The organism is Blastococcus sp. SYSU D00669 (assembly GCF_054050715.1).
Window position 1 is genome coordinate 1 of the sequence record NZ_JBJGZV010000016.1, and the last position, 54,598, is coordinate 54,598.

62 protein-coding genes and 1 riboswitch (1 of these 63 cut by a window edge) are annotated in these 54,598 nt (G+C 75.9%); of the genes, 32 read left to right on the forward strand and 30 right to left on the reverse strand.

All coding sequences use genetic code 11. The annotated features are described in order from the left end of the window. Positions 1–279 precede the first annotated feature (279 nt). Positions 280–1,131 (reverse strand): LuxR C-terminal-related transcriptional regulator, encoded by an 852-nt coding sequence (locus ACI8AF_RS12900; protein ID WP_456540112.1) that lies wholly within the window; start codon positions 1,129–1,131, stop codon positions 280–282. Positions 1,132–1,309: 178 nt separating this feature from the next. On the opposite strand from ACI8AF_RS12900, the gene ACI8AF_RS12905 reads away from it, so the two are divergent. Beyond that, on the forward strand, positions 1,310–1,510 hold the full coding sequence (locus ACI8AF_RS12905) for a hypothetical protein (RefSeq protein WP_456540113.1): 201 nt from the start codon (positions 1,310–1,312) through the stop codon (positions 1,508–1,510). A 691-nt stretch (positions 1,511–2,201) separates the two neighbouring features. Here ACI8AF_RS12905 and ACI8AF_RS12910 read toward each other — a convergent pair. The 3 genes from ACI8AF_RS12910 to ACI8AF_RS12920 are packed head-to-tail and all read right to left on the reverse strand — an operon-like array spanning position 2,202 to position 4,470. Beyond that, complete coding sequence (locus ACI8AF_RS12910) at positions 2,202–2,936, reverse strand: SDR family NAD(P)-dependent oxidoreductase (RefSeq protein WP_456540114.1); 735 nt, start codon at positions 2,934–2,936, stop codon at positions 2,202–2,204. After that, positions 2,933–3,769, reverse strand: coding sequence for a mycofactocin-coupled SDR family oxidoreductase (locus ACI8AF_RS12915; protein ID WP_456540115.1), 837 nt, complete (start codon positions 3,767–3,769; stop codon positions 2,933–2,935). Before ACI8AF_RS12915 ends, ACI8AF_RS12910 begins: the two co-directional genes overlap by 4 nt. Before the next feature lie 56 nt (positions 3,770–3,825). Next, the gene (locus ACI8AF_RS12920) at positions 3,826–4,470 is read right to left on the reverse strand and encodes a histidine phosphatase family protein (protein ID WP_456540116.1); all 645 of its coding nucleotides are present in this window, start codon (positions 4,468–4,470) and stop codon (positions 3,826–3,828) included. 132 nt (positions 4,471–4,602) lie between these two features. Between ACI8AF_RS12920 and ACI8AF_RS12925 the strand changes: the two genes are divergently transcribed. Continuing rightward, complete coding sequence (locus tag ACI8AF_RS12925; RefSeq protein ID WP_456540117.1) at positions 4,603–5,163, forward strand: hypothetical protein; 561 nt, start codon at positions 4,603–4,605, stop codon at positions 5,161–5,163. Between the two features lie 6 nt (positions 5,164–5,169). Here ACI8AF_RS12925 and ACI8AF_RS12930 read toward each other — a convergent pair whose 3' ends face one another. Beyond that, positions 5,170–7,893 carry an AAA family ATPase gene (locus ACI8AF_RS12930; RefSeq protein WP_456540118.1) on the reverse strand — a complete coding sequence of 908 codons (2,724 nt, stop codon included), beginning with the start codon at positions 7,891–7,893 and terminating at the stop codon, positions 5,170–5,172. Between the two features lie 82 nt (positions 7,894–7,975). On the opposite strand from ACI8AF_RS12930, the gene ACI8AF_RS12935 reads away from it, so the two are divergent. Both ACI8AF_RS12935 and ACI8AF_RS12940 read left to right on the forward strand, forming a co-directional pair. Further along, positions 7,976–8,113: a hypothetical protein gene (locus ACI8AF_RS12935; protein ID WP_456540119.1), complete on the forward strand. Its 138-nt coding sequence runs from the start codon at positions 7,976–7,978 to the stop codon at positions 8,111–8,113. Continuing rightward, on the forward strand, positions 8,110–8,535 hold the full coding sequence (locus ACI8AF_RS12940) for a VOC family protein (RefSeq protein WP_456540120.1): 426 nt from the start codon (positions 8,110–8,112) through the stop codon (positions 8,533–8,535). Before ACI8AF_RS12935 ends, ACI8AF_RS12940 begins: the two co-directional genes overlap by 4 nt. 69 nt (positions 8,536–8,604) lie before the next feature. Here ACI8AF_RS12940 and hppD read toward each other — a convergent pair whose 3' ends face one another. Then, a complete protein-coding gene (hppD, locus tag ACI8AF_RS12945) occupies positions 8,605–9,810 on the reverse strand; it encodes a 4-hydroxyphenylpyruvate dioxygenase (RefSeq protein WP_456540121.1) in 1,206 nt (401 codons plus the stop codon). A 138-nt stretch (positions 9,811–9,948) separates the two neighbouring features. Between hppD and ACI8AF_RS12950 the strand changes: the two genes are divergently transcribed. From ACI8AF_RS12950 to ACI8AF_RS12975, 6 genes are all read left to right on the forward strand, one after another. Beyond that, the gene (locus ACI8AF_RS12950; RefSeq protein ID WP_456540122.1) at positions 9,949–10,437 is read left to right on the forward strand and encodes an Lrp/AsnC family transcriptional regulator; all 489 of its coding nucleotides are present in this window, start codon (positions 9,949–9,951) and stop codon (positions 10,435–10,437) included. A gap of 31 nt (positions 10,438–10,468) precedes the next feature. Then, a complete protein-coding gene (locus ACI8AF_RS12955) occupies positions 10,469–11,005 on the forward strand; it encodes a COG4315 family predicted lipoprotein (protein ID WP_456540123.1) in 537 nt (178 codons plus the stop codon). Then, positions 11,002–12,246 carry a D-arabinono-1,4-lactone oxidase gene (locus ACI8AF_RS12960; protein WP_456540124.1) on the forward strand — a complete coding sequence of 415 codons (1,245 nt, stop codon included), beginning with the start codon at positions 11,002–11,004 and terminating at the stop codon, positions 12,244–12,246. The genes ACI8AF_RS12955 and ACI8AF_RS12960 overlap by 4 nt, the downstream gene beginning before the upstream one ends. A gap of 78 nt (positions 12,247–12,324) precedes the next feature. Continuing rightward, positions 12,325–12,648, forward strand: coding sequence for an ArsR/SmtB family transcription factor (locus ACI8AF_RS12965; RefSeq protein WP_456540125.1), 324 nt, complete (start codon positions 12,325–12,327; stop codon positions 12,646–12,648). Next, positions 12,645–13,130 (forward strand): SRPBCC family protein, encoded by a 486-nt coding sequence (locus ACI8AF_RS12970; RefSeq protein ID WP_456540126.1) that lies wholly within the window; start codon positions 12,645–12,647, stop codon positions 13,128–13,130. The genes ACI8AF_RS12965 and ACI8AF_RS12970 overlap by 4 nt, the downstream gene beginning before the upstream one ends. A 26-nt stretch (positions 13,131–13,156) precedes the next feature. Further along, positions 13,157–13,393 (forward strand): hypothetical protein, encoded by a 237-nt coding sequence (locus ACI8AF_RS12975; RefSeq protein ID WP_456540127.1) that lies wholly within the window; start codon positions 13,157–13,159, stop codon positions 13,391–13,393. A gap of 87 nt (positions 13,394–13,480) precedes the next feature. Here the strand turns inward: ACI8AF_RS12975 and ACI8AF_RS12980 are convergent, their stop codons facing one another. The 5 genes from ACI8AF_RS12980 to ACI8AF_RS13000 all read right to left on the reverse strand — a co-directional run bounded on the left by ACI8AF_RS12980 (position 13,481) and on the right by ACI8AF_RS13000 (position 16,673). Next, positions 13,481–13,810: a putative quinol monooxygenase gene (locus ACI8AF_RS12980; protein ID WP_456540128.1), complete on the reverse strand. Its 330-nt coding sequence runs from the start codon at positions 13,808–13,810 to the stop codon at positions 13,481–13,483. Positions 13,811–13,822: 12 nt separating this feature from the next. Then, entirely contained in the window at positions 13,823–14,419 is a 597-nt protein-coding gene (locus ACI8AF_RS12985) for a hypothetical protein (protein WP_456540129.1), read from the reverse strand. Between the two features lie 11 nt (positions 14,420–14,430). Beyond that, complete coding sequence (locus ACI8AF_RS12990; RefSeq protein ID WP_456540130.1) at positions 14,431–15,579, reverse strand: zinc-dependent alcohol dehydrogenase; 1,149 nt, start codon at positions 15,577–15,579, stop codon at positions 14,431–14,433. Positions 15,580–15,610: 31 nt separating this feature from the next. Continuing rightward, a complete protein-coding gene (gene gvpJ, locus ACI8AF_RS12995; RefSeq protein WP_456540131.1) occupies positions 15,611–15,922 on the reverse strand; it encodes a gas vesicle protein GvpJ in 312 nt (103 codons plus the stop codon). A 169-nt stretch (positions 15,923–16,091) separates the two neighbouring features. Next, complete coding sequence (locus tag ACI8AF_RS13000; protein WP_456540132.1) at positions 16,092–16,673, reverse strand: AAA family ATPase; 582 nt, start codon at positions 16,671–16,673, stop codon at positions 16,092–16,094. A gap of 198 nt (positions 16,674–16,871) precedes the next feature. Here ACI8AF_RS13000 and ACI8AF_RS13005 point away from each other — a divergent pair, with 198 nt between their 5' ends. From ACI8AF_RS13005 to ACI8AF_RS13030, 6 genes are all read left to right on the forward strand, one after another. Then, on the forward strand, positions 16,872–17,972 hold the full coding sequence (locus tag ACI8AF_RS13005; RefSeq protein WP_456540133.1) for a sugar ABC transporter substrate-binding protein: 1,101 nt from the start codon (positions 16,872–16,874) through the stop codon (positions 17,970–17,972). 108 nt (positions 17,973–18,080) lie between these two features. After that, positions 18,081–18,899 carry an ATP-binding cassette domain-containing protein gene (locus ACI8AF_RS13010; RefSeq protein WP_456540134.1) on the forward strand — a complete coding sequence of 273 codons (819 nt, stop codon included), beginning with the start codon at positions 18,081–18,083 and terminating at the stop codon, positions 18,897–18,899. A gap of 4 nt (positions 18,900–18,903) precedes the next feature. Then, positions 18,904–20,190, forward strand: a complete 1,287-nt coding sequence (locus ACI8AF_RS13015; protein WP_456540135.1) for a sugar ABC transporter permease — start codon at positions 18,904–18,906, stop codon at positions 20,188–20,190. A gap of 34 nt (positions 20,191–20,224) precedes the next feature. Beyond that, positions 20,225–21,502, forward strand: coding sequence for an ROK family transcriptional regulator (locus ACI8AF_RS13020; RefSeq protein WP_456540136.1), 1,278 nt, complete (start codon positions 20,225–20,227; stop codon positions 21,500–21,502). A 42-nt stretch (positions 21,503–21,544) separates the two neighbouring features. Then, positions 21,545–21,970: a VanZ family protein gene (locus tag ACI8AF_RS13025; protein ID WP_456540137.1), complete on the forward strand. Its 426-nt coding sequence runs from the start codon at positions 21,545–21,547 to the stop codon at positions 21,968–21,970. Positions 21,971–21,975: 5 nt separating this feature from the next. Then, positions 21,976–22,434 carry an SRPBCC family protein gene (locus tag ACI8AF_RS13030; protein ID WP_456540138.1) on the forward strand — a complete coding sequence of 153 codons (459 nt, stop codon included), beginning with the start codon at positions 21,976–21,978 and terminating at the stop codon, positions 22,432–22,434. On the opposite strand, the gene ACI8AF_RS13035 is transcribed toward ACI8AF_RS13030, so the two are convergent. Further along, entirely contained in the window at positions 22,431–23,153 is a 723-nt protein-coding gene (locus ACI8AF_RS13035) for a DUF72 domain-containing protein (RefSeq protein WP_456540139.1), read from the reverse strand. The two genes, ACI8AF_RS13030 and ACI8AF_RS13035, sit on opposite strands and share 4 nt — an antisense overlap. Positions 23,154–23,236: 83 nt before the next feature. Here ACI8AF_RS13035 and ACI8AF_RS13040 point away from each other — a divergent pair, with 83 nt between their 5' ends. Next, positions 23,237–23,686, forward strand: a complete 450-nt coding sequence (locus ACI8AF_RS13040) for a DUF1707 SHOCT-like domain-containing protein (RefSeq protein WP_456540140.1) — start codon at positions 23,237–23,239, stop codon at positions 23,684–23,686. A 10-nt stretch (positions 23,687–23,696) separates the two neighbouring features. Further along, positions 23,697–24,041 carry a DMT family transporter gene (locus ACI8AF_RS13045; RefSeq protein ID WP_456540141.1) on the forward strand — a complete coding sequence of 115 codons (345 nt, stop codon included), beginning with the start codon at positions 23,697–23,699 and terminating at the stop codon, positions 24,039–24,041. 159 nt (positions 24,042–24,200) lie between these two features. On the opposite strand, the gene ACI8AF_RS13050 is transcribed toward ACI8AF_RS13045, so the two are convergent. The 7 genes from ACI8AF_RS13050 to ACI8AF_RS13080 form a co-directional block, all read right to left on the reverse strand. Continuing rightward, positions 24,201–25,916, reverse strand: a complete 1,716-nt coding sequence (locus tag ACI8AF_RS13050; RefSeq protein WP_456540142.1) for a glycoside hydrolase family 13 protein — start codon at positions 25,914–25,916, stop codon at positions 24,201–24,203. Continuing rightward, positions 25,913–26,317, reverse strand: a complete 405-nt coding sequence (locus ACI8AF_RS13055) for a YkvA family protein (RefSeq protein ID WP_456540143.1) — start codon at positions 26,315–26,317, stop codon at positions 25,913–25,915. Before ACI8AF_RS13055 ends, ACI8AF_RS13050 begins: the two co-directional genes overlap by 4 nt. A gap of 93 nt (positions 26,318–26,410) precedes the next feature. Beyond that, positions 26,411–27,184 (reverse strand): aggregation-promoting factor C-terminal-like domain-containing protein, encoded by a 774-nt coding sequence (locus ACI8AF_RS13060; RefSeq protein WP_456540144.1) that lies wholly within the window; start codon positions 27,182–27,184, stop codon positions 26,411–26,413. Positions 27,185–27,454: 270 nt separating this feature from the next. Continuing rightward, positions 27,455–27,610, reverse strand: a riboswitch (cyclic di-AMP (ydaO/yuaA leader). 116 nt (positions 27,611–27,726) lie between these two features. Next, positions 27,727–28,380 carry a class I SAM-dependent methyltransferase gene (locus ACI8AF_RS13065; protein ID WP_456540145.1) on the reverse strand — a complete coding sequence of 218 codons (654 nt, stop codon included), beginning with the start codon at positions 28,378–28,380 and terminating at the stop codon, positions 27,727–27,729. 56 nt (positions 28,381–28,436) lie between these two features. After that, a complete protein-coding gene (locus ACI8AF_RS13070; RefSeq protein WP_456540146.1) occupies positions 28,437–28,640 on the reverse strand; it encodes a hypothetical protein in 204 nt (67 codons plus the stop codon). Positions 28,641–29,016: 376 nt separating this feature from the next. Further along, complete coding sequence (locus ACI8AF_RS13075; protein WP_456540147.1) at positions 29,017–29,844, reverse strand: SDR family NAD(P)-dependent oxidoreductase; 828 nt, start codon at positions 29,842–29,844, stop codon at positions 29,017–29,019. Between the two features lie 16 nt (positions 29,845–29,860). Next, the gene (locus ACI8AF_RS13080) at positions 29,861–31,351 is read right to left on the reverse strand and encodes a flavin-containing monooxygenase (RefSeq protein WP_456540148.1); all 1,491 of its coding nucleotides are present in this window, start codon (positions 31,349–31,351) and stop codon (positions 29,861–29,863) included. A gap of 71 nt (positions 31,352–31,422) precedes the next feature. Between ACI8AF_RS13080 and ACI8AF_RS13085 the strand changes: the two genes are divergently transcribed. Next, positions 31,423–32,061 carry a TetR/AcrR family transcriptional regulator gene (locus tag ACI8AF_RS13085; protein WP_456540149.1) on the forward strand — a complete coding sequence of 213 codons (639 nt, stop codon included), beginning with the start codon at positions 31,423–31,425 and terminating at the stop codon, positions 32,059–32,061. Here the strand turns inward: ACI8AF_RS13085 and ACI8AF_RS13090 are convergent, their stop codons facing one another. Further along, positions 32,062–33,705 (reverse strand): RIO1 family regulatory kinase/ATPase domain-containing protein, encoded by a 1,644-nt coding sequence (locus tag ACI8AF_RS13090; protein WP_456540150.1) that lies wholly within the window; start codon positions 33,703–33,705, stop codon positions 32,062–32,064. A 109-nt stretch (positions 33,706–33,814) separates the two neighbouring features. On the opposite strand from ACI8AF_RS13090, the gene ACI8AF_RS13095 reads away from it, so the two are divergent. The 3 genes from ACI8AF_RS13095 to ACI8AF_RS13105 are packed head-to-tail and all read left to right on the forward strand — an operon-like array spanning position 33,815 to position 37,964. Further along, a complete protein-coding gene (locus ACI8AF_RS13095) occupies positions 33,815–36,244 on the forward strand; it encodes a phosphatase PAP2 family protein (RefSeq protein WP_456540151.1) in 2,430 nt (809 codons plus the stop codon). Then, complete coding sequence (locus ACI8AF_RS13100; RefSeq protein ID WP_456540152.1) at positions 36,241–37,308, forward strand: lysylphosphatidylglycerol synthase transmembrane domain-containing protein; 1,068 nt, start codon at positions 36,241–36,243, stop codon at positions 37,306–37,308. The genes ACI8AF_RS13095 and ACI8AF_RS13100 overlap by 4 nt, the downstream gene beginning before the upstream one ends. Beyond that, a complete protein-coding gene (locus ACI8AF_RS13105; protein ID WP_456540153.1) occupies positions 37,305–37,964 on the forward strand; it encodes a phosphatase PAP2 family protein in 660 nt (219 codons plus the stop codon). Before ACI8AF_RS13100 ends, ACI8AF_RS13105 begins: the two co-directional genes overlap by 4 nt. Here the strand turns inward: ACI8AF_RS13105 and ACI8AF_RS13110 are convergent. Next, complete coding sequence (locus tag ACI8AF_RS13110; RefSeq protein ID WP_456540154.1) at positions 37,903–38,334, reverse strand: hypothetical protein; 432 nt, start codon at positions 38,332–38,334, stop codon at positions 37,903–37,905. The genes ACI8AF_RS13105 and ACI8AF_RS13110 overlap by 62 nt on opposite strands. A 183-nt stretch (positions 38,335–38,517) precedes the next feature. On the opposite strand from ACI8AF_RS13110, the gene ACI8AF_RS13115 reads away from it, so the two are divergent. Together ACI8AF_RS13115 and ACI8AF_RS13120 are read left to right on the forward strand one after the other, a co-directional pair. Next, positions 38,518–39,090, forward strand: a complete 573-nt coding sequence (locus ACI8AF_RS13115) for a hypothetical protein (RefSeq protein WP_456540155.1) — start codon at positions 38,518–38,520, stop codon at positions 39,088–39,090. After that, positions 39,087–41,501 (forward strand): lysylphosphatidylglycerol synthase domain-containing protein, encoded by a 2,415-nt coding sequence (locus ACI8AF_RS13120; RefSeq protein ID WP_456540156.1) that lies wholly within the window; start codon positions 39,087–39,089, stop codon positions 41,499–41,501. Before ACI8AF_RS13115 ends, ACI8AF_RS13120 begins: the two co-directional genes overlap by 4 nt. Here ACI8AF_RS13120 and ACI8AF_RS13125 read toward each other — a convergent pair. Continuing rightward, positions 41,492–42,829, reverse strand: a complete 1,338-nt coding sequence (locus tag ACI8AF_RS13125) for a wax ester/triacylglycerol synthase domain-containing protein (RefSeq protein ID WP_456540157.1) — start codon at positions 42,827–42,829, stop codon at positions 41,492–41,494. The genes ACI8AF_RS13120 and ACI8AF_RS13125 overlap by 10 nt on opposite strands. 301 nt (positions 42,830–43,130) lie before the next feature. Between ACI8AF_RS13125 and ACI8AF_RS13130 the strand changes: the two genes are divergently transcribed. Further along, the gene (locus tag ACI8AF_RS13130; protein ID WP_456540158.1) at positions 43,131–43,469 is read left to right on the forward strand and encodes a spore germination protein GerW family protein; all 339 of its coding nucleotides are present in this window, start codon (positions 43,131–43,133) and stop codon (positions 43,467–43,469) included. 86 nt (positions 43,470–43,555) lie between these two features. Here the strand turns inward: ACI8AF_RS13130 and ACI8AF_RS13135 are convergent, their stop codons facing one another. The 3 genes from ACI8AF_RS13135 to ACI8AF_RS13145 form a co-directional block, all read right to left on the reverse strand. Next, on the reverse strand, positions 43,556–44,554 hold the full coding sequence (locus ACI8AF_RS13135) for a zinc-dependent alcohol dehydrogenase family protein (RefSeq protein ID WP_456540159.1): 999 nt from the start codon (positions 44,552–44,554) through the stop codon (positions 43,556–43,558). Positions 44,555–44,563: 9 nt separating this feature from the next. After that, positions 44,564–45,514: a universal stress protein gene (locus ACI8AF_RS13140; RefSeq protein ID WP_456540160.1), complete on the reverse strand. Its 951-nt coding sequence runs from the start codon at positions 45,512–45,514 to the stop codon at positions 44,564–44,566. Between the two features lie 139 nt (positions 45,515–45,653). Beyond that, entirely contained in the window at positions 45,654–47,186 is a 1,533-nt protein-coding gene (locus ACI8AF_RS13145; protein WP_456540161.1) for a DUF4389 domain-containing protein, read from the reverse strand. Positions 47,187–47,363: 177 nt separating this feature from the next. On the opposite strand from ACI8AF_RS13145, the gene ACI8AF_RS13150 reads away from it, so the two are divergent. Beyond that, the gene (locus ACI8AF_RS13150; RefSeq protein ID WP_456540162.1) at positions 47,364–48,011 is read left to right on the forward strand and encodes a hypothetical protein; all 648 of its coding nucleotides are present in this window, start codon (positions 47,364–47,366) and stop codon (positions 48,009–48,011) included. A gap of 15 nt (positions 48,012–48,026) precedes the next feature. Here ACI8AF_RS13150 and ACI8AF_RS13155 read toward each other — a convergent pair whose 3' ends face one another. The 3 genes from ACI8AF_RS13155 to ACI8AF_RS13165 are packed head-to-tail and all read right to left on the reverse strand — an operon-like array spanning position 48,027 to position 50,460. Further along, entirely contained in the window at positions 48,027–48,848 is an 822-nt protein-coding gene (locus ACI8AF_RS13155; RefSeq protein WP_456540163.1) for a DUF6544 family protein, read from the reverse strand. Then, positions 48,845–49,747, reverse strand: a complete 903-nt coding sequence (locus ACI8AF_RS13160) for a hypothetical protein (protein ID WP_456540164.1) — start codon at positions 49,745–49,747, stop codon at positions 48,845–48,847. The genes ACI8AF_RS13155 and ACI8AF_RS13160 overlap by 4 nt, the downstream gene beginning before the upstream one ends. Next, positions 49,744–50,460, reverse strand: a complete 717-nt coding sequence (locus ACI8AF_RS13165) for a hypothetical protein (protein ID WP_456540165.1) — start codon at positions 50,458–50,460, stop codon at positions 49,744–49,746. Before ACI8AF_RS13165 ends, ACI8AF_RS13160 begins: the two co-directional genes overlap by 4 nt. A 107-nt stretch (positions 50,461–50,567) precedes the next feature. On the opposite strand from ACI8AF_RS13165, the gene ACI8AF_RS13170 reads away from it, so the two are divergent. After that, the gene (locus ACI8AF_RS13170; RefSeq protein WP_456540166.1) at positions 50,568–51,158 is read left to right on the forward strand and encodes an Rv1733c family protein; all 591 of its coding nucleotides are present in this window, start codon (positions 50,568–50,570) and stop codon (positions 51,156–51,158) included. Positions 51,159–51,247: 89 nt separating this feature from the next. On the opposite strand, the gene ACI8AF_RS13175 is transcribed toward ACI8AF_RS13170, so the two are convergent. Continuing rightward, positions 51,248–51,586 carry a hypothetical protein gene (locus tag ACI8AF_RS13175; protein WP_456540167.1) on the reverse strand — a complete coding sequence of 113 codons (339 nt, stop codon included), beginning with the start codon at positions 51,584–51,586 and terminating at the stop codon, positions 51,248–51,250. A gap of 153 nt (positions 51,587–51,739) precedes the next feature. On the opposite strand from ACI8AF_RS13175, the gene ACI8AF_RS13180 reads away from it, so the two are divergent. The 3 genes from ACI8AF_RS13180 to ACI8AF_RS13190 all read left to right on the forward strand — a co-directional run bounded on the left by ACI8AF_RS13180 (position 51,740) and on the right by ACI8AF_RS13190 (position 52,987). Further along, complete coding sequence (locus tag ACI8AF_RS13180) at positions 51,740–51,991, forward strand: CBS domain-containing protein (RefSeq protein ID WP_456540168.1); 252 nt, start codon at positions 51,740–51,742, stop codon at positions 51,989–51,991. Continuing rightward, entirely contained in the window at positions 51,985–52,383 is a 399-nt protein-coding gene (locus ACI8AF_RS13185; RefSeq protein WP_456540169.1) for a CBS domain-containing protein, read from the forward strand. The genes ACI8AF_RS13180 and ACI8AF_RS13185 overlap by 7 nt, the downstream gene beginning before the upstream one ends. A gap of 64 nt (positions 52,384–52,447) precedes the next feature. Next, positions 52,448–52,987, forward strand: a complete 540-nt coding sequence (locus ACI8AF_RS13190) for a flavodoxin domain-containing protein (RefSeq protein WP_456540170.1) — start codon at positions 52,448–52,450, stop codon at positions 52,985–52,987. On the opposite strand, the gene ACI8AF_RS13195 is transcribed toward ACI8AF_RS13190, so the two are convergent. Continuing rightward, the gene (locus ACI8AF_RS13195) at positions 52,978–53,487 is read right to left on the reverse strand and encodes a universal stress protein (protein ID WP_456540171.1); all 510 of its coding nucleotides are present in this window, start codon (positions 53,485–53,487) and stop codon (positions 52,978–52,980) included. The genes ACI8AF_RS13190 and ACI8AF_RS13195 overlap by 10 nt on opposite strands. A gap of 190 nt (positions 53,488–53,677) precedes the next feature. Between ACI8AF_RS13195 and ACI8AF_RS13200 the strand changes: the two genes are divergently transcribed. Further along, complete coding sequence (locus ACI8AF_RS13200) at positions 53,678–54,082, forward strand: pyridoxamine 5'-phosphate oxidase family protein (RefSeq protein WP_456540172.1); 405 nt, start codon at positions 53,678–53,680, stop codon at positions 54,080–54,082. Positions 54,083–54,219: 137 nt separating this feature from the next. Further along, positions 54,220–54,598: the 5' end (the start) of a GAF domain-containing protein gene (locus ACI8AF_RS13205; protein ID WP_456540173.1), read on the forward strand. The gene runs 1,280 nt beyond the window's last position; the window shows 379 of its 1,659 coding nt (coding positions 1–379); it begins with the start codon at positions 54,220–54,222; its stop codon lies off the right edge, out of view.

Sequence of the window (54,598 nt, forward strand, 5' to 3'; positions counted from 1 at the left end):
GGGCATTGCTCTCCGACGAGCAGGCGCAGTTCGTCGACCTCGGCTCGGACTTCTACGCGGCCCGCACCAACCCCGAGCGCAAGGTCCGCCAGCACGTCCGCGAGCTACAAGCGCTCGGCTACAGCGTGACCCTCAACCCCGCCGCCTGACCCAGCACCAGGGGATTTTCGGATCAGGCGGCTCAGGGGACACACGTCGGGCCGAACCGAGCCCGAGGCGATCGCCCCGAGACGGCCGCGTGCCGCGTCTCGGTTCGCCCCGGGCTCTGGAGAGTCCGAGCTACGCCAGCACTCCCGCACGTCGAGCGGCCTGGATGGTCTCGACTCGATTGCGGGTGCCGAGCTTGCGCATGGTGTTCTGCAAGTAGGTCTTCACGGTGGTGGGCATGATCGCCAGCCGGTCGGCGATCTCCTGATTCGTCCGACCGAGGGCCATCTCCACGAGCACGGCGCGCTCCCGGTTGGTGAGGTACGGGCTGTGCGTCGCGGGCGGCTCGACGGCGAGCGCCATGCGGTCGCACACGACCAGCAGACGACCGCTGAGAAGCGAGTCGCCGGTCGCAGAGGCGATCGACAGCAGTTCATCGTAGATCTCGCGCGACTCGTCGGCCGTGAGGCCCCGCCACTCCGTGCGCTGTCGGTGCTGCTCGATGGCCTGGAGCCGACGGGTCACTTCCTGTTCGATGGCGATCTCCCGCCCGAGCGCCGCGGCGACCGAGACCGCGGCGTCGAGCACCCGATCCCCGAAGGGCTCCCCGCTCCGCAGCCCGCCCGAGAGGACCGCCTGGATGTGGCCGCCGGCGTGGACTGGCACCGCGAAGATGCTCTGGAGGTGCTCCTGGCGAACCTTGGCGTCGAACGGGTGGGTGATCCGCGTGCAGGCGAGGTAGTTGTCGACCGCGACCGGCCGGCCGAGCTGTAGCGCCTTACCGTTCACGCCCATGCCGGGTGAGAACACCTGCCCGAGGAACACGGGCGTGAGCATCGTGTCGAGACTGGTGATGACCAGCCGCCGTCCGCCGCGGCTCACCGGACCGCCGATCGCACTCTCGACCCCGGTCGCTCTGCGCAGCTGCGGGAGCGCCAGACGGATCAGGCGGTCCACGTCGGGACCCGTCACCGAAGTGGTCATGTCGGAACCTCGATTCAGACAGCCCCGGTGCCCGGTACGAACTTCCGACCGAAGTCTGGCACTGGCATGTGCGCCGGCCTCCTCCTTTCGGAGGTGATCAGCCCTCCTTCCCGGGAGAAGACTGCGCGCTGCCACGGAGCACAGGCGCCGCGGCCGCACTGGAAGGGCTGGGGGAACCATGAAGATCGATCGCGACGAGTTGGTGAGGATGCTGCGCGCCCAGGGGGACAACAGGCTCGCCGACCGGGTCGCCGCGAAGCTGCCGGAGGGGGTCGACACCTGGCTCGACGCCGACGTGCTGGTTGCGCTGGGACTGGATCAGGCCCACCTCCTCCCCAGGCTGGCCGCCGGAGTGCTCGGAGCGAGCATCGCCCCCTGAACAACTCCGGACTCGTGCGACGCCGCCGATGCGCGCTGCAGGTGGCTCTCGAGCCATCCGAGCCATCCGCTCTCGGCTCGGCAGAGCGCCGGATGCAGCACGTCGCCACACCGGCTCGCCTCGTTCAACCGGCTGCGAGCAGGTAGGGGCTCCAGCATGGCCTGCATCTTGAGGAGCACCGGCTTCTGCGTCTGTGAGGTCCTGACGAACGTGAACGCGGACGAAGACTGCATGCCGGTCTGAACGCCCCGCCGTGAGTCGCCCTGAGTGGCCGCTCACGGACGCAAGGCGGCCTCTGGGACGCCCGCATGGAGTCGCCCACGGCTCCGGAGAGTTGAACGCCGCCGCGGCAACGGTCTCCATCACGCCTCCTCGGAGCAGGCCGGCTCCTGCCCGGTCACGTGACCGAACGGGACTCAGGGGAGCCGGATGATCCTGAGGACAGGAGCCATGCCGCAACCGCAGCACCGGTCCCCCACGTCCCTGCTCCGCGCGGTGAGGTCCAGTCGACGTTCCCGCGGGAACGGCGCGAGCGACGGGCCTTGCGGGCGTTCCCGCGGGAACGTCCGACAGCGGGCTCACCCCGGCCGGGCGGAGGCGCGCGGCCGGTACGAGCAGCTGACCGACGTGCTCGCCGCGAGCCCCGTGGGAGCGACTCGAGCGGCGCGGACGACGGACCGGCCGGCGGCTCTCAGAGCTCGGCCACCAGGCCGGTCATCAGCCGCTGGGGCTCGGTGAGCACCTCCGCCGTCCGCTCGGACAGGGCCTGCCGGACCAGCTCGGCGAGCCGGTCGGGGAACACCGCCGTCTCGCCCGCCTCCCACCCGTCCAGCGAGCGCTCGACCACCTCGGCCGGCGACGCCTTCGGGAACGGCACGGCGGCCGCCATGTCGGTGTCGACGAACCCCGGGTGCGAGGTGGTGACGACGACGCCGTCGGCCGCGAGCTGCTCCCGCACCGCCAGGGCGAGCATGCGGGCGGCGGCCTTGCTGGCCCCGTAGACCGGCGAGCTGCGGGAGACCACCAGGCCGGTCACCGAGTTGACGAACAGCACGCCCCCGCGGCGGCGGCGCAGCACCGGCACCAGCTCCTGGACCAGGGCCAGCGGGCCGAAGACGTTGACCTCGAAGGTCTCCCGCGCGACCTCGTCCGGTGTGTCCAGGACCGGCCCGGCCGGCGCCAGCCCGGCGTTGCTGACCAGCAGGTCGAGCTCGGTGCACCGGTCGGCGACGGCGCGGCGGTCGGCGGCGTCGGTGACGTCGAGCCGGACCGGGACCACCCGGCCGTCGGGCGCGTCCACCGAGCGCGGGTCGCGGGCCCCGGCGTACACCGTCGCCGCCCCGCGGGCGAGCAGCGCCTCGACGAACACTCTGCCGAGGCCGCGGTTGGCGCCGGTGACCAGCGCCGTGGCGCCCCGGATCCTCACCGGAGGGAATGACCGGCGTCGACGGGCAGCTCGATCCCGGTGACGTGCCGGCCGCTGTCGGAGACCAGGTAGAGCAGCGCCTCGGTGACGTCGGCGGTGTCGACCCACCCGATCGGTAGCAGCGGCATCCCGCTCATGACCTCCCAGGCCTCCTCGCGGGTGACCGTGGACGGGTCCCGGTCGGGGAAGAGGAGGCGGTAGAGCGAGTCGTTGTGGATCATCCGGGTGTCGACGTTGGTCGGGTGGACGACGTTGACCCGGATGCGGTGCCCGGCGAGCTCGAGGGCGAGCACCTTCATCAAGCCGACCAGGCCGAACTTCGCGGCGCTGTAGTGGGCGATGTTGGCGATGCCGCGCAATCCGCCGACCGAGCCGATGAGCACGACGGCGCCGCCGTCCCCGGTGCGCTTCAGGTGCGGGATCGCCGCGCGGACCGTGCGGAAGACACCGCTGAGGTTGATGTCGATCATGTCGTCCCACATGGCGTCCGAGAGCTCCTCGGCGGGGCCGAACGACGCGATGCCGGCGTTGGCGACGACGACGTCGAGCCGGCCGAGCTCGGCGACCGCCTCGTCGAGCGCCCGTCGCAGCGCCGGGCCGTCACGGACGTCGGCCCGGCGGGCGACGATCCGCCGTCCCCGCTGCTCGACCAGCCGGACGGTCTCCTCCAGGTCCGCCTCGCCGGCCATGGGGTAGCCGACGCTGCCGACGTCGGTGAGCGCGTCGACGGCGACGACGTCGGCGCCCTCCTCGGCGAACCGGACGGCGTGCGCGCGCCCCTGCCCGCGGGCCGCCCCGGTGATGAACGCGACCTTGCCCTCGAGCCTGGCCATGCGGGCCTCCCTGTGGGGGTTACTGCACTGCCCACCAAGTTAGTCGGCGGCCGGGGTCACCGGTAGGTGAGGTCGTCGCCGCCCAGGTGGCTGTGCTCGTTGAAGGTAAGCAGGGCCAGTCCGGAGCGCCCGGCGGCGAGCTTGGTGACGGCGCCGTTGACGGCCACCCGGTTGAGGGCCACGAGCCCGGCGGCGCCGCTGCCGAGCAGCTCGGCGCACACCGCGGCGATGACGCCGGCGGAGGTGAAGACGACGGCGTCCTGCCCCGGCCGCAGACCGGCGACGAGCTCGCGCAGCGCCGCGCCGACGGTCGACGTGAACGCCGGCCAGCCGCCCTCGTCGCCGTGCTCCACCCAGGCGGTCAGCGCGGCGTCCAGGACGACCTGGAACTCCCGCGAGCTGCGCGGCTCGTCCCTCCCCTGCGCGCCGGCGTACCGGCGGACCAGGTCGATGTGGTCGTACTCGTCCCAGCGCGGGTCGGCGGCCGGCGTCACGTCGAGGCCGGCCGCGGCGAGGGCGAGCGCGGCGGTGTCGCGCTGGCGGCGCAGCGAGCCGTGGACGGCGACCGGGTCCCGCAGCCCGCGGCCGGCCAGCCAGCGCCCGGTGAGCTCGGCCTGCCGCCGCCCGAGGTCGGAGAGGCTGTCGTAGTCCGCCGCCCCGAAGGAGGCCTGGCCGTGGCGGACGAGCAGGACGATCGGCATGCCGGCATCCTGCCGCCCGCCACGGTCGCGCTTTGCGATGGGATGACGAACGCCCCCATCGCGTGAGCCCGGGCCGGTGGCGGGCCATCCCTCTGGGTATCGACCGCTCGCGGGTCGACGGAGGAGGCAGCGATGGGGAGGAACGCTTCCTGGCCACCGGTGCGGGCAACTGCACTGCTGCCGTTCGTGCGCGCGGGCGCCCTGCTCGTCTACGTCACGCTCGCCCTCACCGGTGTGCTCCTGCACCCGGCGACCGTCGCGATCACCGCCGCGGCGGTGGCCGCCGTGGGCGGGGCGGTCGCCGCCCTGCTGCGCCGCGCCCCCGACGGCCTGCCACCCGTGCCGCACCCGGTCGCCGTCGCGGTCGTCGCGGCGGGTCTCCCGGGGGCGGCGGCCGCGGCGGAGCACCTGGGGCCGATCGGCGGGGTCCTCCTGACCGTCCTGATCCTCGGCGGGACGTTCCTCACCTGGCACTGGCTGCTGGCGACCCCCGAACCGCGCCGGGCCGGGCCCGCGAGCGGTCCGGGGACCGACGCGGACCTGCACCGTCGGCTGCTGGCGTCGCTGCCCGACGACGTGCTGCTCGCGGAGTGGCGCTCGCTGCACGGGCACGGCGGCACCGGCGGCCTGCGGACCACCGAGCCGGCGGACGCGCTGCTCCTCGACGAGCTCCGCACGCGCGGCCTCCGCTGAGCGCCGTCAACGCCCGGCGAACTCCGCGGCCACGGCGGCGCGGGACCGCAGGCCCCGCTTGCGCAGGATGCTCGTCACGTGGTGCTCCACGGTCTTGGGGCTGAGGAACAGCGCCGCGGCGACCTCCTTGTTGGCCAGGCCCTGCGCCACCAGCAGGGCGACCCGGGTCTCCTGCGACGTCAGCTCCTCCCCCGCGGCCGGCCCGCGCCGCGCCCGCAGCCCGGTGGCGGCCAGCTCGCCGCGGGCCCGCCGGGTCCAGCCGTCGAGGCCCATGCCGTCGAACGCCTCCACGGCGCGGTCGAGCTGTGCACGGGCCTCGACCCTCCGCCCGGCCCGACGCAGCCGCGCGCCGTGCAGCAGCCGGGTGCGGGCCGCGGCGAACGGGTCGGCAGCCGCCGCGAGCGCCTCGTGCGCGCGCTCGAACGCGGCATCGGCCGCCGCGTCGTCGGTGGCGAGCAGGCCGGCGAGACGCTCGACGTCGGCCCGGATGCCGGGCACCGGCGAGTCGCGGTGCAGCGCCGCGTGCCGGGCGGCCAGCGCGGCGGCGTCGTCCCGCCGGCCGAGGCCCAGGTAGGCCTCGGCCAGGTCGGGGGCGACGGCCAGCTCGTACTCACCCCGCATCAGCCGACCGCCGTCGGCGGCGATCCGCTCCTCCAGGACGGCGGCGACGCGGGCCAGGTCGCCGCGGCAGAGCGCGGTGAAGGCGTCGGCCAGGTGCAGCTGCACCGCCCCGTCCAGGACGCCGGCCCGCTCCTCCAGCTCGCGGGCGCGGGCGAGCGCCTCCGCCGCCTGCGCGTGCCGGCCGCGCGCCGCCTCCTCCCAGGCGAGCACCTCGCAGGCGGTGGCGACGTCGGCGACGTAGCCCAGCTCGGTGCCGAGCTCGACGGACTCGCCCGCGGCGGCGTAGGCCACCCGGTGCTCGCCGGTGGCCAGGGCACCGGTGGCGATCAGGCCGAGGACCGGGGGCAGCACGCCCAGCGCGCCGGCGGCCCGCGCCGCGGCCAGCCGGCGGTCGAGCACCCCGTCGAGGAGGGTCAGGTCGTCGGCCCAGCCGGGCGCGAGGAGGGCGAGGAACAGGTAGCGGGGCTCGTCGCGCAGGCGCGGCTCGCGCTCCAGGGCGGCGAAGGCGCGCAGGGCGAACGGCCGGGCCGCGGCCCACTCGCCGGCGAACCCGAGCGCGGCGGCCCGGGCGTAGTCGGCGAGCACCGCCTGTTCGGGGTCGGTGCGGTCGGCGGTGGCCGCGATCTCGTCGGCGACCTCGGTGACCGTGGCCGGCGCGGCGAGGCGGTAGCCGGTCACGCCGAGCTCGGTCAGCGCCCGCAGCCGGACGACGCCGGTCGTGCACGCCGCGGCCTCCCGCAGCAACGCCGGCGCGGCCGGCACCGAGCCCGCGTAGTGCTCGAGCGTGCCCAGGCAGAGCAACGCGCGGCCGCGGGCCCCGGCCGGCGCGGGGCCGGCCAGCACCTGCGCGGCGAGCGCCCGCACCCGGCCCGGGTCGCCGGCGAGGAACGCGTCCTCGACCGCCCCGGACCGGGCGGTCGCCGCGGCGTCGCCGGCACCGTGCAGGCGGGCCGCCTGCTCCTGCAGGGCGGAGGCGGCGGCGAAGCCGCTGCGCACCCGCTCGCGCGCGGCCAGGCGCTCGAGGTCGTCGGCGAGGGCGTCGTCGGCGCCGACGACCGCCTGCGCCCGGTGCCGGAGGGCGCGGTCGGGATCGCCGGCGAGCGCGTCGGCCAGCGCGGCGTGCCCGGCCCGGCGCGCGTCCGGCGCGGCCGACCGGAGCACCGCCGACCGCAGCAGCGGGTGGGGGAAGGCGAGCGTGCCCGGGCCGAGGCGGAGCACGCCGGCGCACTCGGCCTCACCCAGGGCGGCCTCGGCGTCCTCACCGGCCGCGCGCAGCGCCGCGCCCACCGGTCCGGCCTCCGGGCCGCCGGACAGCGCGGCGAGCAGGGCGGCCCGCCGGGCGCCGGGCGGCAGCGCTCCGACCAGCCGGTCGAAGCCGTCCAGCCGATCCGCCCCGGGCAGCACCTCGGGCAGCGGCGCCGACCCGCGGCGCTGCTCGGCGGTGAGCGACCGGGCGGTGGCTTCCAGGGCCAGGGGGTTGCCCGCGGTCGCCGCCACCAGCGGGGCGACCAGGGCGGGCGCCACCGCGCTGCCGAGCAGCTCGGCGGCCGCGGCCGGGGTCAGCCCGGCCAGCCGGTGCCGGGGCAGGTCGGCGAGCTCGTCGTCGTCCGCGGGCGGCCGGCGGGCGAGCACGAACGCCACCCGGTCGTGCCGCAGCCGCCGGGCGGCGAACGCCACCGCCCGCGCCGACTCCCGGTCCACCCACTGCACGTCGTCCACGACGACGGCGACCGGGTCGTCCTCCGCCGCCCGGGCCAGCAGGGCCATCGTCGCCGCCGCGACCAGGAACCGCTCCCCCGCCGCCGGCCCGTCCGCCCACCCGAGGGCCGCGGCGAGGGCCCGCGCCTGCGGGACGGGCAGCTCCGGCAGGAGGGCGCGCAGCGGGGTGAGCAGCTCCAGCAGGCCCGCGTGCCCGAGGCCCAGTTCGGCCTCGACCCCGGTCGTGCGCAGGCAGCGGAACCCGTCGGCCCGTGCGACGGCCGCGTCGAGCAGCGTCGTCTTGCCGACGCCCGGCTCGCCCTCGAGGAGGAGGGCGCGGCACCGGCCGGCGCGGGCGCCGTCCAGCGTCGCGGCGATCGCCGCGAGCTCCGCCGCGCGTCCCACGAGCACGGCCCTGGACGCTATGCCCCGGCGGACGTGTCGAGGGGTTTCCCCGACGCGACGGTCCCCGCTCCGCCGCGACGCTCGCCGCATGGCAGAACAGGACACCTTCCCCCGCCGCCTGCTCACCTCGCTCGGCACGAGCATGGGGCTCGTCGCGATGTGCTGCGGCGCCCCCGTCCGCCTGCGGGCGCTCACCGCGAGCCGCCTGGACGGGCACCGGCGGTGACCGCCCTCGCCGGCTTCTCCCACGTCGGCCTCAGCGTCCCCGACGTGGATGCGGCGGTCGCCTTCTGGACCCGCGCGCTGGGCTTCGAGCTGGTCGAGCGGCAGGAGGCGTTCGCGTTCCTGCTGCACCGGACGGCGCTGGTCGCGGTCGGGCTGACCGACCACGGCGGTGCGGTCACCGGCCCGTTCGACGAGCGCCGCACCGGCCTGGACCACCTCGCCCTCGCCGTGCCCGACGACGCGGCGCTCGAGGCCTGGGTGCGGCGCCTCGACGAGCTCGGCGTCGAGAACTCCGGCGTCGTGCGGACCGATGCCGGCGGTCACCTCAACCTGCGCGGCCCCGACGGCTTCCCGGTGGAGCTGTTCGTGCTCTCCCCCGCCGGCGCCGCCTGGCTGGGGATCGTCGCGGAAGCGACCTGGTGAGCTGCTGGAACGGCCCCGCTGCAGGGTCCCGCCGCGAGCGTGCGAGCGGTGGGGGGCAGCGAGGTCCTCTCAGAAGTTGCCGCGGCGCTCCTGCTCGCGCTCGATGGCCTCGAAGAGGGCCTTGAAGTTGCCCTTGCCGAAGCCGAGCGAGCCGTGCCGCTCGATGAGCTCGAAGAAGACGGTCGGCCGGTCACCGGTGGGCTTGGTGAAGATCTGCAGCAGGTAGCCGTCCTCGTCGCGGTCGACCAGGATGCCCCGCTCCTGCAGCTCCTCGATCGGCGCGCGGACGGTGCCGATGCGGGCCCGCAGCTCGGGGTCGGAGTAGTAGGAGTCCGGCGTCGTCAGGAACTCGATGCCCTCGGCGCGCATGGCGTCGACGGTGCCGAGGATGTCGTTGGTCGCCAGTGCCACGTGCTGCGCGCCGGGCCCGCCGTAGAACTCCAGGTACTCGTCGATCTGCGACTTCTTCTTGCCCAGCGCCGGCTCGTTGAGCGGGAACTTGACCCGGTGGTTGCCGTTGGCGACGACCTTGCTCATCAGCGCCGAGTAGTCGGTCGCGATGTCCTCGCCGATGAACTCGGCCATGTTGGTGAAGCCCATGACCCGGTTGTAGAAGTCGACCCAGGCGTCCATGGCGCCGAGCTCGACGTTGCCGACGACGTGGTCGACGGCCTGGAACAGCCGCTTGGGCGCGCCCGGGCGCTTCACGAACGTGGAGCGCTTCGCGACGAAGCCGGGCAGGTACGGCCCGGAGTAGCGCGAGCGGTCGACGAGCGAGTGCCGGGTGTCGCCGTAGGCGGCGATCGTGGCCCGGCGGACGGTGCCGTGCTCGTCGGTGACGTCGTGCGGCTCCTCGAGCACCGTCGCCCCCTCCGCGCGGGCGTGGGCGATGCAGCGGTCGACGTCGGGCACGGTCAGCGCGATGTCCACGATGCCGTCGCCGTGCGCGCGGTGGTGGTCGGCCAGCGGGCTGGCCGGGTCGTAGGCGCCCTGGACGACGAACCGGGCGGCCCCGGAAGTCAGCACGAAGGCGTGGTGGTCGCGGTTGCCGGTCTCCGGGCCGGAGTAGGCGACCAGCTCCATGCCGAACGCGGACTGGAAGAAGTGCGCCGTCTGCACCGCGTTGCCGACGGTCCACACCAGCGCGTCCCAGCCCGACACCGGGAACGGGTCGGTCGAGTCGTCGTGCTCGACCAGGCCGACGAGCTGCTTGAGCTGGTCGAGGTCCAGCTGCGCCAGGCGCTCCTCGTCGTTCAGCACCGAGTCCAGGCTCATGGCTCCTCCTTCGCGCGCGGGGGTCGCGGCCCAGCGCACACCCGGTCCGGCGCACTGCGCAAGCGGTACGCCCGATGCTGTCACTGGTGATCGCTCGGTCTAGCGCTCACGACGAGGTGCTGTGCAGACTGCACAGCCGTGGACACCCTCGACGTCGCCCTCCTCACCGCCCTGCGCGAGCACCCGCGGGCCGGCGACCTGGAGCTCTCCCGGCTGCTCGGCGTGGCCCGCGGGACCGTCACCGCCCGGCTCGAGCGGCTGGAGCGCACCGGCGTCGTCACCGGGCACGGGCCCGACGTCGACATCGCCGCGGCCGGCTTCGGCGTCCAGGCCTTCGTCACCCTGGAGATCGCGCAGGGCGCGCTCGACGCCGTCCGGCACGACCTGGAGGCGATCCCCGGGGTGCTCGAGGCGCACGCGACGACGGGCAGCGGCGACGTCCTGTGCCGGGTCGCCGCGCGGTCGCACGAGGCCCTGCAGCAGGTGCTCGTGGAGCTGGGCCGCTCGCCGAACGTCGTCCGCTCGACCAGCGTCATCGCGCTGTCGGTGCTGGTCCCGTGGCGGCCGCTGCCGCTGCTCGCGGCCGAGGCGTCGCCCGGGGCCGGCCGCTCGGCGATGCGGCGTTGACAGGACCGCTGGTCCCGGCAGGATGACGGGCATGCAGCCGCGGGTGCGGGCAGCCGGCCTGGCAGGCGTCGCGTGCCTGCTCGTCGCCGGCTGCGGCGGCGAACCGTCGTCGCCGGCGGCCGGGACGACCTCGCCGTCGACGTCCTCCCCCACCGCGACCTCGACGACGGCGGCTCCCTCGCAGACCACGCCCCCGCCCAGCCCGGTCGCGCCCGGTCAGGTGGTCACCACCGGGGGCAGCGACTACGGGACGATGCTGTTCGACGACGTCGGGCAGGCCATCTACCTGTTCGACCGGGAGACGACGAGCACCCCCGACTGCTACGACGACTGCGCGGTCGACTGGCCGCCGGTGCTCACCGACGGGCCGCCGGTCGCCGCCGGCGAGGTGCGCGCCGACCTGCTCGGGACGACGCCGCGCCAAGATGGGTCCGTGCAGGTCACCTACGCCGGTCATCCGCTGTACTACTACGCCCACGAGGACCCCGGGCAGGTCTTCTGCCACGACGTCGAGGAGTACGGCGGGGTCTGGCTCGTCGTCACGCCGGCCGGCACCCCCGCGCCGTGACCGGCGTCGGGACCACCTGGGCGGGCAACCACACCTACCGGGCGGAGCGGCTGCACGAGCCGAAGACCCTCGAGCAGGTGCAGGAGCTGGTGGCCGCGGTGCCCCGGATCCGGGTGCTCGGCTCGCGGCACTCGTTCAACGACATCGCCGACTCGGCCGAGCTGCTCTCCCTCGACGCGCTGCCGGCCGAGGTCGTCGTCGACCACGAGGCCGGCACGGTGTCGCTGCCCGGCAGCATGCGCTACGGGGAGCTCGCCGGGGTGCTGGCCGGCGAGGGCCTGGCCCTGCACAACCTGGCGTCGCTGCCGCACATCTCGGTCGCGGGCGCGGTCGCGACCGCGACGCACGGCTCGGGGGTCGGCAACGGCAACCTGGCGACGGCGGTCACCGCGCTGGAGCTCGTCACGTCGTCCGGCGAGCTCGTCCGGCTGGCGCGGGGCGACGACGACTTCGCCGGCGCGGTCGTCGGCCTGGGCGCGCTCGGTGCGGTCACCCGGGTCACGCTGGAGGTGGAGCCGGCCTACGAGGTGGCGCAGCGGGTGTACGAACGGCTGCCCTGGGACGCGCTGGCCGCCCACTTCGGCGACGTCATGGCCCGCGGCTACAGCGTCAGCGTGTTCACGCGGTGGGACGACGACGGCGCCCAGGTGTGGGTCAAGGACCGCGGCGGCGAGCTGGCCGGCGACGAGCTGTTCGGCGCCGTCCCCGCGCCCGAGGACCGCAACCCGGTGCCGGGCCAGGACCCCCGGTTCGCCACCCCGCAGCTCGGGCGGCCGGGGCCGTGGTCGGACCGGCTGCCGCACTTCCGCATGGGTTTCACCCCGAGCGCCGGGGACGAGGTGCAGTCGGAGTACCTGCTCCCCCGTGCCGACGCGGTGGCGGCGATCGGGGCGGTCCGCCGCCTGGCCGACCGGATCCGCCCGCTGCTGCAGGTGTGCGAGATCCGGACCGTCGCCGCCGACCGGCTGTGGATGAGCACCGCGTTCGACCGAGACTCGGTGGCCCTGCACTTCACCTGGCAGCCGCGTCAGCGCGAGGTCGAGGCGTTGCTGCCGGCCCTCGAGAAGGCGCTCGCCCCGTTCGGGGCGCGGCCGCACTGGGGCAAGGTCTTCGCGGCCGGCGCCGCGCGGATCGCCCCGCTGTACGGGCGGCACGCCGACTTCGTCGCCCTCGTCGAGCGGCTCGACCCGCGCGGGGCGTTCCGCAACGAGTGGCTGGAGAAGCGGGTCCTGCTCGGCTGAGCACGGTCGCCATGTCGACCAGTCGACAGGTCGCCGTGTCTTGACGTCGACCCATCGGTAAGAGCAGGCTTACCGTTCGTGGGAGCTGACCGAAGCGACGAGGGCTTCGCGGCGCTGGGCGACCCGACGCGGCGCGCGATCGTCGAGTGCCTCGCCGAGCGCCCCCGCGCCGTGGGCGAGCTCGCCGCGGAGCTCCCGGTCAGCCGCCCGGCGGTGTCCCAGCACCTCAAGGTGCTCAAGGACGCCGGCCTGGTGAGCGAGCGGTCCGCCGGCACCCGCCGGATCTACCGCCTCGACCCCACGGCGGTCGCGGCACTGCGGGACCAGCTCGACACCTTCTGGAGCCGGGCCCTGTCCGCCTACGGAGACGTCGTCGAGCAACCCGACGAGGAGCAGGGATGACCCAGGCACCAGCGGCGGTGGTCCGCCGGCAGATCGTCGTGGCCGCCCCGGTCGAGCGGGCCTTCACCGTGTTCACCGCCCGGTTCGGCGAGATCAAGCCGCCGGAGCACAACCTGCTCGGCGCCCCGATCGCCGAGACCGTCTTCGAGCCGCGGGTCGGCGGGCACATCTACGACCGCGCGACCGACGGCAGCGAGTGCCGCTGGGCGCGGGTGCTGGTCTACGAGCCGCCGCACCGGGTCGTGTTCAGCTGGGACATCGGCCCCACCTGGCAGATCGAGGCCGATCCCGAGAACGCCAGCGAGGTCGAGGTCCGGTTCGTGGCCGAGGAGCCCGGCCGGACGCGCGTCAAGCTCGAGCACCGCCACCTCGACCGGCACGGCCCCGGCTGGGAGTCGCTGTCCGACGGCGTCGCCCACCCCGAGGGCTGGCCGCTCTACCTCGAGCGCTACGCCGCCCTGCTCGCCCCTCAGAGCAGCTGAACGCCGCCCGGGCGAGCACCTCGGAGGTGGCGCACGCGGACCCGCCCACGAGCTGGCAGGTCCGCGGCCTCGACGGTCCGATCCGGGCCCTCGTCGACGTCACCGTGGTCCCGCTCGGCGCCGAACGGTCCCGCCTCACCATCGCCGTCGACTTCGAGGGGCACGGGATCGGCCGAGTGCTCGTGCCCCTCGTCGTGCGACGTGAGGCGCGCAAGGAGATGCCGGCGAACCTCGCGGCGCTCCGCCAGGTCCTGGAGACCTGAGCCCGGCGGCCGACCGTGTGCGCGAAATGGCAGTCCGGGGCCGTCCCGCTGACAGTTCGCGCACCCGGTCGGCGGGCAGACCCGGTCTCAGGAGCGGTCGACCCGCAACTCCCCCAGCTCCGACCAGTCGTCCTGCGGGACCGTGAAGTTGACGATCCGCGGCGTCTCGGCCAGGTGCGGCGGGAGCTCCCGCTGCGCGGCCTTGAAGTGGTCGGACTGCACGTGCGCGGCGCCGGCGTCACCGTCCCGGAACGCTTCCACCAGCACGTACTCGGTCGGGTCGTCCAGGCTCCGCGACCAGTCGAACCACAGGCAGCCCGGCTCGGCGCGCGTGGCCTCGGTGAACGCCTTGCTGATCGACGGCCAGTCGTCGGCGTCCTCGGGACGGATCCGGAACTTGGCGGTGATGAAGATCATCGGCCAAGCCTGTCAGCGAGTCAGCGCCCGCACCAGCCGCCGTCCGCCCCTGACCGCGGCGACGACGCCGAGGACCCACGGCCCGGCGACGAGCACCGGGTCCAGCACCTGGTGCCGGACGTCGGTGCGGCCCCGGCCGACCCGCGACGCGAGGCCGTTGTGCGAGAACTCGGCCCGCACACCGGTCTGCGTGACCGGGTTGTCCGGCCGCGGGGTGGCGAACGAGCGCAGGTGCTCCTCCCACGCGTCCACCCGGTCGGCGGCGACCAGCAGCAGCCAGTGCGCCGCCCGTCCCTCGCTGAACCGGCGGTAGGCGTACTTCCGGATCGCGCCGGACAGGCCCTTCGGCGGCTGCGCGGTGCCGAACACCGGGGTGACGAACGCGTGCTCGACCGAGCGCTCGCGCGGCCACTTCTCGGGCTGCCGCTCGGGGAAGTCCCAGTGCGCCCCGGACTCCTCGGGCGCGTAGCGCAGCTTGGGGTGCGACGGGCGGTCCGCCGGGTCGAGGTCGGCGCCCCAGCCGGGGATGCGGGCGCGCAGCTCGTCGCGCGACGGCGGCGGGGTGCGCCGGTCCCTGACGTAGGCGGACGGGATGTCGGGGTCGACCACGGTCGCGCTCCTCAGGCCGCGCTGGGCAGGATCAGCGGCTTGATGCAGCCGTCGAGCTTGGCGGAGAACACGTGGTAGGCCTCGGCGATGTGCTCGAGCGGGAACCGGTGGGTCACCATCGCCCGCGGCGTCAGGTGGCCGTTGCGGACGTGCTCGAACATCCGGGGCCACTGGCGCTTCACCGGCGTCTGGTTCATCCGCAGGGTGAGCCCCTTGTTCATCGCGTCGCCGAACTTCACCGCGTTGAAGATCGGCCCGTAGGCGCCCATCACCGAGACCGTGCCGCCCTTGCGCACGCCGTCGATCGCCCAGTTCAGCGCGACCGGCGACCCGCCCTGGAGCTTGAACTTCGCGGCGGTCAGGTGCTGCAGCAGGTTGCCGTCGGCCTCCGCGCCGACGCAGTCGATGGCCACGTCGGCGCCCAGGAAGTCGGTCTGCTTCTTCAGCTCGAGGACGACGTCGTCCACCTCGTTGTAGTTGAGCGTCTCGGCGTAGGCCATGCTGCGCGCCTTCTCCAGGCGCTCCTCCAGCTGGTCGACGACGATCACCCGGCCGGCGCCCATCAGCCACGACGACTGGGCGGCGATCAGGCCCACCGGCCCGGCCCCGAGGACGACGACCGTGTCGCCCTCGGCGATCTCCCCCAGCTGGGCGCCGAAGTAGCCGGTGGCCGCGGCGTCGGTGAGCAGGACGGCGTCCTCGTCGTGCATCCAGTCCGGGATCCGCACCGGGCCCACGTCGGCGAACGGCACCCGCACGCGCTGCGCCTGCCCCCCGTCGTACCCCCCGGTCGTGTGCGAGTAGCCGTAGATGCCCCCGACCGCCGTGGCGTTCGGGTTCACGTTGTGGCAGTTGGAGTACAGGCCGCGGGCGCAGAACCAGCACGACCCGCAGAAGATGTTGAACGGGACCATCACGCGGTCCCCCACCTGCAGGCTCTGCACCGAGGGGCCGACCTCCTCGACCACCCCGATGAACTCGTGGCCGAAGGTGTGCCCGACCCGGGTGTCCGGCATCATCCCGTGGTAGAGGTGCAGGTCGGAGCCGCAGATGGCGGCCAGGGTGACCCGCACGATCGCGTCGTTGGGGTGCTCGATCACCGGGTCGGCCTTGTCGGCGACCTGGATCTTGTACGGGCCGCGGTAGGTCATCGCACGCATGGTGGTGCCTCCATGCCCGGGAACCGGGGTCCTAACCGAACGGGTGCGACAGCTTCTTCTTGACCACCGACTTCGCCGCGCCCTCGACGCCCTCCTCGAACAGGCCGGGCAGGCCCTTCGGCTGCTCGCCCGGGTAGAGGTCGAGCCGGTTCACCGCCTCGGCGAAGCGCAGGTAGGTGTCGACGCTGGCGATGACGACGCGCGCGTCGACGGTCAGCAGCTCGATGCCGAGCAGCGCGACCCGGACGTAGGCGTCGATGACGATGCCCTTGTCGAGGACCACGTCGAGGACGTCGGCCAGGCTGCTGGGCCGGGGGGCGCGGTTCACGGACGGTGCGGACACCGTCGCTACCTACCCGGCGGGGATCCCGCCATGCCGCCGGTCGGGGCGGTCGTGGTGTCGCTGACGCCCACGCCCTCGAACGGCACGCCGCCGTTCGCGAGGTCGGCGATCGTCAGCTCGAGGGTCGTGGGCGCGCCCCCGGCGGGCCGACTGGGGTTCGCTGGACGCCTCAGCGCGGCGGCAGGAGCTCGGCGAGGGTGAGCCGGTCGGCCTCCGACCGGTCCACGACCAGCGACGAGGCGACCCCCGTCAGCCCCTCGTCGGCCACCGTCCACAGCACGTCGTCCCACCGGGCGACGTGCCGGCGCATCGACCGCGGAGGGATGCTCCGGCCGCGGGCGGTCTGACCACCGGCGGCCTGCTGCGCCGAGGCGTCGAGCAGGACCAGCCGCACGGCGCGGCCGGACCGCGCGGCGGCGGCGAGCACCGCGTCGCGCCAGCCCCGGTGCGTCCACGGATCGGTCAGGACGACGACCGGCGCGGCCGAGCGGATGCCGCGCAGCACCCGCCGGCGGTGCCAGAGGTGCACCCAGGGCCGCAGCAGCCGGTACGGCAGGCGGACGCCCGCAGCGCGCAGCCGCTCGGTGACCTGCTCGGAGTCGAACCCGGCGATCCCGGGCGGCGCACCGGTGAGCAGCCGGCGCAGCAGCGTCGTCTTGCCGCTGCCGGGCAGGCCGGCGATGACGACCAGCACCGGACGGGCCGGGGACCGCGCACCGTCCGGCGGGCAGGGGGCCTCGATCGTGAGCACGGGCGGCTCCTCTCGGTCGGCCCCCACGGTGCGCGCCGCGTCTGTGGTGACCCTGTGCCGACGCTGTGACTCCTCCCACCGGTGCATGTCACGGTCCGGCAACGGAAGCCCGGCATGTGGTTGCGGTCACAGTTGGAGTCACCGCAAGATTGCGCCCGCAATTCCTCGGTGTCCCCAACGAAATGGCAGGAGCGCATCATGGCGCGACGGCACACCCTGGCTCTGGCGCTCGCCTCGACCCTGGTCTTCGGCCTGGCGGCCTGCGGCGGGGGCGACGACGGCGGCGACGACGGCGGCGGTGGCGGTGGCGGCGGCGGGGAGGCGGCCGGCAAGGTCGGCGTGATCCTCCCCGACACGGAGTCGTCGGTGCGGTGGGAGACCGCCGACCGCCCGCTGCTGGAGGCCGCCTTCGACGAGGCCGGCATCGAGTACGACATCCAGAACGCCGAGGGCGACGCCCAGCGGATGGCCACCATCGCCGAGCAGATGATCACCGGCGGTGTCACCGTGCTGGCGATCGTCAACCTCGACAGCGCCTCCGGCGCGCAGATCCAGCAGCAGGCCGCGAACCAGGGCGTCGCCACCATCGACTACGACCGGCTCACCCTCGGCGGCTCCGCCGAGTACTACGTGTCCTTCGACAACACGCAGGTCGGCCGGCTGCAGGGCGAGGGCCTCGCGCAGTGCCTGGGCGAGACCACGACCGCCAACATCGCCTTCCTCAACGGCTCCCCCGACGACAACAACGCCACGCTGTTCTCCGAGGGCGCGCACGAGGTGCTCGACCCCCTCACGAACTACACCCAGGTGGCCGAGCAGGCGGTGCCGGGCTGGGACAACCAGCAGGCCGCGACCATCTTCGAGCAGATGTACACGCAGGCCGGCGGCAACATCCAGGGCGTGCTGGCCGCCAACGACGGCCTGGCCAACTCGGTCATCGGCGTCCTCGAGCGCAACGGCGTCGCGGGCTCGGTGCCGGTGACCGGTCAGGACGCCACCACCGAGGGCCTGCAGAACATCCTCGCCGGCAACCAGTGCATGACCGTCTACAAGCCGATCGCGGAGGAGGCCAACGCGCTGGCCGAGCTCGCCATCGCGCTGATCAACGGCGAGGACGCCGAGACCAACGGCGAGGCCGAGGACCCCGAGGGCGGCCGGTCGGTCCCGTCGGTCCTGCTCGAGCCGGTCTCGATCTTCCGGGACAACGTCTCCGACGTCGTCGACGACGGTTTCGTCACCGCCGAGGACCTGTGCACCGGTGAGTTCGCCGCCGCGTGCACGGAGCTCGGCATCTCCTGATCCGCCGGCGCCGCAGGGGCGACCCCCTTCTACCGGGGCGCCCCTGCGGCGCACACTGCCGGCCAGCCGCCGTCCCCCCGCTCCCCCGCTCCCCCAGGAAGGAGGGACGTGTCCGTTCCCCCGGCCCGTCCCGTCGACGGCACGCCCGGCGCCGAGGTCCCCACCTTCGAGCTGCGCGGCGTGAACAAGAGCTTCGGCGCCGTCCAGGTGCTGCACGACGTGTCCCTGTCGGTCTACCGCGGCCAGGTCACCGCGCTCGTCGGTGACAACGGCGCCGGCAAGAGCACCCTGATCAAGTGCATCGCCGGCACGCACGCGGTCGACTCCGGCGAGTTCCTCTTCGAGGGCCGGCCGGTGCACATCGGCGGCCCCCGCGACGCCGCCGGCCTGGGCATCGAGGTCGTCTACCAGGACCTCGCGCTGTGCGACAACCTCGACGTCGTCCAGAACATGTTCCTCGGGCGCGAGCGCAGGAACGGCATCGTGCTCGACGAGACCTCCATGGAGCAGGCGGCCCGCGACACGCTCGCCCGGCTGTCGGTGCGCACCCTGAAGTCGGTGCGCCAGCTGGTGTCCAGCCTGTCCGGCGGCCAGCGGCAGACCGTCGCCATCGCCAAGGCGGTGCTCTGGGAGTCCAAGCTGGTCATCCTCGACGAGCCGACCGCCGCCCTCGGCGTGGCCCAGACCCGCCAGGTGCTCGACCTCGTGCGCCGCCTCGCCGACACCGGGCACGCGGTGATCTTCATCAGCCACAACATGGTCGACGTCTTCGAGGTCGCCGACCGGATCGCCGCGCTGTACCTGGGCCGGGTCGCCGCCGACGTGCCCATCGGCGAGGTCGACCGCAGCCAGGTGATCGAGCTCATCACGGCCGGCCGTTCGGGCAACCTGGGCATCGCGCCCGCCGTCGCCGAGGCAGGGGTCTGACGCCATGTCGAGCAACACGCTGCCCACCACCGGCGCGCAGGAGCCGGGCGCGGCGCCGTCGGGCTTCGAGTCCGACCGCGGCGCCGACTCGGTCGGAGCGGTCGTCCGCGCCTACGTCGACCGCGTCCGCGGCGGCGACCTCGGGGCGCTTCCCGCCGTCCTCGGCATCGTCGTCCTCGGGATCCTCTTCACGATCCTGCGGCCGGAGACCTTCCTGACGCCGCTGAACCTGACCAACCTGCTCGTGCAGGCCGTGCCGATCACGCTGCTGGCGATGGGGCTGGTGTTCGTCCTGCTGCTCGGCGAGATCGACCTCTCGGCCGGCGTCGTCAGCGGCGTGTGCGCCGCCGTCCTGGCGCAGCTGCTCGCCGAGGCAGGCACGTCCTGGTGGATCGCGGTGCTCGCCGCGATCGCGACCGGCGTGGTGATCGGGCTCTTCACCGGCAGCCTGGTGGGGATCGTCGGCATCCCGTCGTTCGTGGTCACCCTGGCGCTCTTCCTCGGCTGGCAGGGCGTGACCCTGCGGTTGATCGGCCAGGGCGGCACCGTCCCGGTGCGCGACCCGGTGATCAACGGGCTCAGCAACGAGACCCTGCCGGTCTGGCTGGGGTGGACGCTGGCCGTGGTCGTCGTGCTGCTGTACGCGGCGCTGCAGCTGGGCCGCTGGCGGCGGCAGCGCGCCCGCCAGCTGGCGTCCGAGCCACTCGCGGTCGTCCTGCTCCGGATCGGGGTGATCACCCTCGTCGTGCTCGGGGTGACCGCGGTGCTCAGCGTCGACCGCGCGCTCGCGGCGGCGGTCGACCTGGCCGGCGTCCCCTACGCGGTGCCGCTCGTGCTGATCCTGCTGCTGGCGCTGACGTTCCTGCTGGGCCGCACCGGCTACGGCCGGCACGTCTACGCCGTCGGCGGCAATGCCGAGGCCGCCCGCCGGGCGGGCGTCAACGTCACCCGGATCCGGGTGTCGGTCTTCGTCATCGCCGGCACGATGGCGGCGATCAGCGGCATCGCCGCCGCGTCGAGGCTGGGCTCGGTCACCCCGGGGTCGGGAGCCGGCAACACCCTGCTGTACGCGGTGGGCGCGGCGGTCATCGGTGGCACCAGCCTGTTCGGTGGACGGGGGCGGGTGCGCGACGCCGTCCTGGGCGGACTGGTCGTGGCGATCATCGCCAACGGCCTGGGCCTGCTCGGCGTCGAGGCCTACCTCAACTTCGTCATCACCGGTGGCGTGCTGCTGCTGGCCGCGAGCGTGGACGCCCTCGCCCGTCGACGGGCGGCGGCGACCGGGCACTGACAGGGTGGATGCAGCCCAGGACCGGGGAGGCGCCATGCTCGACGAGCGCTCGCCGTACCGGTCCGCCGCACCTCCCCGCTACGCCCCGGTCGACCACGCCACGATCCGGCGCGCCAACCTGGGCCTGGTGCTGCGCCTGCTGCGCGACCACGGCCCGCGGTCCCGGGCGCGGATCGCCGAGGAGACCGGGCTGAACAAGGCCACGGTGTCCAGCCTCGTCGCCGAGCTCGCCGAGCGCGGGCTGGTGTGCACCGGCGAGGTGGAGCGCGCCGGCGCGGTGGGGCGCCCCGGGCTGATCGTGCACCTGGACGGCAGCTCGGTGTGCGGCGTCGGCGTCGAGCTCAACGTCGACTACGCCGCCGCGCTCGTCCTGGACCTGCGCGGGGAGGTGCTGTTCGAGGCCCGCCTGCCCCTCGACGTCCCGGCCCTGGGGCCGGAGCGCACCCTCGACGCGGTGGCCGGGCTCGCCGCCGAGGCCGTGGCCGCGGCGGGCATCCGCGGCGCGACTCCGGCCGGCCTGACGGTCGCTGTGCCGGGACTGGTCCGCAGCACCGACGGCGTGGTCACCCTGGCGCCCAACGCGGGCTGGCACGACGTCCCCGTCGGCGACGGGCTGCACCGCCGGCTGCGGGCGCAGTTCCCGATCCGGGTCGAGAACGACGCCAACCTGTCGGCCATCGCCGAGTACGTCATGGGCGAGCAGGCCGGCACCCCTGACCTGGTCTACGTGACGGGGGAGGTCGGCGTCGGGGGTGGCGTGCTGGTCGGCGGGCGTCTGGTGCGCGGCAGCGGCGGGCTCGCCGGCGAGGTCGGGCACACCGCGCTCGGCGACCCCGAGCTGGTCTGCGGCTGCGGCCGGCGGGGGTGCTGGGAGACCGTCGTCGGTCTCGCCGCGCTGCTGCGGGCCGCCGCCGACCCCGGCGACCCGGTGCACGACGCCGCCCGCGACCTCGAGGCGCGGCTGACCGAGGTCGCCCGGCGCGCCGAGCACGGTGACCGGCGCACGCTGGCGGCGCTCGAGCGCGTCGGCACCGGCCTGGGCACCGGCGTCGCCGTGCTGATCAACCTGTTCAACCCGGAGGTCGTCGTCCTCGGGGGCTACTTCGCCGTCCTGGGCCGGTGGCTGAGGGAGCCGTTGGCCGCCGAGCTGGAGAGCCGGGTCTTCGCCCCGCGGACGGCCGGCGCCCGCGTGGTGATGTCCACGCTGGGGTTCTCGGCCGCGATCCGGGGCGGCGCCCACGTGGCCCTGGAGTCGGTGCTGGACGACCCCACCCGCGTTTCGCTGGCCCCCGGTGCGCCCGCTGCCCGGTGAGCTCACAGCCGCGGCACAGCGACGCGGTGGATGGTCGGTCGCGTGGACCACCACGTGGCCGACCGACGACCCGCGCTGACCGCGGCCCTGCTGGGCTCCCTGGCCGTGATCGCCCTCGTCACCCTCGCGCCCGAGGGCGCCGGCTGGTCGTGGGGGGCGCCGGCGACCGAGCTGCGCTGGTACCTCACCGGCCTCGACTCGCCGTCGGTCGCCCTGCAGCTGGTGGGCAACCTCGCGCTGCTGGTCGTGCCAGCCGCGCTGGCCGTGCTCCGATGGCCGGTGCTCGGGCGGCTGCCGCTGCTCGCCGTCCTCGGCCTCGCCGCGGGCACCGGCATCGAGCTGCTCCAGTGGGCGCTGCCCCTCGGCCGGGTGGTCTCGCCGCTGGACGCCGTCCTCAACGCCACCGGCGTCGTGGTCGCGGGCCTGGCCGTCGCGCTGCTGCGACCGGCGCCCCTGGTGGTGAGATAGCGGGCATGGGCTCGACGCGGGTGACCCGGCACATCGCCGCCCCCCGCCCGGCGGTCTACCGGGCGCTGCTCGACCGCGACGCGGTCGCCCGCTGGAAGGTGCCGCCGGGCATGACGTCCGAGGTGCACGAGTGGGACGCCCGCGAGGGCGGCCGGCTGCGCGTCTCGCTCACCTACGACGGCGCCGACGGGGTCGGCAAGACGACGGCGCGCACCGACACCTACTCCGGGCGCTTCGCCGAGCTGGTGCCCGACCAGCGCGTGGTCGAGGTCGACGAGTTCGAGAGCGACGACCCGGCGCTGCGCGGCGCCATGACGATCACCGTCACGCTCGCCGACGCCGACGGCGGCGGCACCGACCTGGTCGCCGTCCACGAGGGGCTGCCCGACGTCGTCCCGGCCGAGGCCAACGAGCGCGGCTGGCGGGAGTCGCTGGCCCGGCTGGCCGCGCTGGTCGAGGGCTAGACGAACGACCGCAGGGTCTCGGCGTTGCGGACCGCGTGGCCGAAGCCGTCGTTGTTGAAGTACACGTACGCGTCCCGGCCCTGGCCGGCCCACTCCCGCAGCCGGTCGGCCCACCAGCGCAGGTCCTCGTCGGGGTAGGAGCCGGCGTAGAGGTGCGTGGCGTCGGGGCCGTGCATGCGCACGTAGACGAACGGCGCGGTGGCCCGCAGCAGGCACGGCAGCCCCGCCCCGCTCATGACGACGTAGGCGGCGCCGTGCCGCTCGAGCAGCGCGTACACCCCCTCGTCGTGCCAGCTGGGGTGCCGGAACTCGACGGCCACCCGCATCCAGTCCGGCAGCTGGGCGAGGAAGAAGTCGAGGCGGGCGTCGTCGCGCTCGTGCTTCGGGTGCAGCTGCACCAGGAACACCGCCCGCTTGTCACCGAGCTCGTGCCAGCACTCCCGGAACCGCGGGATCCAGGCCTCGGGCCCGTAGAGCCGCTTGGCGTGGGTGAGGCCGCGCGGCGCCTTCACCGACAGCTGGAAGCCCGGCGGCAGCCGCCGCTGCCAGGAGGCGAAGGCCGCGGTGCGCGGCCAGCGGTAGAAGCTCGCGTTGAGCTCGACGGTGTCGAACCGCCGCACGTAGTGCCCCAGCCGTGCCGACGGCGGCGTGCCGGGCGGGTAGAGCACGCCGTCCCAGTGGTCGTAGCTCCACCCCGACGTGCCGATCCACACCGTCACCGCCCGACGGTAGCCAGTGGTGCACAGCGCCCGCACAGGATGGGGGCGCACTCTCGGCGCTGCCTGCGAGAGGGGAGCGCACGATGACCGCACCGACCGACGACAGCACCGACGGCACCCGCGCCCGGATCCGGGCGTCGGACGCGCAGCGCGAGGCCGTGGTGCACCGGCTGCACGACGCCGTCGCCGCCGGCATGCTGACCGTCGACGAGGGCCACGAGCGGACGACGGCCGCGTTCGCCGCCCGCTACGTCGACGAGCTGCCGCTGCTCACCGCCGACCTGCCCGACCCGGGGCCCGCCGCGCCGGTCGCCCCCGGCTGGCGGGCGGTGGCCTCGACGGCTGCGCTGCAGGCCCGCACCACGCTGATGGGCGCCGGCTCGTGGGGCGCCGCCGACCGCACCCGGCGGCGGCTCGTGCTCCTCGTCGGCGTGTTCCTGGCGCTGCTGGTCGTCGTCGCCCTCACCGCCGCCGCCACCGCCGAGGCCGGCGACTTCGGCGGGTGGGACCACCCCCGCGACCGCTGGGACTAGCCTTCGCGCGGTGAGGGAGGGCGGCGCGACCGGGTACCTGCTGCTGATGGGGGCGATCGCCGCCGAGGTGCTGGCCACCTCGCTGCTCCCCCGCACCAACGGCTTCACCGTCCTGCTGCCGAGCATCGTGGTGGTCGCCGGCTACGCCACCTCGTTCCTGCTGCTGGCGCAGGTGGTGAAGACGGTGCCCGTCGGCCTGGCCTACGCCATCTGGTCCGCCGTCGGCACGCTGCTGGTGTTCGGGATCGGGGCGACGTTCCTCGGGCAGGCGGTCACCGTCTGGCAGGGGGTGGGCGCCGGCCTGGTCGTCGCCGGGGTGGTGCTCATCCACCTCGGTGGCCCGTCTGCCGCCTGAGCCGCCGCGCCGACGTCGTCCCGGCGCGGCACTGTTGGGGATAACGGTCGTTCGTCGCGGCGAGGGGGCCGGATCGCCGCTCCCGTGCGGATCGATGCGGTGACCGGGGCGCGGGATCCCGCGCCCGTGCGCATCAGCGCGGCCGCCGGGCCGGGCGGGTCAGCTCGGGCGGAGGACCCGCGCCTCCCAGGGCGCGAGGACGGCGCGGTCGCCGACCGGCACGTTGCCGAGCACGAGCTCGGCGCCGACCACCTCGGGCAGCAGCTCCCCGATCGGGCAGGGTGCGCTCGTCACGTTGCAGACGACGAGCAGCCGGTCGCCGTCGAGCTCCCGGGTGAACGCGTACACGTCGTCGGAGTCCGGCAGGAGCATGGTGAAGTCGCCGCGCGCGACGACCGGGTGCTCGTGGCGCAGCGCGATCAGCCGCCGGTAGTGCGCCAGCACCGAGGTGTCGTCGTCCCGCTGGGCCTCGGCGTTCCACCCGACGTGGTCGGGGTTGACCGGCAGCCACGGCGTGCCGGTGGTGAACCCGGCCGTGGGCGTGGCGTCCCACTGCACCGGCGTCCGGGCGTTGTCGCGGCTCATCTTCCGCAGGCCGGCGAGGACCTCTGCGGGGTCGGCTCCCCCGGCCACCGCCGTCCGGTGCTGGTTGACCGACTCGACGTCCCGGAAGTCCTCGATCGAGGCGAACGGGTAGTTCGCCATGCCGAGCTCCTCGCCCTGGTAGACGTACGGCGTCCCGCGGTGCAGGTGCAGCAGCGTGGCGAGGCAGGTCGCGGAGTCCCGGCGGTGCTCGGGCGAGTCGTCGCCGAAGCGCGAGACCGCCCGCGGCTGGTCGTGGTTGTCCCAGTAGAGGGAGTTCCAGCCGACGTCGGCGAGGCCGGCCTGCCAGCGGCCGAAGGAGGCCTTGAGGTCGCGCATGCGCAGCGGCCGCAGGTCCCACTTGGACACCCCGTGGTCCAGGCCCACGTGCTCGAACTGGAACACCATGTCGACCTCGGCCCGGGCCGGGTCGGTGAACAGCCGCGCCTCCTCGACCGTGACGCCGGGCATCTCGCCGACCAGCAGCAGCGGGTTCTCGTGGCCGGCGAAGACCTCGCGGTGCATCTCCTGCAGGTACTCGTGGATGCGCGGCCCGCACAGGTAGGACGCCGAGCCGTCGCCGAGGCCGGTGCCGGGGATCGGGGGGCCGTCGTGCAGCGCGCCGTCCGGGCCGACGTCCTTCGAGATCATGTTGATGACGTCCATGCGGAAGCCGTCGACCCCGCGGTCGAGCCACCACCGCATCATCGCGTACACCGCGTGCCGCACCTGGGGGTTCTCCCAGTTGAGGTCGGGCTGCTTGCGGTCGAACAGGTGCAGGTAGTACTCGCCGCTGACCTCGTCGAGCTCCCACACCGACCCGGAGAAGAACGACGCCCAGTTGGTCGGCTCGGCGCCGGGGTCGCCGGCGGCCAGGCCGGCGCGCGGCGGCCGCCACCAGTACCAGTCCCGTTTCGGCGAGTCCGGCCCGGACCGCGATTCGACGAACCAGGGGTGCTCGTCGCTGGTGTGGTTGACCACGAGGTCCATGACCAGCCTGATGCCGCGCGCGTGCAGGGCGGCGATGAGCTCGTCGAGCTGGGCCAGCGACCCGAAGAGCGGGTCGACGTCCTGGTAGTCGGAGATGTCGTAGCCGTTGTCGGCCTGCGGCGAGGGGTAGACCGGCGAGAGCCACAGGACGTCGACGCCGAGGTCGGCGAGGTGGTCCAGCCGCTGCAGGACGCCGCCGAGGTCGCCGATGCCGTCGCCGTCGGAGTCGGCGAAGGAGCGGGGGTAGATCTGGTAGACGACGGCGCTGGTCCACCACGGGGCGGTGTCTCCCGACGAGGTCACGCGATCCCTTCCTTGGCGGCGCCGAGCAGCCGCTCGATCAGCCGGGGGTTGCCGGGCCACGCCTCGAGCACGACCTCCCGAGGCACCTGCCGGGCGGCGTAGCGCAGCGCGAGCGCCACGACGACGACGTCGTCCAGGGGCCCGATGACCGGCAGGAACTCCGGGATGAGGTCGATCGGCGAGAGCACCCACAGCCCGGCGAACCCGACGGCGAGCCTGGCCCGGCGCGGGACGGCGGGGTGCGCCCGCAGCCGGCGCACGGTGGTGACGCAGTCGGGCAGGAACCGGGCCAGCTCCTTCGCCGTCCCCTCGGGCAGGCGCCGGGCGAGCAGGATCAGCACGGCCCAGGTGACCACCATGACGGCGGCGGCGATCGCGAGACCGGTCAGCCATCCCCGCATGCCGCGATCCTCCCCCACCGCCACACACGCTGGAACGGCCCCTCTGCAGGGGCCCGCCGCGAGCGTGCGAGCGGTGGGGGCAGAGGGGTCCTGCTAGTACCAGCCGGTGGACTGGCTGTGCGCCCAGGCGCCGCAGGGCGAGCCGTAGCGCTCGTTGATGTAGATCAGGCCGGCGTCGATCTGGCGGTACGGGTCGGAGGTCTTCGCGATCCCGGTGCTCGCCCAGGTCGAGTCGAGGAACTGCGGGATCCCGTAGGCGGTGCTGGTCGGGTTCTGCGCGTTCGGGTTCCAGCCGCTCTCCCGGCCCCAGAGCTTCTCGAGGCAGGAGAACTCGGAGGCGTCGCCGCCGAGCTGCGCCAGCGCGTAGTCCTGGTACGAGCCGCCCGGGGCCGGCGCGGCGGCTTCCGCGGCGGCTTCCGCGGCGGCCGCCTGCTCGGCGGCCGCGGCCTCGGCAGCGGCCTGCGCGGCGGCCGCCTCCGCGGCGGCCTGGGCGGCGGCCTGCGCGGCCGCGGCCTCGGCGGCCTGCCGCTCGAGCTCGGCCTGCTCGGCGGCGGCCTGGGCCTGCGCGGCGGCGGTCTCGGCGTCCTCGCGGGTGGACCGGCTGGCGGCCAGGTCCTCCAGCGGCGCGAGGTCGTCCTCGGTCACCCGGGCCGGCCCGGACTGCGCGGACAGGCCGAGGGCCTGGGCGACGGCGACCGACTGGGTGGACCCGGCGTCGGCCTGGGCGGCGGGGTCGGCGCCGACCAGCACGTTGACCATGACCGCGCCGGCGGCGGCCACTCCGAGGTAGAGGCCGGGACGGCGCGACGGGGCGGGCAGCCGGCGGCGGGAGGCGGACGTGCGGGCGATGGTGGTGCGGAGGTTCATGGGTTGCGGTGCTCCGGTGGGGGTACGACGCAGCAGGGCGGGAGGCCGTGCTGCGCGGAGGGCGTGCGGGCAGCGAGGGCTGGCGCGGGGCACCGGGAGGCGGCGAGGAGCCGGTCGAGCGGGGTGCTCGGGCGGTGGCCCGCGGCGGCGGCGACGTCAGGGACGGCCGCGTGCGCTCAGATGCGCGGGCACACCCGCATCCGGCCTGGCCGGGTGCTGCGGGAACGTGCGGGGGTGCAGGGGCAAGGGCGCGCCATCGGGGCGGCTCTCCGTTCTTCCGACGGCCGCCTACCGAGTTAGCTGACGGGTTCGGGCGGGAAGCAGCCCTACCGACCCCGGCCCTCGACGGGCCGCGGGTGCGGATTCACCCCAGTACTGCGGTGGGTCCCCGGCTCGCCCCGGAGGGCGACTCGGCGGCGCCCGCTCGGACTCCCCGGTGGGGATGTGACGACCGGTGCGGGCGGGAGCCACGGTAACGGCCGTGATCGGTTCGTGACAATCGGGGGCGGGAGATTGCCGGGTGAGAAGCGTCGCGGAACGGCTCAGGAATACCGCCACACCGTCGTCCGGCGGATGCCGGGCCCCTCGGTCTCCGGCACGTCGTGGGCGGCGACCTCGGTGAGCCGGTCGGCCGGCAGGTACATCCGGCCCGGGTCGCCGATGTAGACCTCCGCGCCGGCCGCGCTCGCGCGATCGAGGAACGGCAGCACCCGCTCGGTCATCTCGCGGTCGTAGCAGACGTCGCCGGCCAGGACGACGTCCACCTCCGGCGGCGGCCCGCCCAGCAGGTCGCCGGTGGCGCGGATGCCGGGCACCCCGTTGACCGCGGCGTTCACCTCGATCGCCGTGAGGCCGTAGGGGTCGACCTCGCTGGCCAGCACGTCGCCGGCGCCGGCCAGCGCCGCGGCGATCGCCACCAGTCCGCTGCCCGAGCCCAGGTCGAGCACCCGCCGCCCCGCGACGACGTCCGGGCGGTCGAGGACGAACCGGGCCAGCACCTGCCCGCCCGGCCAGGCGGCCGACCAGAACGGCGGCTGCGCCATGCCCTCTCCCGACCCACCCCCGTGCTCCGCCTCCATGGCGTCCCACAGCGCGACGACGTCGTCGGCCACCTGCAGCGTCACCTCGGGCACCAGCGACGGCTGCGCCGGGCGGGTGTGGGCGCGGACGAAGGCGGCGGTCACGACGGGCGGCACGACGCCATCCTTCCCCGCCGACCGTGTGCGCCAACTGGCAGTTCCGGGCCCTGCCGCTACCAGTCAGCGGGCAACCGGGGACGCAGCGCGAGCTCCGCCTCGAGCGCCCCGATCCGGCACGACCGACGGCGGACGGCATCGATGACGGCACTCCGGACGGCGGCGCGCCCGGTCCCCGCCGGAACGCCCCAGGCGTCGACCAGCGACCGCTCCACCGAGGTGACCGGGATGCCCTCGACCCGGCGCAGGTGCCAGTCCACGCCCGCGGTGCGCGGTCGCGTGACTGGCGGCGCCGCCCTGCGCCCGGGCCGCGGCGTGGACGCGCACCTTCCAGTCCCCCGCCGCCACCGGGGTCGCGTAGATCCCGGGGCCCAGCCACACCAGTCGGCCGGATCGGACCCGGGCCCGCACCGTGGCCGGGGTGATCCGCCCGGTCAGGCGCTCCCACGTCGTCCAGCCGTCCGGCCCGACGAGGGCGTCGACGTCACGCAGCACGCGTCGACCTTCGCCGCCGGGACGACGCCGCGGAGCGCTGAACCGGGATCTGTGGACACCGCCGTCCGACCGTGTGCGCCGACTGAGAGCGACGGCGCCCGGGACGCCGCTCTGCGCACACGGTTGCCGCAGGGACGGGCCTCAGCGGCGGGCGAGGCGGGCGAGCGGGCGGCCGTAGGAGCCGGGGAACAGCCGCACCAGGACGTCGGGGAGCTTCGCGCTGGCCCCGATGAGCAGCCGCGGGCGGCGCCGCTCGACGGCGTCGACGATCTGCGCGGCGGCCTTCTCGGGCGGGATGCGCAGCAGCTTGGCGAACCGCTCCCGCCCGCGCGCGGCCTCGGCCGCGTCGACGCCGGAGCCCACGCGCGCCGACTCCGCGATCCGGGTGCGGATGCCGCCGGGGTGGACGACGGTGACCCCCACGCCGTCGCCGGCCAGCTCCGCCCGCAGCGCCTCGGAGAAGCCGCGGACGGCGAACTTGCTCGCCGCGTACGCCGCCTGCCCGGGCGGGGCGAGGATGCCGAAGATGCTCGACACGTTGACCAGGTGCGCGCCGGGGTTGGCCTCGAGCACCGGCAGCAGCGCGTGCGTCAGCCGGACGACGGCGCGGAAGTTGACGTCGAGCACCCAGTCGAACTCCTCGAGGGTCACCTCGTCGAAGCGCCCGCCCAGGGCCACCCCGGCGTTGTTGACCAGCAGCGTCGTCCCGGGGTGCTCGGCGGCGAGCCGCTCCCCCACCGCCCGGGTCGCCGCGTCGTCGGCCAGGTCGACGACGTGGGTGGTGACCGCGCGGCCGGGGTTCAGCACCCGCACGTCCCCGGCCACGCCGTCCAGCCGTCCGGCGTCGCGGTCGAGCAGCACCAGGTCGCTGCCCCGGGCGGCCAGCGCGTGCGCCAGCGCCTCCCCGATCCCGCTGGCCGCACCGGTGACGACCGCCGTCGCGCCGGTGAAGACGAAGGGCCGCCTCACGAGAAGAAGGGCCGCCTCACGAGAAGCGGATGCCCTCGTCCTCGAGCGGGCCGCGGCGCATCAGCCGCACGTCCTTGAGGTAGTTCTGGTGCAGCCGCCAGGGCGCCCGCGACCCCTGCTTCGGCAGCTGCGCGAGGCTGCGCTGCACGTACCCGGACGTCAGGTCGAGGAACGGCGCGCTCGCGCCCTCCGGCGGCGGCACCGGCGTCGCCACCCGGTAGCCCTTCGCGTCCATGTGCCGCAGCAGCCGGCAGACGTAGCGGTTGACCAGGTCGGCCTTGAGCGTCCAGGAGGCGTTGGTGTAGCCGATGACCATGTCGAAGTTCGGGACGCCGGAGATCATCATCCCCTTGTAGGAGACGGTCGAGGACAGGTCGACCGGCTCGCCGTCGCGGCACAGCTGCATGCCGCCGATCGGCAGCAGGTTCAGCCCGGTGGCCGTCACGATCAGGTCGGCCGGGATCGTCGTCCCCGACTCGAGCTCGACGCCGTCCGCGGTGAACCGGCGGATCCGGTCCGTCACGATCTCCGCCTTCCCCGACCGCAGCGCCCGGAACAGGTCGCCGTCGGGCACCAGGCACAGCCGCTGGTCCCACGGGTCGTACGGCGGGCTGAAGTGCGTGTCGACGTCGAAGCCGGCCGGCAGCTGCTTGACCAGCCCCTTGCGCACGAACGCCTTCATCCCCTCCGGCCGGCGCCGGCTCAACTGGTAGAGCAGCGTGGAGACCAGCACGTTCTTCCAGCGCACGATCGGATAGGCCCGCTCCGGCGAGAGCCGCTTGCGCAGCGCCCGGGCCAGCGGGTCCTTGCCCGGCAGCGACACGACGTAGCTCGGCGTGCGCTGCAGCATGGTCACGTGGCCGGCCTCCTCCGCCAGGCTCGGCACCAGGGTCACCGCAGTCGCGCCGCTGCCGATGACGACGACGCGCTTGCCGGCGACGTCGAGGTCCTCCGGCCAGTGCTGCGGGTGCACGATCTGCCCGGCGAAGTCCTCCTCGCCCTCGAAGCGCGGCCGGAACCCCTCGTCGTAGCGGTAGTAGCCGGAGCACACCGACAGCCACGAGCAGGTCAGCCGGACCGTCTCGCCGGTGTCGGTGCGCTCCGCGGTGACCGTCCACCGGGCGTCGGCCGACGACCAGTCGGCCGAGACGACGCGGTGGTGGAAGCGGATCGCCTCGCAGACCCCGTACGCCTGCGCGGTCTCCTCGATGTAGCGCCGGATCACCGGCCCGTCGGCGATCGCCCGCTCCTCGGTCCAGGGCCGGAAGGAGTAGCCGAGGGTGTACATGTCCGAGTCGGAGCGGATGCCGGGATACCGGAACAGGTCCCAGGTCCCCCCGATCGCCGCGCGCGACTCGAGGATCGCGAAGCTCTTGCCGGGGAGCTCCTCGCGCAGGTGGCACGCGGCGCCGATGCCGGACAGGCCGGCGCCGACGATCAGGACGTCGACGTGCTCGGTCGGCGCGGGTGCGGAGGACGGGGTCTGCTCGAGGGGCTGCACTGCCACCCGCCGGACGTTATCGACACCCTGTCGAGAGCGTCAACACGACGTCGAGAACTCCGGCTAGGCTGGGGGTCGTGACCGCTTCGACGCGCGGCCGCCGTCCGGTGCGCCCCTCCGGTGACGACCGGGAGCTGGCCATCCTCGCCACCGCCGAGCGGCTGCTCGCCGACCGGCCGCTGGCCGCGGTCTCCGTCGACGACCTGGCCCGCGGCGCCGGGATCTCGCGGCCCACGTTCTACTTCTACTTCCGGTCCAAGGACGACGTCCTGCTGGCGCTGCTCGACCGCGTCGTCGCCGAGGCCGACCGGGCCAGCGCGGCGGCCCTCGCCACGCGCACCGGCGACCGGCGGCGCGACTGGCGGGCCGGCATCCAGGCCTACGCCACCACCTTCCGCGCGCACCGCGGCGTCACGCTGGCCGCCGCCGAGGCGCGGGTGACCAACCCGGAGGTCCGCGAGCTGTGGGCGCGGGTGGTCGAGCAGTGGGTCCGGCACGGCACGGCGCTGATCGAGGCCGAGCGCGCCGCCGGCGCGGCGCCGCCCGGCCCGCCGGCCCGCGACCTGGCCCTCGCGCTGACGGCGATGAACGAGCGCGCCCTGCAGGCGACCCTGACCGGCGACGGCCCCGCGATCGGCGAGGACGACGTCGTCGACGTCCTGCTCGACGTGTGGCTGGCCGCGATCTACCACACCCTCGCACCGGGCGGGAACTGATCAGAGCAGGCCGCCGGCCCGCAGGTTGAGCGCGACGAGGACGGCGGTCAGCAGCACCCCGCCGACGGTGGCGACGGCGAGCAGCACCCGGCGCATGCTCCACCGCTGCACGCGGACCCGCGGGTGCGGCGGCAGGAGGGCGGCGAACTCGGCGACGAGGTCGCGGCCGGTGGCCTCGATCCGCCGGCGGAGCTGGCGCGGCACGGTGAGCGAGCTGGTGGCGGCGAACGCCTCGGCCAGCTCCTGCCCGGAGAAGAAGGCCTCCGCCCGCTGCACCAGCCGGGCGGGCTCCACGGCGAGGGCGAGCACGAGCAGCATGTCCGCCAGGTCCACCGCCTGCCGCCAGCGCGAGGGCCGCAGCTCGCCGAAGGAGACGTCGACCAGGTACACCTGCCGTCCCCGCACCAGCAGGTTGGACGGCTTGACGTCCCGGTGCGCCGCGCCCGCCGCCCACAGCCGCCGCACCTGGTCCAGCGCGTCGTCGACCACGGCGTCGTCCACCGGGGCGTCGAGCAGCTCGACGGCGTCGGGCACCAGCTCGGTCACGAGCAGGTACTCGCGGCCGGCCTCCACCTCCACGACGCCCACCGGCTCGGGCACGCGCACGCCGCCGTCGCGCAGCAGCCGCAGCATGTAGTCCTCGTGCTCGGCCAGCCGGCGCACGGAGGTGAACGGGGCCTCGTCCTCCAGCCGGCCGTACCGCAGCACCCGCGCCAGCTTGTACCAGCGGTCGGAGCGCACGTGGCCGGTCGCGTACAGCTTGCCGAAGAGCACCCGCGGCGGGTCCTCGGCCACCTGCAGCCGGCACGGGGTGGAGCCGGCCGACCCGTCGAGCCGGTACGGCTCGAGCGCGGTCAGCGTCAGGCCGAGCTGGTCGCGCACCGCGACCCGGACCCGGTCGGTCCGCCCCCCGTCCAGCTGCAGGTGCGCCGTGACCGTCCGACGGTAGGTGACGGGGAACCGCGCCTCGGGGGCGAGCAGGTGGCAGGCGAGCGCAGCGGCCCCGGCACCCACGACGACGCTGGCGAGCGTGACCGCGGCGCCGGTGTGCCCCAGCGCCACCCGGGTGCCGCCCAGGAGGGCCACGAGCAGCGCCGCGACGGCCCACCCCCAGCGCCGGGCACGGCCGGACGGCGTCAGCACCAGCACGGCGGCCGCGGCGACGGCCGAGAGGACGACGACCGGCCACGCGGGCAGCTCGTAGGCCTCCGGTGACCCCGTGACGCCCTCGCGGACGACCTCGGCCAGCCGGGCGTCCCCGGCCGCCAGCTGGGCCACCGCGGCGGTGACCGAGACCGTGCCGACGAAGGCCAGCAGGTGCCGCCACCGCGCCGTCCACACCAGGACCGCCGCGACCGGCAGCCACAGCGTCCGGTAGCGCAGCGCGCCGCCGATCCCGTCGAGCCACCGCCAGAACGCCTCCGGTCCGTCGACGAGGCTCCGGACGGCGTCGTCGAACCCCACCGGCCGGACGGCGGGCAGCACCAGCAGCGCACCCGCGGCGACCGCCAGCGCCGTCGCCCAGCCCCGGACGACCCGGGGTGCCCGGCGTCGCGCGGCGTCGAGCCCCGAGGGGCGCCGCCGGCCGTCCGGCCAGTCCGGACGGCGGGCGCCGTGCCGCGCGACGGCGGGGAGCGGCTCCACGCCGACCATGATCGACGCCGGTTCCGCGGGCCGCCGGGGGCGCGCGGTCCCACCGCGAGGGCCGGAAGACCCTGCCCGGCGCCACCGTGCGCGGTGTCGACTCGCTGCCATGGATGCCACGCTGACCACCGGTGCGCGCCGGGCCCCCCGCGCGGGCGCGGGGGACCGGGCCGCGGGACGGCCGGTGCGCCACCCCACCGACCTGGTGCGGGTCCTCCTCGGGCTGGCCGTCACCGGCATCGGCTTCCTCATCGCCCAGCAGGGCGAGCTCTCGGCGTTCGAGCGCGACCTCTTCCGGCTCGTCAACGACCTGCCGGGGATCCTCTTCCCGGTCGTCTGGGCGGTCATGCAGCTGGGCAACGTGGTCGCCGTCCCGGTGGTGGCCGGCCTCGCCGCGGTCACGCGACGGTGGCGGATGGCCCGCGACCTGCTGATCTCGGGCCTCCTCGCCTACGTGACCGCCGACTTCGTCAAGAGCGTGGTCGGCCGGGAGCGGCCCGGCGGACTGCCCGTGGGCGCCGTGCTGCACGAGGGACCGATCACCGGCCTCGGGTTCATCTCCGGCCACTCGGCCGTCGCGGCCGCCCTCGCCGCCGCCGCCGCGCCCTACCTGTCCCGGCGCGGCCGCCGCATCGCGTGGACGCTCGCCTGGCTCGTCGCGCTGGGCCGCGTCTACGTCGGCGCCCACCTGCCTCTCGACATCGTCGGCGGGCTCGCGACCGGCTGGGCCATCGGGGCGCTGGTGCACTGGGTGTTCGGCGTCCCCCGGTGGCACCCGGACGCCGCCCGCGCCGACGGGCTCCTGCGCCGGCTGGGCCTGCCCCTGCACGACCTGCGGCCCGCCGGGGTGCGGGCGCGCAGCTCCCACCCCTTCGACGGCCTCGACGCCGGCGGCCGGCGGCTGTACGTGAAGCTGCTGGACCCGGACCCCTTCGAGCGGGACTGGCTGCACCGCCTCTACCGCCTGCTCGTCTTCCGCGACGTCAAGGACGCCGACGCCGTGGCCCCGCTCGACCAGCAGGCCCAGCAGGAGGCGTTCGCGGCACTGACCGCCCGCGAGTGCGGCGCGCGCGTCCCCCGGGTCGTCCTCGCCCGCGGGGACCACCGGGGCGCCGTCGTCGTGCAGGAGCACGTGACCGGGCGGCCGCTGGACGAGGTGCCGCCGGGCGACCTGACCGCGGACCTCCTCCGCGAGGTCTGGCAGCAGGTCGCGCTCCTGCGCGAGGCGGGCATCGCCCACCACGACCTCGTCGCCTCCAGCGTGCTCGTCGACGAGCGGGGGCGGCCGTGGGTCGTCGACTTCGGCAACGCCCGGACCTCCGCCGACGAGCAGGAGCAGGCCGGCGACCACGCCGAGCTGATGGCCTCCCTGGCGCTGCGCCTCCCCCCGGCCACCGTCGTCGACAGCGCGGTCGACGTCCTCGGACCCCGCGCCGTCGGCCACGCGCTGCCGGCTCTCGCCCCGCTGTCCCTGACCGCAGCCACCCGGGCCGGGCTGGCCGGGCAGGCCGACCGCCTCGGCGAGCTGCGGCGGGAGGTCCGGGACCGGATCGGGATGCCCGACCCGGACCGGCCCGCCTTCCCGCCACCCGGCCTGCCCGCCCGGCTGGCCGCCGCCGCCGGCACCCTCGCCGTCCTGGTCGGGGTGCCCGTCCTGGGCGGGGCCGCCGACGTCCTGGAGTCCGTGGAGACCGGCGGCTGGCGCTGGCTGGGCGCCGCGGTCGCGCTCGCGGTGCTCGCACGCGGGGCTGCGGCCGGTGCCGCGCTGTGCACCGTCGACCGCCGGCTCGCCCTGGGGCGGACGTACGGCGCGTCCATGTCCGCCGACGGTGCGACCGTGCTCCACGGCCGGCTGGGCCGGCGCCGGGCCGCGGCCCGCTACCTGGAGCGGGCCGGCGTGCAGCCGGTCACCGCCCGGCGAGGCGTCGACCGCTACTCCGGCGGCGCCGTCGTCGCCGCCGTGGTGGTCGCGGTCGCCGCGCTGGTCCTCGCCTTCGTCGAGGGCGGCCTCATCGCCTGGCGGGCGCCGGCCGCCATGGTCCCGGCTGTCGTGCTCGGGGCGCTCGCGACCGCGCTGGTGCTTCTCGGGCAGTGGCTGGCGGGGCGGCACGACCCGACGCTCCGCGACGACCGGGCGGAGGCCCGCCGCGGCCTGCTCACCGCCCTGCGCGAGGGGCTGCGGCCGGCTGCCGACGCCGAGGCGTCGTGGCGACGGGGCCCGCTGCTCGGGTGGGCGGCGCTGGCCGTGGTGCTGGAGGCCGCGACCCTGGCCGCCGTGGTGCACGCCGTCGGCGGCGAGCTCCTCCTGCTGGAGTCGGTGTCCGTCTACGCGGTGCTGCACCTGCTGTGGTCGGTCGCCCCGGTGACCGGGACCCCGGGCGCCGCCGACCTGGTGCTGCTGCTCGTCCTCACCGCGCTCGGGGCGCCGCTGGCCTCGGCGTGCGCCGCCGTGCTCGCCTTCCGCGTCCTCACCTTCTGGCTCCCGGCGGCCGGAGGAGCACTGCTGGCCGGCCGCTTCGAGCGCCGCCTGCTGCTGTGACCGCGGCGGAGCCCCGGCGGGCGCTCCGCGCGCGCATCGGCAGCGCGGCCCTCACCGTGCTGGTCGCCGTCGTCATCTTCGCCGGCGTGCTGCCCCGGATCGGGGACTACTCCGCGGCGTGGGGGCTCGTCCGCGAGCTGTCCCGCCCGGAGGTGCTGCTGCTGGCCGCCGTCGCCCTGGTCAACCTGTTCTCCTACGCGCCGCTGTGGGCGGTGGCGTTGCCGGGTCTGGGGCTGGGCCGGGCGATGCTGACCGATCAGGTCTCGACGGCGATGTCGAACACGCTGCCGGCGGGGTGGGCGGTGGGCGCCGGGGTCAACGCGGTCATGTTCCACACCTTCGGGTTCGGCGCCGACGAGATCACCCGCGCCATCGCGCTGACCGGCATCTGGAACAACCTGGTGAAGCTGGCCATGCCGGCGCTCGCCCTGGCCGCCCTCGCGGCCACCGGGGACGTGACCGAGGGCCTGGTGGTCGCGGCCGTCGTCGGCGTCGTGGTGCTGGCCGGAGCCGCCGGTGCGCTGGTCGCGGTGCTCGCGCACCCGCGCGCGGCGGCAGTGGTCAGCGGCGCCGCCGAACGGGTGGCCGGCGTCGCGTGCGCGCTGGTCCGGCGGCCCCGACCGAGCGGCTGGGTGGCGCGGACCGAGAGCTTCCGCGACGACTCCCTCGCCTTCGTCCACGAGCGCTGGACCCGGCTCAGCGCCGCCGCGGTGGCCAGCCACCTGGCGCTGTTCCTGCTGTTCCTCACCACCCTGCGGCTGGTCGACGGCGCCGGCAGTGACATCACCTGGCTGGTCGCCCTCGCGGTCTTCTCCGTGACGCGGCTGGTCACGCTGGTGCCGGTGACGCCCGGCGCGCTCGGGGTGGCCGAGCTGAGCTACGTCGCCGGGCTGACCGCCGTCGGCGTCGACGGCACGGCCGCCACCGCCGTCGTGCTGCTCTTCCGCTTCCTCACGTGGTTCCTGCCGATCCTCGGCGGGGCGGTGGCCTGGCTGCTCTACCGGCACGGCGCCGGTGTCCACCACCTGCACGCGCCCGAGCTGGTCCGGGACGGGACGGGATGACGACGACCGTGCGGCGCCGGCCGGCCGACGCGGCGACCGCCGCCGCGGCCGGGGCGGTGACCGCCGCCTGCGCCGTCGCCGTCGCGGGCGGCACGGTCGGGCCCCTGGAGCGGTCGGTCTTCCGGTTCGTCAACGGCTGGCCCGACGAGGCCCGCCCGGTGCTGTGGTCCTTCCAGCTGCTCGGCGTCCTCGGCGTACCCCTGCTGGTCGCGGCGGTCGCGGCGGCGTCGCGCCGGTGGCGGCTGGCCGCCGCGCTCGTGCTGCTCGTGCCGCTCAAGCTGGTCGTCGAGCGGGCGGTGCTCAAGGAGCTGGTCACCCGCGAGCGGCCCGGCACCACGATCCCCGGCGCCGTGCTGCGCGACGTGCCGTCGGCCGGCGCCTCGTTCCCGTCCGGCCACGCGGTCATCGCCTTCGGCGTCGTGGTCGTGCTCCTCCCCTACCTGCGGCGGCGCTGGCAGCTGGTGGTCCTGCTGCTCGCCGTCCTGAACTCGGTCGCCCGCGTGTACTTGGGCGCGCACGCGCCGCTGGACGTGCTCGGCGGTGCGGCGGCCGGCGTGGCGGTCGGCGCGCTGCTGAACCTCGTCGTCGGCGTGCCTACGCCCGCCCCGCGGAGCGCAGGCGCAGCAGGGAGACCAGCGCGACGACCAGCCCGATGACCCCGCCGACGACGCCGACGACCAGCACCACCCGGGCGGCGGTCTCCCAGCCGGGGCTCAGGTCGAGCGGGAAGACCTGCAGCATGCGCAGGGTCGCGGCGAGGCCGAACGCCGTCGTCACCAGCGTCCCGGCCGGGGCGAGCCAGCCCTCGGGGCGCACCAGCTGCACGAGCGCGACGACGATGCCGGCGACGAGCGCGGCGTCGACGAACGGCAGGACGCGCTCCATGTCGTCGGTGAGGAACGGGACGACGTCCCAGCCCGGCCAGACGTGGATGAGCACCAGCAGGACGGCGTTCGCCAGCGCGCCGGCCACGGCGCTCGCCCGGCGGGCGGTGGCTGACGGCGGGCGGGTCAGCTGCTCGCTCATACCCGGCACGCTAGGGCCGTGACCAGCCCCCCGGACCGGGTCGGGAGTCGTCCCCGGCCGGGACCGAGGACCTTCCGGTGCGGAGCCGGGCCCCGATAGCGTCCGGTCGGCACGCACACCCCCGCCCGGCGGGAGGGCGCCCGGTCCCGTCGGGGTCCCGTCCGGCGGGCGCGGGGAGGTCCGGTGCCCACTGCCGCGTCGACGGGGACCCAGGCGCTGGCCGCGTCCGGGCCGCCCGCGGAGAACGGTGTCCTCGAGCTGGTCGTGCTGGCCGTGCTCGTCGTGCTGGCGGTTGCCGGCGTCTGGCGCCGCAGGGTGCTGCGCCGCCGCTACCACCTGGGCGGGCGGCAGCGGGCCGTCCGCCTGTGGCAGCAGTGGCTGGAGCCGCTGGTAGCGCTGCTGCTCGTCGGCGGGGTCCTGGCCAAGGACGTCGCCGCGGGATCGGCCCACCTGGTCGCGCTCCTCCTGGGCGCGCTGATCGGGGCGGGGCTCGGGGTGGTGCGCGGCCGCTACATGCTGGGTCGGGCCGAGCGCGTCGACGGCCGGCTGGTGCTGGAGCGCACCTGGCAGGAGGTGGCCGTCCTGCTCGTCCTCGTCGTCCTGCAGGTGGTGCAGCGCGAGGTGAGCACCGAGTCGACGAGCGCCCTCGCGCTGATCAGCACCGCACTGCTCAGCGCCGGCGTCCTCGAGTCCGTCGGCCGGGTGGTCTACCTCACGGTCCGGGCCCGGACCGCGACGCCGACCGGGCGGCCGTGACGGGGACGACCGCGGCGGCCGAACGCGTCGCCGTCCCGGCCGCCGCAGACCGGACCGAGGAGGAGGTCACCGGCTACGTCCGGTCCCCCAGCGACCTGCTGCGCACCCTCGTCCTCTCCCTGACCGGCCTGCTCCTGCTCGCCCTGGTCGGCTGGGCCGACGACGCGCTGCTGCGCCTCGACGAGGACCTGGTGCGGCGGCTGGCCTTCCTGACCCCGGCGGTCGGGCGGGTCCTGGTCGGCGCCGCGACGTTGCTGGTGGTCGCCTCGCTCGCCGCCGCGTGGATCCTCCCGCTGGTGACCCGCCGCTACCGGCTGCTGAGCGCGCTGCTCGCCGGTGGGCTCCTCGCGGCCGGCCTGCTGCGGGCGGCGACAGCAGTCGTCGACCGCTCGGGCACGGATGCGCCGGCGCGCGAGGTGGCGTGGCGAGGGGGCCTGGACACCACCCTCGCGGTCGACGGCCTCGCCGTCACGGCCGCGTCCTTCGTCGTGCTCGCACCCTCCGTCTCCCGCGCGTGGCGGCGCGCCGGGGCGCTCGTGCTCGTGCTGGTCGTGGGGCTGCGGCTGCTCGTGCCGGTCACCCGGCCGACCGACCTGGCCCTCGCGGTGGTCCTCGGCGCGGCGGCCGGCGCCGGGGTGCTCCTGGCGTTCGGGCGGCCCAGCTCACGGCCCACCGCGGCCGCCGTCGCAGCGGCTCTGCGGGGCAGCGGCCTGCCGCTGGTCGGTCTCGAGCCGGCGGCGGTCGACGCCCGCGGCTCGGTCCCCTGGTTCGGCACCCTCGACGACGGCACCCAGGTGTTCGCCAAGGTCCTCGGCGCCGAGCAGCGGGCCGCGGACCTGCTGTTCCGGGCCTACCGGTACGTCCGGCTCAAGGACGTCGGGGACGAGCGGCCGTTCTCCTCGCTGCGGCGCACCGTGGAGCACGAGGCGCTCGTCTCGCTCCTGGCGCGCGACGCCGGTGTGCGGACCCCGCGCCTGCGCACCGTCGCCACCGTGGGGCGCGACTCCCTGCTGCTGTCGTTCGACCGGGTCGACGGCTCGTCGCTGGACCGCGTGCCCGCCGCCGCGGTGGCACCGCCGGTGCTGCGGGAGATCTGGCAGCAGGTCGCGATCCTGCACCGGCACCGCATCGCCCACCGGGACCTGCGCCTCGCCAACGTCCTCCTCGACCGTGGGGGCCGGCCGTGGCTCATCGACTTCGGCTTCAGCGAGGCCGCCGCGGACGACGCGCTGCTGGACGCCGACGTCGCCCAGCTCCTGGTGGCGCTGGCCCTGGAGGCCGGCGTCGAGCCGGTCGTGAGCACCGCGGTGGCCGTGCTGGGCCCCCAGCCGGTGGCCGCGTCGCTGCCCCGGCTGCAGCCGGACACGTTCGGCGGTGCCACGAAGGAGGCGCTCAGGCACCGCCGGGACCTGCTGGAGCGGCTCCGCGCGGCCGTGGCCGCCCGGTGCCGGGTGCCCGAGCCCAGGCTCGCCCACCTGGACCGGGTGCGGCCCAGGACCGTGCTCACGGTGCTGGCCCTGGCCGTAGGCACCTATGTGCTGGCGCCCCAGCTCGGCGACGTGCCGGGGATCGTCGCCCGCGTCCGGGACGCCGACTGGACCTGGCTGCCGCTGGTCCTGGGGGCGTCGGCGCTGACCTACGTCGGCGCCGCGCTCGGCGTCGCCGGCGCGGTGGCGGCCCGGCTGCGCCCGCTGCCCACGCTGCTGGCCCAGCTCGCCTCCTCCTTCGCCGGCAGGCTGGTCCCGGCGGGCCTGGGCGGCATGGCGCTGAACGTCCGCTACCTGCAGCGCAGCGGCGTCGACCTGCCGGTGGCCACCTCCGCCGTCGGGCTGAGCACCGTGGCCGGCCTCGTCGTCCACCTGGCCCTGCTGCTGGCGTTCGCCGTCCGGGCCGGCCGCTCGGGTTTCGGCTCCGTGCGGCTGCCGAACCCCGAGGTGGCCGGCTGGGGCGCCCTGGCCGTCCTGGCCCTGAGCGCTGCGACGACGGCCGTGCCGGCCGTCCGCCGGCTCCTCGCCGCCCGGCTGCTCCCCCTGCTGCGCCGGTCCCTGGCCGGCGTCGCGCACGTGCTGCACAGCCCCGGCAGGTCGGCCCTCCTGCTCGGTGGGTCCGTCGTCGTCACGCTCGGCTACGTCGTCTGCGTCTACCTGTCCACGCTGGCCTTCGGTGGTGGGCTGGGGCTCGCGACCGTGGGAGCCGTGTACCTGGCCGGCGCGGCGGTCGCCGCGGCTGCGCCGACCCCGGGTGGCCTCGGCGCCCTGGAGGCCGCTCTCGTCGCGGGTCTGGTCGCCGCGGGGATGGACCACACGGTCGCCGTCCCCGCGGTGTTCCTCTTCCGCATCGCGACGTTCTGGCTGCCGGTGCTCCCCGGCTGGGCGGCCTTCACCTGGCTGAGGAGGGCCGACTACGTGTGAGCGGCCGGCACCGTGGCCGCAGCGCACAGCCCGTCCAGGGCCGCCTGCAGAGCGGCGGTCAGCGCCGGCAGGTCCGGCACGCGCCCGGGGTCGACCACTGCCGTCACCACCAGGGTGCCGGCGTAGGAGAGGCAGACGAACGACGAGGTCACGTCGCCTCCGTCCCCGACCGCGAAGGGCACCATGCCGGTGACCGGGAGGCCGCCGACCGCGACCGGGCCGGGCGGCCCGGGGACGTTGCTCACCAGGGTGTGGAAGCGCCGCTGGCGGCGCAGCCAGGCGCGGTACAGGCCGAGCCCGGCGAGCAGGCGGAACAGCGGACCGGCGAGGGCGAGCGCGCTCGGCCCGGCGGCGTCCGCCCGGAGGCGCCGGACCACGCCCGCGATCCGGCACAGCCGGTCGGGCTCCGGCCCCTCGGCCGGCACGGTCACGACCACCGGCGCGGTGGCGTTGCCCAGCGCGGCCGGGTCGGCCGACCGCCTCCCCGCGACGACCACGGCCACCCGGAAGGCGGGCACCGACTCGCCGCGGGCCGCGAGCAGGTCGCGCAGGGCGGCGGTCACGGCCACCAGGACGGCGTCGTTCACCGTGGCGCCGACCGCGGCGGCGGTGGCGTGCAGCGCGGCGAGGTCGGCCCGGGCGACGGCGAACCGCCGGTCGTCGCCGGTGACCGCCACCAGCGAGCACGCCGCGGCACGCGGGGGCCGGAGCCCACCGCCGGCGCGCAGCGACGCGCGGGCGGCCGGCCACGCCGCCGCCACCCGGCCGAGCGCGGCGAGCTTCGCGCGGGTCGCCTCGGCCACGAGCACGCGGTAGGCCGGTCGTGGGCGGAGCGGGACCGGCGCCGGCGCGGGCTGGGGGTCGACCAGCCGGCCGAGCACGGCGAGGCCGCCGATGCCGTCGGCGACGACGTGGTCCAGGACGGCGACCAGCGCCGCGCCTCCCCCGGCCAGCCCGGTGACCACGGCCGCGCACCACAGCGGCCGCGTGCGGTCCAGCGGCTCCCGGGCGAGGACGGCGGCGAGGTCGAGCAGCGCCCGCTCGTCGCCCGGCGCCGCGCACACCAGCCGGTCGACGTGGGCGATGGGGTCGAACGCCGGGTCGTCGACCCAGAGCGGGCGGCCGGCCACCAGCGGCACGCGGACCAGCCGCTGGCGCAGCCGCGGCACCGCCCCCAGCCGGTCGGCGGCCACCCGGCGCAGCGCCGCGGGGTCCACCCGGGTCCCGGGGGCGAGCCGCAGGACGACGCCGAGCTGCTCGGGGACCGCCCCTCTCGCGGAGAGCGCCGCCATGGCCAGGTCGGCGGCGCCCGCGCGCTCGACGGTCACGACGGCCGCTCGCGGACCGCGGCCGCGCCGACCGCCACCGCCGTGTCCGGGCTCCTGCGTGCCTCGGGTCACGGGTCCACGCTGACGGCGTCCGGGGCCCTCCCGAAGGGCCGAAGGTCGGCGTCGATCGGTGACGTACGGACGACGCCCGGGCCCGGGCGACGGCGCGAGGCTGGGACGACCGCCGCACACCCGCGGCGCCGACCGGCCTCGGCACCGCCCTCGCCGTCCCCGCCGTGCTGCTGGCCGACACCGTGCACACGAGCATCCGAACCACCGCCCGACGACGGAGGAGCCGTCCATGACCGTGTCCGAACTGATCCCGACCGTGCGCGACGCGCTGACGGTGCGCCGCGTCTTCGGCGAGCCCTACGAGCGGGACGGTGTCACCGTCATCCCCGCCGCGGTCGTCCGCGGGGGTGGTGGGGGCGGCTCCGGCCGGCAGGGCGGCGAGCAGGAGGGCGAGGGCGAGGGCGGCGGCTTCGGCCTGATCGCCCGCCCCGCGGGTGCTCTCGTGGTCAAGGACGGCGAGGTCACCTGGCAGCCGGCGGTCGACGTCAACCGCGTCGTCGGGGTGGGCGTCCTCGGCTGGGTCGTCGTGTCGTGGCTGGTCGCCCGCGCCGTCCGGCGACGGGGCTGAGCGCGCCGTGCTCCCGCTCCCCGTCGGCGGCACCCGTTCTGCGGCGTCGACCTCCGGTCGACCACCATCCGATCGGGCCCGAGCGGTCAGGTGGTGAGGACGGCGGCGCCGCTGAATCGGCCGTGCGCGAGGTCGGTGAGCGCCTCCGGGGCGGCCGCCATCGGGTAGGCGGTCGTCGTCGCCCGCACGCCGAGCCGTCCGGCCAGCCGGAGGAACTCCTCGCCGTCCCGGCGGGTGTTGGCCGTGACGCTGCGCAGCCGGCGCTCCTCGAACAGCTCGGCGGCGTAGTCCAGCGCCGGGATCGGTGACAGCCAGATGCCGGCGACAGCCAGGGTGCTCCCCCGGTCGAGGGCGCGCAGCGCCACCGGCACGAGGTCGCCGGCGGGGGCGAACAGGATCGCGCCGTCCAGGGGCTCCGGTGCGTCGTCGGCCGCGCCGCCCACCGAGTCGGCGCCGAGCTCGGCGGCCAGCGCCCGGTTGCGCTCCCCGCGGGTGAACACGTGCACGCGCAGGCCCTGGGCCAGGGCGACCTGCGCGGTGAGGTGGGCGCTGCCGCCGAAGCCGTAGATGCCCAGGCGGCCGCCGGGCGGCACGGCGGCGCAGCGCAGCGCGCGGTAGCCGATGATGCCGGCGCAGAGCAGCGGCGCCGCGGCGACGTCGTCCAGCCCCTGCGGGAGCCGGTAGGCGAACGCCTCGTCGACCAGGCAGGCGTCGGCGTACCCGCCGTCGAGGTCCCAGCCCGTGAACGCCGGGTGCGCGCACAGGTTCTCGTCACCCCGCCGGCAGTAGGCGCAGGTGCCGTCGGTGCGGCCCAGCCAGGCGACCCCGATCCGCTCCCCCACCTCGAACCGCGTCGCTCCCGGGCCCCGCGCGTCGACCACCCCGACGACCTCGTGCCCCGGGGTCACCTGCGGCCGCCGGGGCGGCAGGTCGCCCTCGGCGAGGTGCAGGTCGGTGCGGCACACGCCGCAGCAGGTGACCCGCACCCGCACCTGGCCCGGGCCGGGCTCGGGCACCGGCCGCTCCACCCGCCGCAGCGGACCCGCGTCGATCGGCCCCGGCGGGTCGACCACCCAGGCCAGCACGGCCGCGGCTCAGCCGGCGGGCGCCGTGGCGGCGACCGCGTCCGCGGACGCGCCCGCGGCTGTCTCCGGCTGCCGGTGCACCACCATCACCGGGCAGGGCGCGTGCATCACGCAGTGCAGCGCCGCCGAGCCGAGGACGACGCCCTGCAGCTGGTTGCGGCTGCGGCTGCCGACCACGAGCAGCCGCGCCCCCGTGGCCTCGCCCACGAGCACCGGGCCGGGGTGCCCCTCGACGACGACGACGCGCACCGCGCCCCGGTCCAGCGCCTCCTGGCCGACGAGGTCGCGGACCACCGCCTCGCCCCGCTCCTGCGCGTGCTCGCGGCTCTCCCCCGGCGGCGGGGCCATGACCGCGTAGAGGTCGCTCCAGTAGTTGGGTGCCTCGTACGCCAGGACGGCGTCGACGCGGGCGCCCAGCGGCTCCGCCTGGGCCACCGCGGTGAGCAGCGCGGCGCGTGCGTGGTCGGAGGCGTCCAGGCCCACGACCACGCGCGGCGGCTCGGCCGGGTCGGCTGCGGCCGCGTGCACCACGACGACCGGGCAGCGGGCGTGGGCCGAGCAGTGCAGCGCCACCGAGCCGGCGACGGCGCTGCGCACCGCGCCGCGGCCGCGGCTGCCTACCACCAGCAGGTCGGCCCCCTCCGACCGCTGGACGAGGTGCGCGGACGGCGCGCCCGCCACCACCACGACCTGCACGTCGACGTCGTCCGCCGTCCCGACCTCCGTGCGCACCTCCTCCACCGCCGCCCGGGCACGGGCCTCGGTGTCCGCCCGGATCTCGTCGATCCGGGCGGTGTCGAGCAGGTACGGGTCGGCCCAGTAGAAGTCGACCGGGAAGGCGCTGACGACCTCGAGGCCGGCGCCGCGCCGGGCGGCCTCGGCCAGGGCCCAGGCGAGCGCCGCGCGGGCCCCCGCCGAGCCGTCGATGCCGACGACGATCCGCTGGCTCGCTGCGTCCACGTCCGGCTCCTACTCGTGCGTCCGTGGGGCTCTCCCCCGTCCGGGTCCACCGTCGCCGTCCGGCGAGAGCCGCCTCCGCAGGCCGACGTCACCGGCTCCCGGGACGTTGGTCCCGGGAGCCGGTGGACCCGGCGCGGCGTCAGCGCCCGGGGTCGCGGGTCAGCGCGGTCTCGGCGCCGGCCTGCCCGGTCGGCGTCACCGGCTCGCGGGGCGCGGGGATCTGCACCGGCGGCCGGCTCTGCGCCTTCGGCACCGACAGGCCGACGAGCAGCCCGCCGAGCGCCAGCAGCACGGCGCCGGCCACGAACAGCCCCGTGATGACCCAGCCCAGCCCGGGCAGCGTCGCGCCCGCCCGGACCTCGGCGTCCACACCGGCGGTGCCGTCGGCCCGCATGACCACGACCGCCCAGTCGCCGTCGTCGGGCCGCCAGGTCACCGCCTGGGTGCCGCTGCCGCTGCTCGACGTCACCCAGATGTCGGTCTCGGTGGGCGGCTGCGCCGGGGCCCCGCCGGCGTGGTCGGTGGTGTCGAACCGCTCCGACCCGCTGCCGGTGGCGCTCGCCGACAGGTCGTCCAGGGAGGCGTGCCCGACGCCGTCCAGGTAGGTCTCGGCGTCGGCGGCGCGGGCCACCCCGACGAAGAGCTCGTCGTCGGCGTCGACCGGTGCCACCTCGATCCGGGCGGTGCCGATGAGCTCGTCGACCGCCCAGTCGAGCCCCTCGCCCTCGAGGCGGAAGGAGTCCGTCGTGACCGCGTACCGGTCGGTCTCGATCCGGGCGTCGGGCGTCATGAGGTAGTTGCCGTCCCGCTGCGTCTGGTCGGCCAGGAGCAGGGTGCCGGCGCCGACCAGGGTGCCGCCCGCGCCGAAGAGCAGGAGGACGCCGAAGACGAGGGCCACCACCCGGCCGGCGCTCCAGCTCGCGGGCGGCGGGGCCGGGGCGGCGGCCGGCGTCCCGGACGGCGCGGGGGGCACCGGGCCGGCCGGCACCGTGCCGGGGTCCGGGCCGCCCATGTCCATGCGGAACGGCGGGTACTCGTCGGTCATCAGCGCGGCGTAGGCCGCGACGCGCAGCGCCCACCGGTCCATGCCGAGGACGAAGTCGTAGAGCGGCCGGGGGTAGCGACCGGAGAACAGCAGGACGACGCCGGCGATGAACACCAGCAGCGCGACGAGCCCGCCGGCGCCCCAGCTGGTGTCCCAGATGCCGTCGGCGTCGGCGGTGTTGGTGCCGAGCCAGATCCCGCCGCCGACGAACACCGCGACGATGAGGTACTGCGGGATGGCCAGCAGCCACCACTTCACCAGCACCAGCCCGCGCGAGAGCCGCTCCGGGTAGGCCACGTCGAGGTGCGCCGGGTAGTCCGGCACGTCGGCGAGGGTGAAGGGCGGGTACCGGTCGGTGCCCAGGGCGCCGTAGCCGTAGTAGTGCACCCGCCAGCTCCAGCGCATCACGCCGACGTTGAAGTCGAACAGCCCGCGCGGGTAGCGGGCGGTGAACAGGATCGCGAAGAACGCGATGACGCTCACCACCACGAACGCCGTCCAGAGGAACGCCAGGACGACGTAGTGCGGGATGAGCAGCAGCCACTTGACCAGCCACAGCGCCCGCGACGCGCGCGGCTCCTCCGCCGCGTCCATGCGGAGCGGGTAGGGCTTCCGGTGCTCGGTCATGGTCCGTCCTTTCGGAGGCAGACCCCGAGCCTCGCCAGCCGCCGGGCCCGGGGACACCGGCGTTGGTCCGTGTCCGGGCGGGGACCAACGTCCGCCCGGGAGGTGACGCCGGACCCAGGCGAGGGCCACCCCGGCGATCGAGATTGGAGGGGTACCGCTCGTCCCGAGGAGTTCCCGATGGCACAGCCCGCGCCGTATGCCGACGTCCGCCCGGCACCGGTCCTCCTTCGGGTGGGGCGCGGCCGCGCGGCGCGGCCCGGGCTCCCCGAACGGCGCGTGGTGCGGGGCCTCGGCGCCGACCTCTTCGACGCCCGTCTCGCCTTCGCGGTGGCCGGGTTCGACGCGGACGTCGAGCGGTTCCCCGACCCGGCCGACCCCGACCTCGCGGCCGTGGTGACGCCGGTCCCGGCCACCCGGCCCGTCCTGGCGCACCTGGCCACGGCCGCCGCCGACCGCCCGGTCCCGGCCGGCACCGACGAGGTCCTGACCCGTCTCGCGGAGGTCGCCGAGCTGGAGGACGTCCAGCTCGTCCCCGTCGACGAGGGGTCGCCGCGCCGCCGCCTCGCCCGGCCCGCCCCGGCCGACGGCGACGAGATGCTGGCGCTGGTGGCCACCCGGGCCGACGACCGGGCGGCCTGGCTCCGCGCCGGTGAGGCGGAGGAGCGGGTCCTGCTCGAACTGGTCCCCCTCGGCTGGACGGGGGTGCCCCTGCCGGCGGCGACCGACGCCCCGCTGGAGCGCACGCGGCTGCGCTCGGCGCTGGTCTGGGACGCCCACCCCCAGGCGATGCTGCGCCTGGAGAAGGCGCTGCCGCACACGGCCTGAAGCGCCGGGGGACCCTCAGCCCGGCGCCACGTTCCACCGGACCGTGGCCGGGTCCACGGTGGCGCGGGCGTACTCGTACGGCCCGCCCGAGAGGTGCCAGACCGCGCCGCCGCCGTGCGGGACCAGGCGGTCGCCGATCTCCGTCCAGCCGCGCACGGGAGTGGTCCAGCGTGCCCGCGTGGGCCCGCCGGGGAGATCGGCCCAGCGGTCCTCGGTCGCGACGTCGGCGACGCGGTCCCGGTCGTCGACGGTCACGCGGGCGGTGACGGTGCGCCCGGCGTCGGTGAGCGCCACGTCGAACCGCTCGTCGTCGACCGGCGACCAGCGGACGGCACGGGCCAGCAGCATGGTGGGGGCGAGGAGGACGGCGTCGTCGAGCCAGGTCACCAGCTCGCCGGCGTCGAACTCGGGTCCGGCGCCGTCGGCGACCGGCACCAGGCCGAGCACCTTCCCCCGCATGCGGCCCTGCCCGTGCAGGTAGCTGTCCACGCCGAACATCGGGACGACGCCGGCGACGTCCATCCGCATCGTCCAGATCCGCGCGATCGTGGAGGCGGTGTTGTACTGCCACGCCTCGAACGGCAGCCAGCCCCCGTCGGGCCGCAGGCGGAAGGTGCCGGTCCACCGGGCGAGGAGGGAGACGTCGCGCGGGCGGCCGACGGCCCCGGACGCGGCGAACCACCGCCGGGCCGGGGCGGGCAGGTCGGCGAGGTCGCGGTCGGTGACGGGGGTCGGGTCCGCCGGTCCCGGACGCACCCCCAGCCGCCGCACGCGCCGGCGCAGCCGCCGCTCCATCCCGACCCCGAGGACGGCGGAGCGCAGGGCGGACGCGGTCACCGGTCCGACCTTCCCCGCGCGGACGCGGTCGTCGACGGGACGGCGCGCAGCACCTGCACCAGCAGCCGGGCGCCGAGGACGCCCAGGACGCCGAAGCCGGCGACGGGACCGGCGACCTGGGCCGGCGTGAAGGGGATGCCGGCGGCCGCCTGCAGGGCCGTGCTCAGGCCGATCGTCGGGAACAGCAGCACGATCGTGACCAGCAGCGGCACGGCCAGCAGGTACCCGCGGGGGTCGCGCCGGCGGACCCACAGGCCGGCGAGCGCGGCGGCCGGGGCCACGACGGCGAGGTCGAGCGAGTAGGTGACCGGCGTGGTGTAGACGTCGAGCAATTCCGGGGCGCCGCCCTCGAGGAGCGCGGTGAGCAGGGACGGCAGCCACGCGGCCACGGTGAGCGCCGCGGAGGCGAGCAGGAACCACGAGAGCGCGCGGTGCGGGACGCGCGGGTCGCGGGCGAGCGCGTCGAGCACGGCGCGGTCCGTCGCGGTCCACGCGGCGGCGAAGCCGAACAGCGAGGCCGACAGGAGCGTGACGTAGGCGAGGTAGAGGGGGTTGTACGCCACCCCCACCGCGTAGGTGGCGTACACGTACAGCAGGTACCCCAGCGAGCCGGTCAGCAGCAGGGTTCCCGGGGGCGAGCCCGCGCGGTGCCGCAGCCAGGCACGGAGCACCAGCGGGATGCCGAACGCGAGCACCACCGCGTCGACGGCGGTGTTGCCCGCCGCGGTGAAGACCGTGTCGTGGCGGTACAGCCCGCTGCCCGCCAGCTGCGCCCGCTGCCCGCGCACCGTCGTCACCGGCACCGGGTCGCCCGACGGTCGCCGCACGACGCCCACGGACGCCACGGCCGCGCCCACCGCGGCGACCAGACCGGGCAGGCGGCGGAGGGTGCGCGTCACCGGGAACGGCCCTCGGCCCGGCGGGCGAGGCCGCGGAGCATCCGCCGCTCCATCACGAAGGTGACGGGTTCCACGACGTGCCAGAGCAGCCGCTGGGCCGGTGGGAAGGCCAGCCGCTGGCGCACGACCAGCCGCGTGCGCCGCCCGCCGTCGACCGCGTGCAGCACCCACTGCCAGGTGATGTGCGGGTCCCCGTCGGGCGGTCCGTCCGGCTGGGGACCGCCGCCGAGGAGGACCAGCGTGGTGGGGGCCTCGATGTGCTCCACCCGGAAGAACGGCGCACCGTCGGCCGGGGCCAGGCGGATCACGTCGCCGACCCGCAGCCGCTGCAGGTCGGGGTGGATCCTCCCGGCGCTGTGCAGGTCGCAGCCGACGAGGTTCTCCAGGCCGTCGAAGCTGTACAGGCCGCCGCGGCCCTGGCCGATCTGGACCAGCCACGGCCACACGTCCTCGACCGGCGCCGCCACGGTGACCGCCCGCGTGTAGCCCAGGCGGGGCGCCGGCACCAGCTCGTCGCCGGGCAGCGGCGCGGCCACCTCGGCGGCGGTGGCGCCCCAGCGGTTGTAGCGGCGGCGCAGGAGGGGCGCCGCGACCAGGACGGCGAGCACCTCGGCGCCGCCGACGACCACGTCGCGCACCGCCCGCAGCGGGCCGGTGGCGCGGGACCGCGGGTGGCGCAGCGGGCGTGGGCGGGCGAGGGTCGGCGGCGTCACGTCGCCACCCTGGGGTCCCGTCCCCGTCGGGGTGACGTGGCGAAGGTCTCGGGGCACCGGGACCTCGGCCCCGTCCGCCGCGGGCCCTCGTGGGCCAGTCTGCTGCCGTGTCCGCCACCGGCGTCCCGTCGCGCACCCTGCGCCGCCGCTTCACCCTGGGCTCGGGCCCGCTGAAGCGGGCCTGCGACCGCGTCGAGTTCCTGTCCCGCGCCGTCCTGGTCGTGCTGCTGCTCGCGGCCGTCCCGGCCGGCACGGCCGTGGGCACCCGAGCGTCGGGCACGCTGCACGCCGTCGCCGCGGAGCAGGCGGCGAGCCGCCACCCCACCAGCGCCACGCTGCTCGCCGACGCGCGGGAGGGCGACGGGGCGGCCACGCCGGCCGTGCCGACCCCGGCGACCTGGCTCGGGCCGGACGGCCTCGGGCACACCGGCCAGGTGGACGCCCCCGTCGGCAGCCGGTCCGGCACGACCGTCGACGTCTGGGTGGACGACGACGGGCAGCTCACCGACGAGCCGCTGACCGGCGGGGAGGCCACCGGGCAGGGCGTCGTCCTCGGGGTCCTCACCGCCCTGGGGCTGGTCATCGCGGCCCTGAGCGGCCACCTCGTCGTCCTCTGGCTGCTGGAGCGGCGGCGCGACCGGCGGTGGGAGCAGGGCTGGGCGGCGGTCGAGCCGCTCTGGGCCACCCGCTTCCGCTGACGCGGTCGTCAGCCGGCCGCAGCGGGACGGACGACCAGGACCGGCGCAGGGGCGTGGACCGCGCGGTGCTCCCCGAGCGTGGGGTCGGGTCAGAGACGGTAGGAGCGCAGCAGCTTCGCCCACAGCGGGCGGTCGCCCGGATCGGCGGGCGGCTTCGCGCCCTTGACGCTCACCCAGCCCCCGGGACCCATCGTGATCGGGCCGATGCGGGCCGGGCGGGTGGCCCACCGCAGGCCCACCGCGGTGGCGCCGGCGACGGCCAGCGCGGCGACCGCGAGGGCGCCCGCCCGGTCCGGTGGGATGCGTCGCCAGTAGCCGGCCGGTGCCGGTGCTGCCGCGGGCACCGCCGGCCGGAGGGCTTCCGGCGGGACCGGTGGCCGGTCCGGCGAGAAGGCGGCCGGGGGCTGTGCCGTGATGCGCGTGTCCATGCCGCCGAGGGTGCGGGCCGACCGCCGGCCGGGGCAGGGACGGAGGTCCCTCCCGGCTGCGCCCGGTGGCCCTGAGCAGCGGTGGCCGACCTGCCTAGCGTCGGCGGCACGAGCCGCGCAGCGACGCGGGCAGGACACGACGAGGAGCATCCCGTGCAGGCACGCGACGTCATGACCCGCGGGGTCGTCACGGTGGGACCGGACACCTCCGCCAAGTACGCCGCCGAGGTGATGGCCGAGCGGGGCTTCGCGGCGCTGCCCGTCGTCGACGAGGACGACCTGCTGGTCGGCATCGTGGCCGAGGCCGACGTGCTGCGGGACCGGATGCCGCCCGACCCGCGGCTGCACGCCCGCCGCGACGCCGCGAGGCCGGCCCGCCGTCGCTGCTCGTGCGCGGCGTGCTGACCCCCCGCGTGCGCACCGTCGACGCCGGCGACGACCTCGCCGACATCGCGCGGCTGTTCGTCGACGACCGGCTGCGCAGCGTGCCCGTGCTCGAGCACGGCCGGCTGGTGGGCATCGTCAGCCGCCGCGACCTGCTGCGCACGCTGGTGCGGCACGACGACGAGATCCGCGGCAACGTGCTGCGGCTGGTCGAGGGCTACACCGGCGATCTCGGGGCCTGGGACGTCTCGGTCACCGACGGGCTGGCCGCGATCCGCCGCACCCGCGGGCTGCCGCAGGTGTCCCCCGAGGTCGAGGAGCGGGCACTGCGCGCACTGGCGAGCACGGTCGGTGGCGTCGTCGGGGTGCGCGTGCTCGTCCCGGTCCCCCAGACCGCCGACGCCCCCGCCTGACCGGGAGGACCACCATGACGCTGTCCAGCGACCACCGGCCCGTCATCGCGGACGGGGACGACCGGTGAGCGCGCCGCGCGTGCTCGTCGTCGTGGCCAGCCGGCACGGCGCGACGGCGGACGTCGCCACCGCCCTGGCCCGGGGGCTCGCCGACTGCCCGGCCGGTCGGGCCGCGGGCCTGTCGGCCCTCGCCGTCCCGGCGGCCCAGCGGCCGAACCCCGCACCGTTCGACGCCGTCGTGCTCGGCAGCGCCGTCTACGCCGGGCGGTGGCTGGACCAGGCCCGGCAGTACGCCGCGCTGTACGCCGACACGCTGCGTGCGCGACCGGTGTGGCTGTTCTCCAGCGGGCCGATCGGCGAGCCGCCGTTCCCGCCGGACGAGCCGCACGACGCCGCCCCCCTGACCACGCTGACGGGTGCCCGCGATCACCGGGTGTTCGCGGGGCGGCTCGACCAGGCCCGGCTGTCCTTCGGCGAGCGGGCGATGGTGACCGCGATGCGCGCACCGCTCGGCGACTTCCGCGACTGGCCGGCGATCGACGCCTGGGCGGTGGAGATCGCCGCCGCCGTCACCGGCGTCGACGCGCCCCTCGCTCAGGCCTGAGCGGCCGGGGACTCCCCCGCGATCACCGACAGCGGCCGGCCGGCGCCCTCGCGGACGACGGTGACCGGGCACGGTGCGTGGTGCACGACCTGGTCGCTGGTCGACCCGAGCAGCAGGCCGGCGAAGCCGCCGCGGCCGCGGGCGCCCACCACCAGCAGGTCGGCACCCTTGGCCGCCTCGATGAGCCCCTTGGCCGGGGGCCGGTGCACCACGTGCGTGCGCACCTGCACCGACGGGTCGAGGTGGGCCGCGCGCACGCAGCCGTCGAGGTCGTCGAGCACGGCCTGCTCGAAGTCGCTGAGCGGCGGGACGTAGCCGGGCGCCCAGGTCTTCGGCCGCGGCGCGGTCGTGAGCTGCCACGCTCGCAGCACGTGCAGCACCAGGTTCGCGCGGCCGGCCAGGCCCGCGGCCCAGCGCAGCGCCCCCTGCGCGCACTCCGACCCGTCGTGCCCCACGAGCACGCCGCCGTCGATCGTCACGGCCTCGCTGACCTCGGTCACGCTTCCTCCTCGCTCTGCGGGTCTCCCACGCTGCCCGCCCGGTCCGCACCCCGGCAGTGACCAAGGCATGCAGGTCCGGGACGTCCGTCCCTGACCGGAACTGCCGACCGCGGCCGAGAGTTCCTGGTGCTCGTCCGGGCCAGCATCCACCAGGCTGTGCGCCCGCGCGGGTCGGGGAGAGGACGGCGGCGTGCCGACGACGGACGAGGACCGGGTGCACCAGGCGCTGGGGTACGACGAGTGCCTGCGCCTGCTGGGCACCGCCGGCATCGGCCGGCTGGCCTACACCCGGTCGGCCCTCCCGGTGGTCCGGCCCGTCTCCTTCACGCTGAGGGAGGACGACGTCGTGATCCCCGTCCGGCTCGGGAGTCCCCTGCTCGACTCGGTCCGGGGCGCGGTCGTGGCGTTCGAGGCCGACGCGTACGACCCGGCCGAGCGCACCGGGTGGACGGTGTCGGTCGTCGGCCCGTCGCGGATCCTGCCGGCGGCAGATCTGCCACGCGGGACGACGCTGGACGTCTGCCTCGTCACCGTGCTGCTGGGCGTCGTGCAGGGATGGCGGACCGCGGTGCCCGCACCCGCGACCGATTCGTGACGGATCCGGTCCGGAAGCCCCGCAACCCCGCCTTCCCCTTCCCCGCCGCCCGTGGCACGGTGGTGGTGGGAGGTGCACCAGCCATGCCGAGCCCAGATCGGCCACACGGGAGCGGCGACGGCTCCCCGTTGTCCGCGATGCGCCTCACCGAGCTCATCGCCGAGGTGCAGGAGCGGCTGGACTCGGTCGCCCGCGCGCAGAGCCGGGTGCAGAACCTGCTGGACGCCTTCCTCAGCGTGTCCACGGGCCTCGACCTGCCCAGCACCCTCCGGCGGATCGTGGAGAGCGCCTGCGACCTCGTCGACGCGCAGTACGGCGCCCTCGGCGTGCTGCGCCAGGGCGGGGACGGCCTGGCCGCCTTCATCCACGTCGGGGTGGGCGACGAGCTCGCCGCGCAGATGGGGCACCTGCCGGAGGGGAAGGGCGTGCTCGGCCAGCTGATCACCGAGCCCTACCCCTTGCGCATCCCCGACCTCGGCCAGCACCCCAGCTCGGTCGGCTTCCCCCCGCACCACC

Coding starts and splice junctions, on each gene's coding strand:
- ACI8AF_RS13130 (WP_456540158.1), top strand. CDS start 43,131: ATGACCGTGTCCGAACTGATCCCGACCGTGCGCGACGCGCTGACGGTG.
- ACI8AF_RS13095 (WP_456540151.1), top strand. CDS start 33,815: ATGGATGCCACGCTGACCACCGGTGCGCGCCGGGCCCCCCGCGCGGGC.
- ACI8AF_RS13145 (WP_456540161.1), bottom strand. CDS start 47,186: ATGACCGAGCACCGGAAGCCCTACCCGCTCCGCATGGACGCGGCGGAG.
- ACI8AF_RS12935 (WP_456540119.1), top strand. CDS start 7,976: ATGGCAGAACAGGACACCTTCCCCCGCCGCCTGCTCACCTCGCTCGGC.
- ACI8AF_RS12905 (WP_456540113.1), top strand. CDS start 1,310: ATGAAGATCGATCGCGACGAGTTGGTGAGGATGCTGCGCGCCCAGGGG.
- ACI8AF_RS12970 (WP_456540126.1), top strand. CDS start 12,645: ATGACCCAGGCACCAGCGGCGGTGGTCCGCCGGCAGATCGTCGTGGCC.
- ACI8AF_RS12920 (WP_456540116.1), bottom strand. CDS start 4,470: ATGCCGATCGTCCTGCTCGTCCGCCACGGCCAGGCCTCCTTCGGGGCG.
- ACI8AF_RS13060 (WP_456540144.1), bottom strand. CDS start 27,184: ATGAACCTCCGCACCACCATCGCCCGCACGTCCGCCTCCCGCCGCCGG.
- ACI8AF_RS12990 (WP_456540130.1), bottom strand. CDS start 15,579: ATGCGTGCGATGACCTACCGCGGCCCGTACAAGATCCAGGTCGCCGAC.
- ACI8AF_RS13040 (WP_456540140.1), top strand. CDS start 23,237: ATGACCGCACCGACCGACGACAGCACCGACGGCACCCGCGCCCGGATC.
- ACI8AF_RS13105 (WP_456540153.1), top strand. CDS start 37,305: ATGACGACGACCGTGCGGCGCCGGCCGGCCGACGCGGCGACCGCCGCC.
- hppD (WP_456540121.1), bottom strand. CDS start 9,810: ATGAGCCTGGACTCGGTGCTGAACGACGAGGAGCGCCTGGCGCAGCTG.
- ACI8AF_RS12900 (WP_456540112.1), bottom strand. CDS start 1,131: ATGACCACTTCGGTGACGGGTCCCGACGTGGACCGCCTGATCCGTCTG.
- ACI8AF_RS13020 (WP_456540136.1), top strand. CDS start 20,225: ATGCTCGACGAGCGCTCGCCGTACCGGTCCGCCGCACCTCCCCGCTAC.
- ACI8AF_RS13055 (WP_456540143.1), bottom strand. CDS start 26,317: ATGCGGGGATGGCTGACCGGTCTCGCGATCGCCGCCGCCGTCATGGTG.
- ACI8AF_RS13030 (WP_456540138.1), top strand. CDS start 21,976: ATGGGCTCGACGCGGGTGACCCGGCACATCGCCGCCCCCCGCCCGGCG.
- ACI8AF_RS13175 (WP_456540167.1), bottom strand. CDS start 51,586: ATGGACACGCGCATCACGGCACAGCCCCCGGCCGCCTTCTCGCCGGAC.
- ACI8AF_RS13110 (WP_456540154.1), bottom strand. CDS start 38,334: ATGAGCGAGCAGCTGACCCGCCCGCCGTCAGCCACCGCCCGCCGGGCG.
- ACI8AF_RS13015 (WP_456540135.1), top strand. CDS start 18,904: ATGTCGAGCAACACGCTGCCCACCACCGGCGCGCAGGAGCCGGGCGCG.
- ACI8AF_RS12955 (WP_456540123.1), top strand. CDS start 10,469: ATGCAGCCGCGGGTGCGGGCAGCCGGCCTGGCAGGCGTCGCGTGCCTG.
- ACI8AF_RS13005 (WP_456540133.1), top strand. CDS start 16,872: ATGGCGCGACGGCACACCCTGGCTCTGGCGCTCGCCTCGACCCTGGTC.
- ACI8AF_RS12980 (WP_456540128.1), bottom strand. CDS start 13,810: ATGATCTTCATCACCGCCAAGTTCCGGATCCGTCCCGAGGACGCCGAC.
- ACI8AF_RS12925 (WP_456540117.1), top strand. CDS start 4,603: ATGGGGAGGAACGCTTCCTGGCCACCGGTGCGGGCAACTGCACTGCTG.
- ACI8AF_RS13150 (WP_456540162.1), top strand. CDS start 47,364: ATGGCACAGCCCGCGCCGTATGCCGACGTCCGCCCGGCACCGGTCCTC.
- ACI8AF_RS12915 (WP_456540115.1), bottom strand. CDS start 3,769: ATGGCCAGGCTCGAGGGCAAGGTCGCGTTCATCACCGGGGCGGCCCGC.